Here is a 57,671-nt window from a genome sequence, read left to right as displayed (position 1 = left end):
TAAACCATTTTACAGTGCCAGTATTTGTGTTAGACATAATTTGTCCCTTATTCATAAATTTTCTAAGTTGTTGATTGCATTTAATGCAATGCGCTGATAATTGAATTATTTAATATTGCTAAGAAATAAGGAAAAACTACTTACAAAAACGGGTAACGATTTTACATGTCAATTTTTTACTATTCATCTAACTTAAATAACTCCGGCTAACAGAGCGAGAGCATGTTAACACAGTCTTTTGAGATGTACACGCATTGCTTAAGAAATTTGTGCTTTTTTTGTCATACCGTGCGAATGTACAAGATTTACACTGATTTAGTGATAGTTTTGTCGCTTCGTCCAACACAACAAAAGGAAGCATCTCAGCTTCCTTTTGATCATTAGTATAGACGATATTAACGCTTAAAGTTGATATCTTCAGTTTGATCTAAATTTATTTTTGTTTTCGCTGGTTGAGTCTCTGCAATCACCTTACCGTGTCGTATTGAGTACTGCACTGGTACTTGGCGGCGCACTGCATCAAAGCCATTGTCAGCAGGAAGAATCAGTAAGCTACCTGGCTTACCTTCTTCGATGCCGAAGTTGTCTTGTATGTTCAATGTGCGAGCAGAGTTCTTGCTGATCAAATCAAGTGAGTTGTTGATTTGATCGTAGCCCATAACCTGTGTCACATGCAGTCCCATGTGCAGAACTTGAAGCATGTTCGCTGTGCCCAGTGGGTACCATGGGTCAAACACATCATCGTGGCCAAAACAAACGTTGATGTTTGCTGCTAGCATCTCTTTAACGCGCGTTACACCGCGGCGTTTCGGGTAATCGTCGAAACGGCCCTGTAAGTGAATGTTCACTAACGGGTTTGCCACGAAGTTGATACCAGACATCTTCAATAGACGGAATAGGCGAGATGCGTAAGCACCGTTGTAAGAGCCCATTGCAGTCGTGTGGCTAGCGGTTACTTTCTCGCCCATTTCAAACTTATGAGCAAGAGCTGCTAATGTTTCCACAAAGCGAGACTGTTCGTCGTCGATTTCATCACAGTGAACGTCGATCAGACAGTCGTACTTACGTGCAAGCTCGAACACGTAATGCAGAGATTCAACACCGTATTCACGAGTGAATTCGAAGTGAGGGATAGCACCGATAACGTCAGCGCCGATCTTCACTGCTTCTTCAAGCAACTCTTTGCCGTTAGGGTATGAAAGGATGCCTTCTTGAGGGAATGCAACGATCTGGATGTCGACCCACTCTTTCATCTCTTCACGAACTTCAACCATCGCTCTTAACGCAACGAGTGTTGGGTCTGACACATCAACGTGCGTACGAACGTGTTGAACACCGTTAGCTATCTGCCATTTCAGTGTTTGCTTGGCACGAGACTTTACGTCTTCGATTGATAGCAGTTCTTTACGCTCAGCCCAACGCTCAATACCTTCAAACAAAGTGCCAGAGATGTTCCAGTTAGGCTCACCAGCAGTTTGAGTAGTATCTAGGTGGATGTGCGGTTCACAGAAAGGAGTAACTGCAATGCCACCTTCAGCATCAAGGATGTCGCCTTGATGATTGATTTGCGCGTCATTATCGAGAATGCGAGAAAATTGACCATTTTCAATCAGAATCTGTTTCAAGCCCTCTTGGTCTTGAAGTTTCGCGTTCTTGATTAATAAGGTTGTCATAGTGTGTCCTTAAGCGGCCTGAGATTTCAGAGCTTTTTTGTTCAATAGAGGATTAAGCACGAGGTAACTGATTGCACCACCTAACACTGCGTTCAAAGGAACAACGCCAGGTAGGAAGTGACCAGCGGCTACGCCTGTTGCTACCGCGATAATGCCAGCCCAGTTAACGGTTTGGAACTCTGCATTTGCAAAATCTTTGTAACGTTTACGGTTCGCGAAGAAGTCGGCGATGATTACACCACCAATTGGTGGAATCGCCAGCGAAAGGAAGGTTAACCAACCAACGAAGTTGTTGTATAACCAAAGCGCGAAAATCGTACCGATAATGCCGTTAATGATAGACATTGTAGTACTTGAGCGACCAGTGATGTTAGATAAACCCAGACCAGATGCATAAAGTGCATTTTCATTGGTTGTCCAGATATTCAATCCAAGCACGATGATGGCTGGAAGCAGTAGGCCTTGCGCGATCATCACATCTGAAATATCAGCCTGACCTGTTGCTGCTGCGCCTGCTGCGCCGAAGATAAACATCAGCGAGTTACCGATGAAGAATGCAACCATAGTAATCAATACTGCGCTTGCTGGCTTTTTACCAAAGCGAACGAAATCGGCAGTTAACGTCCCCGCACTTACAAACGAACCTACAACCATTGCTAGCGCCATTGAGAAGTCCATTGGCGTCTCCGGTTTAATTAGTTGCAGTTGCTCTAGTCCACCAACACTGTCTACGGCAGTCAGTACTGAGTAACCACCCAAAATCGCAATCGCAGGTACTGCAATCGCTGAAAGTACCATTAGTGCTTTAATGCCGAAGTACACTGTCCCCGTCATCAACAAGCCAGATACGATAATCAAGGTGTTGGTATCAATGCCCGTTGCTTTTTGTACTGGAATAGCAAACATCGCAACACCCACACCAAACCAACCGACTTGTGTACCACCAAGTAAAGCAGAAGGAAGCCATGAGCCTTTAGTACCGAAAGAGAAACGAGCAAGGAGGTGGGTAGAGAGGCCAGTAGATGAGCCGATGTAGCCAAGAAAAGAAGTGTAAATACCGAGGATTAGGTTACCGATGAGAACGGCGAGGAAGAAATCGTTGAATGAAAGACCTGTCCCGAGTGAACCACCTGTCCACATACTTGCAGAGAAGAAAGTGAGTCCAAGCATTACCATGGTGAGTGAAGCGACTCCTTTCCTAGCCGATGTAGGAACCGGCCCTAGACTGTAGTTATTATCAGCAGCCATTTTTTACCTCCGCAAATGATCAAAATTAAAATTAACGGTCGCCGTATTACAGGCAAACTTGCGCATTATGGTGATATAAATCACATAGTCAATGCTAATTTTGTCAATAATTGCCCATAAAAACCAGTTATTGTAGTAATTATCTTGTAAAACATAGGGTTATTTTCTGTCTTTATTTAAAAAAAACAAATAGAAAACGTTTTCTATAATGCGTTGGTTATCTGCTGTTCTTGGTTGGCTATGAATGCTTATTATTATACGTCTGAATGGGTGTCTGTATCGAAAAAGAGGGCGGTTGGCCAAACTGCAGGCAAAAAAATAGCCAATCGCAATAATCGCAATTGGCCTATATATTTTGTGAACAAGAATAGGTTCACTAACAACGTCAGTTGGCTAGGTGACCCTCGGCTTAAGAAGGGTCAATATATACATTGCAGTTAGTGTGCCAACTTTTAAAACCACGTAAAACGGCAGTTTTATAGCAATCTGGTGCGTATTTGAGCGTTTAATTTGCGTTTTTGAAATGTCCAATTGCAAAATGCAATTGCGATTTGCAACTTTAGAGTGTTTATTCGTTTTTCGGGTTTGTGTTCTTTCTGGCGACAAATGGTGAAATAAACAAAAAGCCCGTGCGATCTAAGAGCGCACGGGCTTGGGTATTGTTTCACCAATAGGAAGTATTAGATGGAGTAGAAGAAGTACAGTTGAGACTTCATTCTAATGATGATCCCGCGTATTACGTCTAGGAACGCCATAAAGCTGATAGGCTTCTCACCGCTTACCCACGCTAATCCGACAGAGCCAACAGGAATATCGTAACCCTCTGCCTCATCAATTTTTAAACGAACAAAGTGGTGCTTGTTCTGAAGGTTTTTGCCTGTGGTAACACGAACCTGCTCATCGATACCCAGCAAACTTGCTTGCGCTTCACCAGTGGCTTCTACAATGCCTTCTACGGTTGCAGAGAACACTTTTCCTGGGTATACCGCTGTCGCAAATTCCGCAGGTTGACCGACCTTAATATTACGAATCGCTTGGTGGTTAACTCGCATCAGCACGTACTTCTCTTCGGTATACATCTGGATACGAGGCATCATTGAAACACGCTGACCTTCACGAAGAATAAAGTTCGTTACAAAGCCGTCAGTCGGTGCCGTGACTTTGGTGCTGTTCAAGTCCCATTGTGCTTGTGCCAGTGTTGCCTTTGCTGAATCGACCTCAGTTTGCTTCTTGCTCACATTGGTTTCAGCTTTGTGGATGTTCAACTTCGCATTCTCGGCATCGACTTCTTTCTTGCTAAGCTGAGATTCCAATGTCGTAACGTTATACGTCGCTAAGTCTACCTTTGCTGTTTGTTGGTCGATGTCAGTTTCAGTGATCGTATGTTCTACCACTTTGTTTTGCTTCTGGTAACGATCAAGCGTCTTTGACTGCAGTACTAAGTCTGTTTTAGCCGAATCTATTTGTGCGACTGAAGCTTTGATGTCTTCAAGCGCCGATTGATAGCTGACTTTTGCAATGCTCACTTCTTGACGAGCTGTGTCTAAAGCGACCTCTGCAGACTCAAGTTGAACGCTGGCTTTGTCTCTTGCTATGACATATTTGGTGTCATCAATTTCGTAAATTAGTTGTCCTTCAGTCACATCCTGGTTCGGGTGGATGTGGACTTTAGAAGTTTTTCCCGACACATTAGTTGAATCGGGACGCAGCTGAATATGTGGAGACTGAACCACTGAGCCTCCCGATATTATCTTGAAGCTGGCTGATAGAGTGGATATTGAAAGGCTAGGTCCTCTCTCTAACTGGTTTTTCTCGGGGCACGATCTGGCGTCGTCTATACGCCGAGTTAACATCGGGTTGCACTGTTTGCAGTCCGGGGCTTTTCTATATGGCGCTCAAGTCGGTAATTTCATCAAATGGTGCTACGACAATCCTGCTTATACTGAGGTGGGTAAAGTTCATGACTCAATTCGAGTTGCCATCTTTATGATGAAGATATTAAGGCGTTACTTGGGAGACGACTTTACTCCCGCAGCCGTCTCTATCGCAGGTTATCGCGAGAACACTCAACTCTATCAAGAGTATTTTGGGTGCAATATTCAGTGGGGCCAGCCACGAACTGAAATCTGGATACCAAGCCAGTCGAGGTTATCGAGCAATCAAGCCCCTTCTAGCGGCAAGATGAGCTTGGCAATGAACTTTCATGACTTAGATAATTACCTCAACATGCCTGATGCCGCGGATGAGCATAAGGTGACCTATGAGATGATCAATTACAGTCGCCATTTCGGCCTGCCAACACTGCATAAAGTGTCGAGTTTGCTTGGGTTATCTGAACAGCAATTTCAACGTCGATTGCATAACTTAGGCATCAACTTTTCTACCATTATGGGCTATGCGTTAAGTAATGTGGCGGTGGAGTTGTTGATGTATTCAGTGCCAATAGATAAAGTCGCGACGAGGCTCGGCTATACCAATGTCGCGAGCTTTAATCGGATGTTTAAGAAACATCGAGGTTTGACACCCAAGCAATATGTTGAGCGCCTAAAAACTGGCCTGTAACTATTCAGAGCTAACTTATGGTTCGTTTATGGATCAGGCTGGACAAGTAAACCATCCCCCAAGTACTCAAAATGAAAGGGGCGGTGAGTGGTAACAGTGACAGTTCATGAAAACCAAGTGTGATGAGACAGCTTAACAGCATGCCTAATAGGATTAACGGCCAACGGATTCGCGGATAGGGCACAAGTGCTAAAGTGGCAAGAATGGCGTTGTACCCGTAAAGACCTTGGGCTACCAGTTCGTTAGAAGCGCCAATCAACCCGCTAAATACGGTGCTAATTATTACTGCGAGCATAACCCAAATGGCATGCTTGATATTGTTGAGTGCGATGGCGACTAAGATAACGAGCCCCGACAACGCATTTTCGATGAAGCTGACTTGGCTTATCCCTTTTAACAACGGGATCACCACTGTCGGCAGGTTGAACCACGAGTTAGCCTCAATACTGATGAGTGGCATCAGTGCGGAATCAGGTGCAGAAAACGCTGACAGCTCAAAGGTTGATTGGATAATATAAATCAGCCAAGTGGTGAGGATAAAGGCGCTAGTGTAACCGCGATATTTCTCAAAACTGAATACGATGTGGGCAATCGGCACCGTGAGTAATGCACCTAACGCAGTCACTAAAGCCAATAATGGTGTCACACCAAAAAAGTTACCGATAAATAAACCAATCAAAGCGCCATTTAGCGCGTACATTCCACTATCAATGTCGTCAACTGACTTGTTGGTGTTGGTGTTGGTGTTGGTGTACATATAGCCATAGAAAGCTAATGCATAGCTGCAACTGGCGCCAAGTAAGGTAAGAAAAGCCAGCGCCAGTGACTCAATAGAAATGGCAAGCAACAGCAAAGTCGACGTCATGATAGACGGTGTGAAATAGACTTGCCCAATGCCATTGAGCAAGCCTTGAAACGGCAGAATATCCTTGTTCGTTTTCATCGTCTGATTACATTATTGAGTCATGTTAAATTTTTGTAATTCAGATTGTATACAATTTTATCAAGTTCACCATCTTCGAGTGTTAATTCTGATACCAGCGTTCACCATAAGCTTGTTGGTAATCTGGTGTTTCAATGATGCCTTCTTGTTCTGGAACGGTTTCTAACGGCCCAACAACAGTTCTATAGGGTAATACGCCAGCCCAAACTGGAATGCCCATATCGGCTTTATCATCATTCACTCCATGTTTACCAATCTTCACGGAAGCTTCTGTTAAAGGTATCGCCAACAACTCGGTCGCAGTGAGTTCTTTTTCATTACTGAGCCTCACTTCATCGGTTCTGCCCGGTGCGATTTGCTCAATAAAGATATTCAACAAGCGATCCTTTTCTTGATTGTCATCGATGACTGAAAATGACCCCAATACCACAGCAGAACGATAATGCGCACTATGATGAAATGCCGAACGAGCCAGCACCCAACCATCGAACAAGGTGAACGTTAAACAGGTTGGTTCTCCCTTTTTTAGTCCTTTTAGTAGGCGACTGTTTTTAGCTCCATGAATGTAGACTATATCACCCACTCGCCACGCGAGCATCGGGATGACCATTGGTCCTTGTTCGCCCTGCAATGCAATGTGTGCGATTAAGCTCTCATCAATAATTTGGTGCAGTTTCTCTTGTTCAAATACGGCTTTGTGAGCCCCTTTTTTAATCGTGGTTCTTTTCGTGTTAGATAACATAATCGCTCCTTAATCATTGCCTTTTGATTAATGTAGCGATTAACTGGTCTATTAAATAGGGCCACTTTTAAACACTATTTGGATCCAGTTATGCAGCCTATCGATGTCGGTGATCTACAGTTAGACGAACAACACGGCACGCGTCAAACCGCCTTGTTCCACGCGATAAGAGAGAAGATCGTTCAAGATTTATGGAGCAAGGGAAGTAAGTTACCTTCAACACGTAAGTTGGCTGTCGAGTTATCGGTGAGTCGAAATACGGTGATTTATGCGTACGAACAACTGGTTACTGAAGGCTATATCGAGAGTAAGCAAGGCTCAGGGTTTTATGTCTCGGTTGAACAACCAGAACACTTTCTAAGTTTGTCTAAGCCAAACAGTGTTCAGGATCCGAAGGTCAAACAAACAGTCAGTAAACCGAGTACAAACATAGCGACACCTAACGACATTAACCGCAGCTTTGCCCCAGGAGTTCCTGACTTAGATGCGTTCCCTTTTGCGAAATGGCAGAGGTTGCTGCAACGTCACTCTACACGTCAGAACATTGCGGGCAATCAAGAGGTTCAGGGAAGCTCAGCCTTGAGGGAAGCGTTGAGTGGGTATCTTGCAAGCAGTCGTTCCGTTCATTGCAGTGCCGACAGAATCATCATCACCGCAGGTGCGCAGCAAGCCATCTCAATCGGATTAATGGCGACGTTAGCGATGGGCGAAAAAATCCTCGTGGAAGAGCCCGGTTATCGACAAGTGCATAAAATTATCGATCTGTTGAGATTAGAGCTGGATCGTGTAAGTGTGCGTGAAAAGGTGGGGCTAGATATTGAAAAAGTGTTGGCCAGTAATGCTAAGGCTCTGTATGTCACACCGAGTAACCAATACCCAATGGGCACGACTTTAAATACTGAGCAACGCCTTAAACTGATCGACTGGGCCAATCAACATCAGTCATGGATCATTGAAGATGACTATGACAGTGAGTTCCAGTTTGCTCATCGCCCTTACACCAGTATGCAAGGCTTAGCGGGTAAACTCGGGTTTGATGAACGAATCATTTATGTTGGTTCGCTGAGTAAAGTCATGTTCAACGGACTCCGCTTAGGTTACTTAGTGGTGCCAGAAAGTCTGGTGGCGAAGTGTCTTGAGATCAAAGACGCGCTCACTGGAGACACGGCGTCCCACACACAGGAAGCTTTGGCGGATTTTGTTCGAGAAGGCGACTTGCTGCGTCATATTAGAAAGATGCGTCGGTCATACAAACTCAAGTATGAAGCGATGATAGAAGCGATTGAAAGCGAGTTTAACGGTGATCTTGAAGTGATCAGTCAGGCAGCAGGGCTACATGTGACCGTGAAGTGGTATCAAGGTATATCTGAGACTGAATGGAGTCATAGAGCTGAGCTTGAAAATATCATCATTCGTCCGTTTGATTTTTATGAATATGGATCAAGTGATGCTCGTGATTGGAGTGGGGTGGTGTTGGGGTTTGGAAATATCCGATTGGCTGACATAAAGCCGAAGATCAAACAGATCGCTCGGCTTTTTTATCAGTAATATTGGTAGGGCTTGTTTACCATTTTCTGATTCATCACGAATCGAGTTACAACTTGTCGATAGAGACGGTGGGTTTACCTTTACCTAGCCACTTCCGCCAAGGGAGTGACAATGTCACAAAAACAATCACAGCATAGAGCATCGACCAACTTAAACAGATAAACACCAAGGTACAGATGACCAATGAAAGCATGGCAGTGTATCTAGATGCGCCTGTTAGTAATCGGCAAGCGGCTAACATTGCGAGCAGATAAACCAGAACAAAAATACCGTTGGCGAGCTTGAGAAAGAACTCAAGGTCTAAATTAGACAGCTCACCAATCACACACGAAATAAGCACGACAAAGCCAATTGCTAACGTTGGGTAGAGCGGTACGCCGCGGCTGTTCAGTTGAGCCATTCGACTTGCAGGGCTGTGTTGGCGGGCCTGAGCCCAGATCATCCGAGACAGGCTTTGTGTGTAAAGGTTTAGGCTGGCAAAGCAAGCAAAGAACCCCAGCACGCTGATGACGGTTTTGAAGCCATTACCAAACAGTTGTTCTGTTACCCAAGGGATGGATGCGGCATCGAATTCAGATGAACCGAAAGCACCCAGCTTAAGAATCACTACTGAACAAGCCCAGTACACTAGCCCCGCAACAAAACAGCCTGCAATGATGGCGATTGGGAAGTCACGTTGTGGATTTTTGAATTCCTCTCCCATGTGAGCAAAAGCTTCTATTCCGACAAAGCACCAAAACATGACAGCTAAAGCAGCGCCGATAGACCACATTGAATTGGATGAGATGGCAGGAAGAGCAACATCGGTTGCCGTGATGTCGGCTTTCCAAACAAAAGCGCTGACTAAGGCAAAAATCGACAATGCGATCACGGTTTGCAGTCGGCCAGAAGATTTACTGCCCATCAAATTGACGGCAATAAGCAGGGCGACGGTAAAGGATTGAGCACCAAGTGGTGTATCGAGAGGTGCGGGTAACAATTGTTGAGCAAAACCACCAGCCAGTGCAATGGCCGCTGGAATACCGACAGGAATAACACTCACAAACAACCACGCCACGCTTGTTTCTAATCGCTCGCTAAACGCCTGGCGCACAAAATAGGCAGTACCACCTGCATTCGGGTAGCGTTTTCCTAATGATGCGAAGGTCAGTGCAATCGGGCAAATAGCGATAAACAGGATTAACCAAGCGAGAAGAGACAACTGTCCTGCAATGCCTGCTGCGATCGCAGGGATCATAAATAATCCAGTGCCTAGCAAGGTCGTCGAGAGTTGTCCGATTCCTGAAATAAGCGTGATTTCTTGTTTGAGTTGTGTCATTCGCTCTCCTAGCTATTTGATTCTGGTCACGGTCTTCCAGTAACTTTCTTCTGGTGTGTGAGAAGTTATGATTGAAAGCATACATTGTTGACATCAATAATACAGCTAGCGAAACGTCGTAAGACACCGTCATTTTAACGGTATTAATCCGATTCAGTGTGAAAGTGTCGGCTGTCAGAATGGCTGTTATAAGTAGGAAAGTTGTGTCAAATTAGGCGTTATAAATAGAACAATAAATGAAAAGAATCAGAAGCATGGATAAATTTGATCGCCAGATTTTGGATATTCTCAAAACCAATGCACGATGCTCAGTGAGCGATATCGCCCGAGATGTCAGCCTCTCGCGCTCAGCGGTGAACGCCAGAATCAAGAAACTGGAAAGCGACAAAGTGATTACGGGCTACTGCGCTCAAGTGGCAGAACCCAACCAAACGAAGAATGTGTGCGCTTATATCTTGTTGAAGTTCGACATGTCGAGTAGTGACCATAGTTGTGAGTCTTACGCGAAACAAATCCAGAGTATTGATGAGGTGCAATGGTGCCACTCTATTAGCGGTGAGACAGATATGATGTTGTACGTGGAAGTGGAAAGCATGGAGAGCTTGAACCGAGTTCGCGATCAGCTGCAAAGTTACCCGGATCTTCGCCACTTAATGACTCATACGGTTTTGACCGAGTTTTTCAACAAACAGAATACGACGGTGCATTCATGTTAGGCAATATCAACTTAAACCTACTGCGTTCACTGCATGTACTTCTTGAAGAGTGTCATGTGAGCCGTGCCGCCCAACGTTTGCATATCACACAATCCGCGGTGAGCCGTCAGCTCAGCCAGTTACGTGATTTGTGTGGCGACCCTTTGCTGGTCCGTGACGGCAACAAACTGGTGCCGACCAACCGTGCATTGCTACTCAAAGGTAAACTCGACGACCTGCTTGGCGAGTTTGACCACCTGTTAGATGATAAACCCTTCGAGCCGCAAGACTGGCAGGGGGAATTGGTGTTGTCTTCGAGTGATTATGTCGCTCAGTATATTCTTCCTGTGATTGTGGCAGAGGTGTCTGCTGAAGCGCCGAACATTAATTTGGCTTATCGATTGTGGCAGCCAAACTACCTTGAAGCACTGAACGAGTCTGGGATTCATTTGGCTTCTAGTATGTTTCCCACAAAGCCAGAACATGTCTCAAGTATCAAACTTGGTGAAGATAAGTCGGTGTGTTTGATGCGAAAGTCGCACCCGCTGGCTCAACAAGCGGTTTTGAGTGCAGAAGATATTGTTCACTACTCTCACATCAAAGTGACGGGTGGTGGAGATAAAGACAGTTACGCGGACATAGCATTGAAGAAGCAAGGGCTGAAGCGAAGAGTGGCTTTACAGGTTCCGTTCTTTTCATCTGCTGGTACTGTGTTATTGCAAGACGACTATCTGATGATCGTGCCAGAACATATTGCCTATAACCTAGGTCGACACCTCGATACTACCTACTTTTCGTTGCCATTTGATACGGAAATGCATACCTATTGGTTAATGTGGCATCCTAAATATGACAACGACTCTGCCCACAAATGGGCGCGAGAAAAAGCATTCCAAGCCATGCAAAAGTCGAGTTACAATATCAGTATGACTTGAAATCATAGGTGTGATGATAATCTTTGATTTCAAATAATACCTCATGCGAATTATGGTAAGTGCCAAGTATTGAGTATTAAGCGTAGAGCGTTCAGCTGGAACGCTTTATTTTATTAGGAATGGAATGATGACAGTAACAATTTGGTTTTCTTTATTAGCGATTTGCTTGTTGGGTGCAATGTCTCCGGGCCCAAGCTTGGCGATGATCGCTAAACACAGTTTGGCTGGTGGCCGTATGAACGGGCTTATCGCAGCTTGGTCACACGCTGCTGGTATCGGTATTTATGCGTTCGCAACCATTGTTGGTTTAGCCGTTGTGCTTGAGCAATCCCCAATGTTATTTAAAGGTATTAGCTTAGCGGGGGCTGCTTATCTGCTTTATCTTGGCGTTAATGCGTTACGTTCGAAAGGTGGTGTTGCCGCGAAATTAGAAGCGGGTGAAAAGATGAGTTACATGCAGTCTGCTCGTGAGGCTTTCTTGATCTCTATCTTGAGCCCAAAGATCGCACTGTTCTTCATCGCTCTGTTTAGCCAATTTGTAGCGCTAGGTAATGAACTGACCAATCAAGTGATTATTGTCTCAACGCCGCTGATTGTCGACGGCCTTTGGTACACCTTTATCACCTTGGTACTGTCTAGCCCGTTGATTGTTGAACGTATTCGCTCGAAAGCTCAGTTGATTGATCGACTATCTGGCGTGGTGCTGATCCTGCTTGCTGTTCGCGTGGTGTGGACGATATAGCAGTAAACGATAAGAATAAGTAACTAGGGTCTGTTAACTTTTAGTGGTTAAATTTTGTTCGAGATAGAATCGTTTTAGGCGCGGCAAGGAGTATGTAGCCTAGTCATTCTAAGTTAATACTTCTTAACAAAGCATAAAACGATTCTAGCCGAACCCTTCGGGCAGCCTTTGTGGTTCATTTCTACTGCGTTATCGGCTTCTCATGTAGGCTAGCTACACTTCAAAGCCTCTGCCTTGTAGAAATTTCCCACAAAGTGCTGCAAAAATCAGCTCTAAAGGTCAACAGACCCTAGACGTTCACCAGAAACGACACTCATTAAAAAAGGCTCACTAGACGTTATCTAGTGAGCCTTTTTGATTTCTCTGGATTAGCTTTTGGAAGACTTGAGCTTATTAGCCTTCAGAGTTCAGTACGGCATCTAGCTTCGCCATCGAGTCTGAGAAGTAGGGGTTGTAGGTCAAACGCGCATGGTTCTTCCCTTCTTCACGATAGCCCCAAGCTGAGTACCAAACCTCACTGGTTGCATTGCATTGTTCTTCAAACCCTTCTGCCTGACCATTGGAGCAAATCTTCTCGCTACCATTGATTCCGTAATAAGGGTTGTTTGGTGAGAACAGTAAGCCCATGTGAGAGCCGTTCGAGATGCGTTGCTCTGGGATCTTCATGCTGTACTGAACAGCGCGAGGATCCTCGAGAGTCGTCTCTCCTTGCCAAACCAACACATTGTTTGGATTCGGCATAGATTCAATAAAGGCTTGCTGAACGTAGTTGGTGTCAATCACGCTGTCGCCTTCACTCATCATAATAAAAACTGGTTTATCGAAGTGTTTATCTTGTAAGTCACCACGTACGACTTCTGATGTCTCGTAGTAAACCGATGCACCATTCATTGGCAACGAGTTGTAACGCAACACATTGTCTTCAGGATCTTGATCCGCCCAAGTGACAAAGTAGCTTGCTAGTCCCGCGTATTGAACGGCAGACGAGCTCGGTTGAAACGCAGGTGAGAACAGCAGTAACCCAGAGATCTTTGGATCGTTCATCGCCTGTGAAGTCACGAGGTTCGCGCCGGTTGAATAGCCGCCTAGCCAAACAGAATCATACTCTTGCTCAAGTAACTTCGTATGATGAGCCACCACACCTTGCCAATCTTCTAGGCTCGGCTGCATTAAATCACCCACGCGACTGCCGTGACCCGGAAGTAATACGGTTCTCACTAAGTAACCTTGCTCTGCCAAATGGGTAGCGATGTCTTTAAATGAGTAAGGTGAGTCGCCTAATCCATGAACCAATAATACCGCCTTGCCGTTTGGCGAGGTTGGTTGATACTCGGTTGGTGAATTGAGTTGGATCTCGAGTTGCTTGTCTTCCGTCATGAACACGCGGTTTTTCAATAACCAATCTTGTGTGTCATTGACGTAGGCATCAAAGCTGTCTTGCTGATAGCTAGGCAAGTCTGGAGATGTTTCGTAAGCGGGTATCGGTGTCTCGTTGGAACAACCAACGAGACTTAAAGTCGTTAAGGCCAGCAGTGCTAGGAGGGGCTTTCTTTGCATTATGTAATTTTGTCTCTGTTGTGCTTTCACTATGTCTGAAACTAAAGTTTAGGTTACTTTTTGCTTGAAAGATCTTCGTATTCACCTTCAATAACACCGGCATCATTGGTTGATGACTGACGAGTGTTCATATGTGCTGCGAAACCTTGTTTCTTCATTTGATTCTGAATGCGCTTGCCAGTAATTAAAGCTGCAATAGCTAAAGGAATAGCAAGGATCAAGCTTGTGAATAACGCCAAAAGGCCAGTAAACAATGCAACAATCGTAACTAATATATTTTTCATATTCATTCCTCTTTTTCTATGTTGTTACTTTATCGCTTCTATTCTGAACGAAACATGAACGTCGTTAATAAATCTCAGAGAGTCACTATGACACGGATGTGTGCTGTTAGGGAGTTTATATGTAGTCATAATCACGCACTAAAAATATGGAATAAAACTAAGTTAAATAAAATCAATAACTTAAAGGTTGGCACGCTTAATGCTCTATAGGGTTTGGAATAAGTCACTGTAAGCAAAGTACTTACAGTTAATAAAAATTACTGGAGCCCTTATATGTTTTGTATTCAATGTGAACAAACAATTCAAACCCCAACCGTAAAAGGCTGTTCTTTCGCACAAGGCATGTGTGGAAAAACGTCTGAAGTATCCGACCTTCAAGACGTGTTGGTGCATTCTCTTCAAGGTGTTTCTTTTTGGGCCAATTTGGGCCGTGCGTGTGATGTTATTGATACTGAAATCGACGAGTGGGCGCCAAAAGCGTTTTTCGCAACATTAACCAACGTTAACTTCGACCCTGCTCGTATCATTGAATTTGCACAGCAATCTCATGAATTTAAGCAGCGCTTAGAACAACAGGTTCGCGCGGCAGCGACATTGATTGGTTTTGAGATCCCAGCGCTTTCTGCTGCTGCTCAATTCGACCTTCCAACGGACTCTTCAGAGCTATTGGCGCTTGCCCCTCAAGCGGCGGTAAACCGTGGTCACGACTCTCAACACGAAGATGTGATTGGTCTTCGCCTTCTTTGTCTTTACGGGCTAAAAGGTGCAGCAGCTTACATGGAGCACGCACGTGTTCTTGGTCAAACTGACAATGCTATCTTTGCTGAATACCATGAAATCATGGCTTTCCTAGGTACGGATCCATCAGACCTAAAACAACTGTTAGATACGTCTATGCAGATTGGCTTGATGAACTACAAAGTCATGGAAATGCTGGATAAAGGCGAGACAGATACATTTGGTCACCCTCAACCAACAACTGTGAATGTGAAGACGAAGCAAGGTCACTGTATCCTTGTTTCTGGTCACGACCTGCATGATCTAGAAAAGATCCTTCAACAAACTGAAGGCAAGGGCATCAACGTTTACACTAACGGTGAGATGCTACCTGCACACGGTTACCCTGAACTGAACAAGTACCCACATCTTGCGGGTAACTACGGCAGCGCTTGGCAGAACCAGCAAAAAGAATTCGCTAACTTCCCTGGTGCCATCGTAATGACATCTAACTGCTTACTTAACCCAGATGTAGGCTCATACGCTGATCGTCTATTTACACGTAGCATCGTAGGCTGGCCTGGTGTTGATCACCTTGAAGGCGATGATTTCAGTGCGGTAATCGACTGTGCTCTTGCGCAAGAAGGCTTCAAACATGACGAGATCGAGCAAATGATCACTGTCGGTTTTGGTCGTAACGCACTGATGGAAGCGGCACCTGCGGTTATTGAGCAAGTGAAAGAAGGCAACATCAAACACTTCTTCCTAGTCGGTGGTTGTGACGGTGACAAATCTGAACGTAGCTACTACACAGACTTCACAGCTCAAGCGCCAGAAGATTCAGTAATCCTGACATTGGCATGTGGTAAATTCCGTTTCAACAAAAACCAATTCGGTGACATTAACGGTATCCCACGTCTGTTAGATGTTGGCCAATGTAACGATGCTTACTCAGCGATTCAGCTTGCTATCGCACTGTCTCAAGAGTTTGATTGTGGTATCAACGAACTTCCGTTAACGCTAGTTCTATCTTGGTTCGAGCAAAAAGCGATCGTTATCCTGCTTACCCTGTTCGCTCTTGGTGTGAAAGGTATTTACACAGGCCCTACAGCACCTGCGTTCCTAACTGAAAACCTACTTAAGATTATGCAAGACGAGTTCGATATGCGTTCTATTTCAACGCCAGAGCAAGATCTTAAAACAATCTTAGCGGCTTAATTTAAGCCAACTCTAAGCCCCGTTGTTGTGACGTTTTTCTAAAACAGACAACGGCGGGGCTTTTTCGATTTAAATCTTTAGTCATTTAATCATCTAGTTATTAGCAAGGTACACGAACTATGTATGCATGGTCGGATAGCGATTCAATCAATTTAGTGTGTTTAAAGAAATGGCACGAGACGCCGGATACGGTCAGCTTTGAGCTTGGCAGCGTTCCACAAGACTTACATTTCAACTTTAAGCCAGGGCAATTTATTACTCTGGGTTTGGATATGCCGGCGAAAACGGATTACCGTGCCTATTCTGTAGCGTCTTGTCCTGAAGATAACCGCCTGAAGCTGACGGTAAAGCGTGTGGAAGGTGGTTTGGTTTCGAACTTTATTGTTGATGAACTTGATGAAGGTGATGAGGTTTCTGTATTGAAGCCTGCTGGTGCGTTTAACTGTATTGATTGCATGCCAACGACGACAAAAAAAGTAACGTTAGTGAGTGCGGGTTGCGGTATCACTCCTGTGATGGCGATGGCAAAGTATTGGTTGGCTCAAGGCAGTGATATTGAAATCGATTTTGTTCACATGGCACGTAATCGACGCGAGACCATCTACTTTGAAGAGCTTAACCAACTTGATGAGACACACGCTAACTTTAACCTTAAGTTGCTTCTGAAAGACAGTGAAGGAACAACTGCTCCCCAAGGTCGTCTAGACAAGAACTGGTTGGTAACACTCAGCCCAGACATCTTAGACAGAACCGTATACTTGTGTGGGCCGGTTAGCTTTATGCAAGACATAGAGAACTACCTGAAAGAACTTGAGTTCAACATGGATAACTTCTATCAAGAAAGTTTTACTCCCGCGACTCAAAGTAATAATTCACTAGCCAATAGCAATACTGCTTCAGAAGAATTACAAGCAGAAGCGTCTGCAGATTCAAATAGTGCCGTTAAGGTGTTTGTTCCTGCATTTGGCGCAGAAGTAGAAGCGGAGGCGGGTACACCACTCGCTGATTCATTAGAGAAAGCAGGCGTTCCAATTATCATCGCTTGTCGTAGTGGGATTTGTGGTTCGTGTAAGTGTAAAGTAACCAAAGGTTCGGTGGAATCAAGCAGCCAAGAGACATTGACACCGGAACAGATTGAGCAAGGTTATGTACTCGCGTGTTCGAGTGCGATTCAGTCAGATGTTGAGATTGAGTTGTAACAGACGTGAAGTGAAGCTTTCCAAGAGTGACGAGGATAAAGTTCTTGTCATAGCGATAATAGTTAGCTTTCTAGATGTAAAAAGGCCACTTAGATCAGATAGAGAGAGCAGATCTAAGTGGCAACCTTCCTGTTTATACGGGGGAGTAAAACAAGAAGGGTTGCAAAGCCCATTACAGACCTCGCAGATATAATTATTATGTTGTGGAGCTGGTTATCTAAAACTGTTTATAGAATCTAAGGAAGTAATAGAATCTAAGCAATTTACAGGCTCTAAGCAGTTTATACTTCAGGGTAAGTCTTGTAGCGCACACCCATCATTTGTTCCATACAGTGAACAACCTGACAGCTGTAGCCAAACTCGTTGTCGTACCAAATATACAGAACAGCACGGTTGTCTTGTGCGATAGTCGCAACACCGTCAACCACGCCTGGGTGGCGAGAGCCAACCAAGTCCGTCGATACAATCTCAGTCGAGTCTGTGTAATCAATTTGTGCAGATAGAGAAGAAGACAGCGCCATTTCACGCAGGTACTCGTTCAATTCTTCTTTGCTTGTGCCTTTCTCAAGGTTTAGGTTTGCTACTGCCATTGAAACATTTGGCGTAGGTACGCGAATCGCATTACCTGTTAGCTTACCTTCCATTTCTGGCATCGCTTTTGATACCGCTTTAGCAGCACCAGTCGATGTCAGAACCATGTTCAATGATGCAGCACGACCACGACGGTCGCCTGAGTGGAAGTTATCGATTAGGTTTTGGTCATTGGTAAATGAGTGAACCGTTTCAATGTGACCAGAAAGTACGCCGAATTTGTCGTGAACCGCTTTCAATACTGGCGTGATTGCGTTTGTCGTACAGCTTGCAGCAGAGATGATTGTGTCTTCTGGTTGAATGACATTCTCGTTCACACCAAATACGACGTTCTTGATGTCGCCTTTGCCTGGCGCAGTCAGTAGTACTTTCTTCGCACCGTTACACGCAACGTGTTGGCTTAGGCCTTCAGCGTCACGCCATACACCTGTGTTATCAACCACAAGTGCATTTTCAATACCGTAAGTCGTGTAATCCACTTCTTCTGGCTTGTTTGCGTAGATAACTTGAATGAAGTTGCCGTTTACGATGATTGCTTTACGTTCTTGGTCAACTACGATGCTACCGTTGAACTGGCCGTGAACAGAGTCACGACGAAGTAGGCTAGCACGTTTTTCTAGGTCGCCGTCTTTGCCACCACGTACAACGATTGCACGTAAACGAAGTGGGTAACCTGGGCCACTTTTCTCGATCAATAGACGAGTTAGCAGTCGGCCAATACGACCAAAACCGTACAATACAACGTCACGAGGTTCTGTCATTGCATCGCCTTGAAGCGATTCTACAAGTGCAGTTTGTAGAAAATCATCCAAACCGTGAGTGTCTTCGCGATCTTGCCAGAATGCGTGGGCAAGGCGACCAACATCGATACGACATGGAGATAAGTCCATAGAGAGAAGGTGTTGAATGATTGGTTGAGTCTGTTCTGCTGTAAGAGGAGAACCAGTGTAACGTTTTGCGATACGGTGAGCTTTGATGATGTCGATAGTTGTCGCGTTAACCAGGGTCTTGCCGAAGAGGATAACTTCTACGCCTTTTTGACGGTATAACTGACCTAAAGTTGGAGCGATGGATTCAGCAATAGTTTGACTAGTTTGCCAGTCTAGGAGGTGCTTTTCGGGACTCATCTTTACTCGGGACCTTTCACGTTAAGTTTCTGCATTCATGGCGGTTGTAGGGAAGCCAATCAGCATAGGGGATTTGAGGCATCAGGCTGTGGTCTTTATTGCCACTTAAATGTGCTTGATATGCCTTGTGTGCAACTTGTAATTTTTATGTGGCAGGATTGTAAGGTACGACGGGTTATTCTGCTAGGAAAAATAAATGCAGACAAATTATCTGTAAGTTGGCTTTATATTAGCCATAAATCAAGTTTTCAGAGTCGATAAAGGCTATTGACTTTAACAATCTGTAGCACTTATTTTTCGCCAAAAAATACTCAAATCAAAATATTATATGTAATAACAGTCATAGTGATCATTAAAGGTGTGATCGTTAGCTCAAGTTACACGTAAACAGTAAACGACAAATAAGGTGATTAATGCGCTTTCTTGTTCAACCTTTGAATACGCCGAATTCGAGTGCGAAAAGTGCATGACGCAAACGATTGGATCTCACAAATTTCACTTAACTTCGGTGTTTGTTGGTTTATAGAGTCATTACTCCCAACCTTGTGGAGCCGAGAAGCGTGGCCGTTTGCTTATTATGCGAGTGATAATAACTGGATAAAGTTTGCTTCGTTAAACTTCACTTGTTCATACCTCGTTTGTATACAGCTCTCTCATCTATACTCCTCCTGTTTAAACATCTTGTGTCTAGAGCTCGCGTGTTTAAAGCGCACTTGTTTAAAGCATATTTGTTTTAACTCTATCTGTTTAAGTAACAGCCCCCCTTTAAAGCCTAAACATGGAGGTAAGTTGATCATAATTTACCGTTCTGGGCTCAGAGTATCGTTTGTTCATATCCAATTTGATCAATAAGTCCTGTTAATGTCCTATTCTTAACTTGGGCTAGGTAAAATTACTTTCGGGAAGGGAGTCGTTATAAAAATGATAAACATGTCAATTAGATGGCGTCTTATATTTCTTTCCACGGTTTCTGTATTCATCATGTTTGGTTTTACAGTCAATGAAGTGCTCAAGAACGATAAGAAGATGAATCACCTTGAAACAACTCGTATTAAGGTTGAAGCGCTTCAATCTTTTAATACCGTTTCAAGCGATGCTTATCGATGGTTGGTTCTGTCTAATGACTCTCCAGAGAAAGAGCTGCTGCTTTTAAAGCTGCAATCAGAACTGGATAGACTGACTCAGTATGGAATGCGACTTCAACGGTTCGACAGCAATTGGAGTATTGACCCTCAGTTAGCTGAATTGAAAAAGTTGTTGATGATCCTAGCTAGTACACCTGAAACGACAGACAGCAGAAAATTGACAGAGCGCGCTTTCGACTTGTTAAAAGACGTGCTGATGGAGCTGTCGGAATATCGCATGGCTTTAGTCGATGGCAATATTGGTCAAGCGGAAGCGATGTTTATCAATCTTACGCATTATGTGTTTTGGACTCAGAGAGAAGCGTGGTTAAGCTTCAGTTTGTATCGCTCGCCCGAGCTAAGAAATCAATATTTATTGAGCTATGTAGGTGCGCTAGAGAGGCAGCAACAGTTGCTTGATACATTTTTCCGCTCTGATACTCGTTCACCTGAAATTAGGCAACTGCTAAACGCGGTCGCCAAAGATGATTTTCAAGACAAATTTATATCTCGAATCCTCAAAGGGGACTTTTCATCACCCGAAATATATCAACACTTGAAAAGCTTAGAGGTTAAAAAACGGGCTATTTCAAACGCGATTGGCGCTTACACCAATCAAATACAGTTTGAACTGACCAAGAATATCGCGTTGCAGAAAAGGCAAACCTTGGTCATGACGTTGCTTATACTCATCGCTTCTGGTGTTTTGATGTGGCTTGGGGTTGCGACATCTCTGCGCTTAAACAGAAACCTGTCGATTATCTTGAAAGGTGTGTCGGAATGCGCTGATAGCTACGGCCAGCCAAAGGTGATTCGTATCCAAGGGAACGATGAGCTTGCCGAGTTCACTGAAACCCTAAATCGAGTGATGGAACGCAACTATCTGCACAACAAAGAGTTGATAACAGCAAAAGAAGACGCGATTTCGGCTAACAAAGCCAAAAGCGCATTCTTAGCAAATATGTCACATGAAATACGCACGCCACTTAACGGGATCATTGGCATGGCTGAGATCTTATCTCAAAGCCAACTGAGCCCAAATCAACAAGAAGTACTGGGGGATATCGAATCGTCCTCTCACTCTTTACTGGTGCTGCTGAATGACATACTCGACCTGTCTAAAATCGAGTCGGGTAACTTGATGTTGTCACCACACAATGCTGATTTGCGAGAAGCGGTTTATGACTCTGTGAGTGTGATTCAGTCGAAAGCGATAAGTAAGGATATTGAGCTCGACATCAATATCGATTATCAAACGCCGTCACAACTGTTTTTCGATGAGTACCGCGTGAGACAGGTGCTGACCAATCTGCTTTCTAATGCCATCAAATTTACGTCTAAGGGCACAATTACAACTGACATTGCTTATACACCTATGTCTATGGGCAGGGGCAAGCTTGAATGCAGCGTGTCTGATACCGGGATTGGGATTGAGCCCGAGAAGTTAGAGTCCATATTTGAACCTTTCACTCAAGAAGATGGCAGCATTACCCGTCAATTTGGCGGTACGGGGTTAGGGCTTGCGATTTGTCGACAGCTTGTTGATTTGATGGGTGGTTACATTACCGCGCGTTCAGTGAAAGGAGAGGGCTCTACATTCACTTTTTGTTTGTATGTCGATGTTGTAGAAGCGCCTGTTCAAACTTTCGATAACCTGAGCCGAGCGACCATCATCTCGAACTCTTTCAATTACCTCGATCAGCTCGTTAAAGAGTGTGAGCGTTTGAATGTTCGAGCCAATGTGGTGTCATCCATTGCTGCCCTTAGTGAAAGTGTAAAAGAAAGTGACTTCATACTTTATTGTCATACCTTGCACCACTCTATGGAAAAAGATCTTGCGACGTTGAAGGTGATATATCCTCTTGCTCGCGTCATCGTTTGTCAGCATCACCTATTTAAAACCAACCTAATCAGAGAAACGGTCCACTCGACTCATACCTTGCCATTCTTGGGCCGACGTTTCTTAACCAGCTTACAATCTCTCGATGTGGGCGAAGAGCAAACGCCTCAAGTGGAAGCAAAAGATGAAGAAGTTCGCTCTCTGAATCGACGCATTTTGATCGTTGAAGACAATCTGATGAATCAAAAAATAGCGAGCTTCTTCCTTGAGCAAGCGGGTTATGAATATTTGATTGCCAGTAATGGCCAAGAAGCGGTGGATGTCATCACCCAGGGTGCTCAGTTTGATGCAGTCTTAATGGACTGCATGATGCCTGTTATGGATGGCATAACGGCGACTCGTGCGATACGTCAGTGGGAAGCCGATCAACAAGCCGCACCATTACCCATCATAGCTTTAACCGCCAGTGTTCTAGAAGAAGACATCAAAGATTGTTTTGAAGCCGGTATGAACGCCTACTTACCTAAACCCTATAAATCTCACCAGCTGTACGATCTTTTCAGTAGCCTTGATATTGTCTAGGGCTCCCGTATCAAGGCTAGCGCGGCGCTACTTAACGAACTTCCAATCCAAGGTTGTATTGTGCAAGGCAACGACCGACATAGCTGATGTTCAGCAAGGCTGCGACTAAGATGGTGCTGATGTGGGCGACGATTTGAATTGGCAGTGAGAAGTGATCGGCCATTGGATAAGCAACAATAATACTGAGAAGCATAAGCAAGGTTGTGATAGCTAGACTGAAGTTTGAAACAGAAAGCAGAGTTTGAAAGCGTTGAGTCATCGTCTTCATATTGAATTCCTAATTGCTATTAATAATTATGATACTTGTTATTAATATCAATTAGCGTTCCAGTTTTAATTTACATTTAAAATCATAATCTTATGTAATTTCGCTTGTTTTTAGAGTCTAAGTGACACGTGCGAATTGCAAGTCTTTATGACTTGATCGTGTTTCTTTACCATTGTCTAAACCCACAAGTATCGATGTGGAATCGAACACCTGAATATAAACCAAGCCCAACATTATTTTTTTGCCCGAATTCCGAATGAATATTTTTAAGTTTCACGTGTAGATCTTCGCGAGTAATGTCATTTGCAGGCACTAGGTCTAAGGCACAAAACTCTAAGTGCTTACTTCGCAGTGCACCACCAGCTTGTTGATTGTAGATATCGGTTCGCTCTCCAGATACTGGTATAACAACACCGATTTCAGGCTCAATATATTGTTGTATGTACTTCAGGGTATTGATCATGTTTGGCACATGTTTCTTATTTGGGAGGGTAAACAAGGTTGTATTACTCATTGCCCAATCCGTCCCTTGCAATAGAACGAGATGCAGAGGCATGCTCTGAGTAACGCCATTGTCCTTGAGTTGTTGTCCGATTGCTCTCACTTGGTCTTGAGCGTGATTGAGGAGCATCCAACCTCGAAATGCTGATCGGGTCGGAACCTTGTAGCCATGAACATCGACCACGAGATCGTCATAAGTGATTTCGGTTTCTTCGGTATAAAGTTTCTCAAATTTTTCAGGGTAAGGTTGTGTCGTTGATAACGCCAAGGTTATCAGAATACTTCCGTACATAAAGTCTCTCCATCGCTAGTGTACACTCGTTATTTAGTTTGATACTGCTGTTGAGTTTCATTCATTTTGCTTAGGTACGCTTAAGCCTAGACGGTTAGGTTTAGATGCTTAAGTATAGACGCTGGAGTTTAGGTAAAAAAAACCCACTACTAAGAGTGGGTTACTAACATTGTTACAAGTAAATTAGCGAGGTTAGATTACTTCTTACCTTGGATTTGCTTGTCTTCTTCTGTCAGTTCACGAATGCGACGGCTGATGTCACGGCGAGCTTTAGAAATCTCAGCGCTCTTGATGATGTGGTCATCAACACGGTCTTCGTAGTCAGCTTTCATATTTTTGATAATGCCTAGGATCTCGTCGTGGGTCATCTCTGGCTTGATGTAATCAAGTAGGTTATCAAGAAGGTCGACACGCTTACGGTTGTCACGAACTTTCTTTTCGTTGTCTAAAAGTTCACGCTTAAGTTTGTTCTTACGTCGTGCTTGGTTAACAATTTCAAATACGCTGCTCATAGATTCCTTTTCCTATTCGTCAAATACGTTGTCTGCTTCTGATTAAAGCACATCAATTGATGATGTAACAGTCTTTAGATCAAAGCAAAAGTAAGGTTGTTTAATTATTCGTCACTCTCGCTGATGTGTGATTGTTTTTATCTTACCGTTCAAGTTAGTATCCCATGTAGATACTGCATTGATACGAAATGTGAAATGAATCAACAACAATTGGAAAACGAAGAATTGGACGAGAATGTCACTGAATCTTCAGCAGAACAAAACAAGCTTCGTGATGCGTATGTACAAGAGCGTACTTATTTGGAAGTCGTGGAAATAGAGCTAAACCGTTCTAAGATCATAATGATTGATGAACAGGGCAGAAAGAAACGAGTACCAATTTTGTCTGAACACTAGTTACTGCATTGTTAGGTGTTGAGATGGAATTATCAAAATAATAAAAAGGAAAAACGATGAACACAGTACTTTCCCCAATTGAAGCGAGAATTATCGGTTGTTTGATCGAGAAAGAAGTCACTACTCCCGATCATTACCCACTGACACTGAACAGTTTAACCACGGCATGCAATCAAAAGAGTAACCGTGAACCTGTTCTCTCTCTTTCTGAGTCAGATGTTTTAGATGCAGTTGATGGTTTAATCGGACGTCGCATGGTGAGTGATGAGAGCAGCTTCAATAGCCGTGTTAATAAGTATCAGCATCGTTTCTGCAACACTGAGTTCGGCGATCTGCAATTTACAGAGCAAGAGCGTGCAATCATCTGCTGTATGTTACTGCGCGGTGCGCAAACACCCGGTGAACTTCGTACTCGAACGGGTCGCCTTGCAAACTTTAGTGATGTGAAAGAAGTAGAAGCAACATTAGACAAACTCGCTGCAAGAGAAGCAGGTGCCTTGGTTGTGAAGCTGCCACGCGAAGCGGGTAAACGTGAATCACGCTACCAGCATTTGTTGAGCGGTGAAGTGGACGTTGAAGCGTTTGCGATGGCATCAGTAAGCGCGGCTGCCCCCTCTGCAACGAGTGAAAAGTTTGAAGAGCTTGAGTCTGAAGTTGCAAGCCTACGAGCAGAAGTGGCAGAGCTTAAGGCTCTGGTTGAATCACTGCTTTAAATGTCAGATGCTGATAAAAATGCGGATTGGGTCGTGTACTTGATCCGCAATCGTCACAATGCCCTTTATTGTGGCGTGACGAACAATCTAGAACGTCGATTTGAACAACATCAAACCGGTAAAGGCGCCAAAGCTTTAAAAGGTAAAGGCCCACTTAAGCTGGTTTGGAGCTTTGGTGTTGGCTCAAAAAGTGAGGCGTTGAAAACCGAATACGCGATCAAGCAGTTGCCCAAATCCCGCAAAGAAAAACTGGTATCACTCAAACTGATTATTGAGTGGCAAAAAGACAAAATTCAATATATCGAAGTCTCATAATTCATAGCTAAAATGTTTGTTATTGATTAAATCTTAATAGTGTAAGGAGCTATATCGGCTCTAGCTAAGCTTATGAATTTAAATGGTAATTACTCTTACCGTGAATGGGCTGAAATCATAATTTAACTCGATGTTCTTAATCTCCATTCCAAATTAACATATTGCTCATTTAGAATGTCGTTCTAATTAGTGTTAGACGCTATCATTTATCATCGTTGTCCTACATAATATCCATTAGCCATACAAAGAGATGGTGTCATGCTAGGTTAAAAAATGAGCCAAAGTAGCTCATATAAAACGAGAAAAATATGAAACGTTTACTGATGTTGTTTGGACTTGCCGTATTTTCTGCGTCCGCTCTCTCCCATGGTACTCATGTCCTCAATGGGTACTGGGAATACCAAGATTATCTTTCCAAGTTTCCAGAACAAAAAATATTGACCGATAAAATGGTCGAAGCAGTGCAAAACCATCCTGTGCCATTGAGGCGACCTCAAGATCGACCTATCACGATCTCGGTTGTGTATCCGGGCCAACAGATCTCCGACTACTGGGTTCGTAATATTCAAGCTTTTGAGAAGCGTCTCGATAGGCTGAAGATCCGCTACCAAATAAATCAAGTATTTACCCGTATTAATGCCGATCTCGCGCAGCAGAGTATTTCGTTGCAAGAAGCGATTGAAAACAAGACGGATTATTTGATTTTCACGCTAGATACCACGCGCCACCGCAAGTTTATCGAGCACGTGTTGACCTCTACAGACACCAAACTGATTCTTCAAAATATCACGACGCCAGTGCGAGCTTGGGCAGATAGACAGCCATTTATGTATGTGGGTTTTGACCATGCGACAGGCAGTTTAAAACTGGCGGACTATTTTAAACAAGTAAGTCCGCCAGACAGTAAGTATTCTGTTTTGTATTACTCACAAGGCTATATCAGTGATGCGCGTGGAGATACTTTTATCCATGAAGTGAATACGGATACCAACTTTACCCTTAAGTCTTCGTTTTACACAAAATCAAACAAAGACAGTGGCTACCAAGCGGCTAAAATCAGCATAGAGAACGATAAGGATCTAGACTTTATCTATGCATGTTCAACGGATGTCGCTCTCGGTGCAATGGAAGCGATTCGTGAATCGGGCCAAGACATCTTAGTGAATGGTTGGGGAGGCGGCTCGGCTGAACTTGAAGCCATTGCAAGGGGCGACCTAGATGTTACTGTCATGCGTATGAACGACGATACAGGCATTGCAATGGCAGAGGCGATCAAGTGGGATCTAGCCGGTTTGGAAGTGCCTACCGTTTACTCTGGTGAATTTGAAATTGTCACCAAGGAAGATTCCCCAGAACGTATTTCAGAACTTAAACAGCGAGCATTTAGGTACTCAGGTCACTAATGAAGAAAAGTTACGCCAGTACACCTAGAAACACTTTAGCTAGACTCATTACGCGTATCGTTATTTTGGTGATAGGCGTGATGGCACTTGGCGTGCTTATTCATAATTATGAAACCAGCAGTAATATCGTACAGCAAGAGACGAATCGAACGGTACAGCAAACCTCAAGCCTGATCCAAAACATGTTTGATTATCGTTTGTCGGTGCTGCAAATCCATCAAGACAGTAGCTCACACAGTGAAACTCTCAGAGAGTATTTTGATACGGGTAATGACGAGACTCTGAGCTACTTTTTCTTTGGTGTTGACCAACGTGAACCGGATCATGCACCAGATTTACGCTTTGTCTCAACCCACGATGGTTTGGCTTGGGAAGACGGCAACAGTCAATTTTATGGTTTGGATGAGTCCAACTTAAAGCATATTTCTGATGAGGTTTCGTTCAGCAGTAATTGGCATTTTATTAAACTGAGGACAGATATAGGTAAGCGTCACTTGTTGGCTCGCCGTACCCCTATTGTTGATAACGCTACTGGGGAAGTCCTTGGTCAACTCTATATCGCCATTGTGCTTGACAACAACTTCTCTTTGGCTGAGTCAATCCAACAGGGCAGTAATAGCGAAAATATCGTGATTGAAGCGCACGGTACACCGGTGACATCGACATTCAGTGGTGATGAAAGCTACACCATTACTGACATCCTCAATTACCAAATGTACGAACAGTTGCCGCGTCATTTCGTTACCATCGCAACCATTAAGATTAGTGCTGTTGAAACTCCTTTAATCATTCGAGCTGTTCAAAAAAATAATAATTTCATTGCGTTAGAAGAGAATTATCAGCGTGCGATCATCGTGGTGATTGTGGTGATCATATTGATGTCTTTTTTTGCTCGAACTTGGATTCAAAAGAGAGTCTCAGCCGAGCTTGATAAGCTAATGGACTTTACTCGTTCGGCAAGTGCTAGCGAAGAGTACAACAAGTTCGATGGCTCTAACATTTTCGAATTTCATCATATTGGTTGTACTCTTGAAGACACCTTTGAGCGCTTATCTGAACAGAATCAAAAATTCCAAGATCTCTTTAACTTTGCTCATTCGCCTATCTTAGTTTGGTCTGAAAAAGGCGATTTGATTCAGATGAACCCCGCCGCTCGCATGGCGTTGTTCGATGCTGATGACAATTATGGTCCAATTGCCCAAGAGTTTGAGCAGCGAATGCTGCCTAATATTCAAATGGTGGTTCAGGGTTCTAAACTGACGGGTATTAACGTACCCATTGGTGAAAAGGTGTTTCGTTGGAACATGTCTGCTATTCGCGTGGAACACGGCATCACAGGAGTGGTGGTACAAGGGCAAGATATTACTAAGCTAATCGAGGCGGAAAGACAGGCTGATCGAGCAAGAGAAGAAGCTGAGCATCTTGCGAATGTGCGAGCAGACTTCTTAGCTAAGATGAGTCATGAGATTCGCACGCCGCTCAACGGTATTCTCGGTGTGTCTCAGCTGCTCAAGCGCTCTATGCACAATGAAGATAATCGCGAGCAGGTGGATGTACTGTGTAATAGTGCGGAACATTTACTGGCGGTACTTAACGATATCTTGGACTTCTCAAAGATTGAGCAAGGGCAGTTTAATATTCAAAAGAAAGACTTCCGTTTAGGGGAGTTAGTTAATACCTTAGACAGTATCTATCGACCGCTGTGTGAAGATAAATCCGTCGAATTTACCATTGTGAATCACTTGGTTGATGACATTGAAATCAATACCGACCAAGTACGCCTCAATCAGATCATGTTTAATCTGTTGAGTAATGCTTTTAAATTCACTCATCAAGGCGGTATCTCCGTCAGCTTTGAGCTCGAGAGTATCTTTAACTCCGATCACGCCAGCTTGATCGTTCGAGTGAAAGATTCTGGCATTGGTATTGATGAAAGCAAAATTGATGCTGTTTTTGAACCCTTTGTTCAAGCCGAAGAGACCACCACTCGTGAATATGGTGGCACTGGTTTAGGACTTACAATTGTAAAAAATCTGGTCGATATGCTGGAAGGGGACATTCAAGTCCGCAGCGTGATAGGTCAAGGCTCAGAGTTCACGATAGAAATTCCTGTAGTCGTACACGCCAAGCCGCTATTAGTCGATGCTAAGCAACAAGCTGAGGTTGAGCCAGAGGCGTTGTTTAGTCGACCTTTGAATGTGTTGCTGGTGGAAGACAATCACACCAACGCCTTTATTGCTCAGGCTTTCTGTAAGAAATATGGCATGGTCGTCACCTGGGTAAAAGATGGCTTAGAAGCGATTGAGATGGCTAAGACGATTACCTATGACTTGATCTTGATGGATAACCAACTCCCTAATCTCGGTGGTGTTGAAACCACTCAGCAGTTAAGAGGTGAGATTGGTGTGTCAGCCCCTATTTATGCGTGTACCGCTGATGCTCAAGAGTCAACTAGAGACAGCTTTATGGCCGCAGGGGCGAATTATGTGATTGTAAAGCCGATTAAAGAAGAGTCGCTCCACCAAGCGTTTGTTCATTTCAAAAACTCATACTGGAATGACACAGAGCACTAGGCTTTAACTTAGTGCTCTTTAATGGAGTCTGTTGAAGAGAAGTAACTAATTTTCTGCCTTTATATCGAGCCAGCGACAAAGGCTTGTTCCAATAGCAGCGTTTTCAACTCATCACTCATATCTAGGTGTTCAGGGAATTGGATACCTAGCAGCCAGCCTTGTCTTTGCCTTTTCTTACTTACCACCTTGTAGACAAGATCGTCATCTAAGTACTCATTTAAGTCAGAATTGACTTTTATCTTCCAGCCGACATCAATATCTGATTGCTGGGTAAGATAGATACCGCACCCTGACGCTGAAAAGTCGACTAGTGTGGCATCCAGCGACAAGGTATCAAAAGTGACTTCACAGCTGAGACGTACTTTATACCTTTCGTGTTCACGAATAGGCTTGCTTGCAAAGTTTGAGGGTGGGCGAAGGAAGATTAGATGTGCTGGAGAGGTGATATGAGCCAGTACATTGGTTTTGAACGCGACAATGTGCCCAAGTTCGGTGTCGGTAATCGCACGAACAATAATATCAACGTTTGTGAGCTTTCTCAGCGTCAGTGCTTCTGTCGCTTTTTGCGTAAGCTCTAGGATGAGGTACTGATCTTCTTTGTGTCCGATATAAAGTGTACTGATCTGGATTGAGTCGTCTGGGCCAAATTCCAATACACCTGCTGTTTTTGTACCTGGCTTTAGGTATCTGAACAGTTCTAAGTTTTTATCTTTATGCATATTCGTTACTGAACAATGTTAATCGTTTGATAAAATAATATAACGCCCTGATAAAACTATGTCATTAGTTTCATTGAAGTAATTAGCAGCGTACAACAAAAAAGTGAATCGCTATCTCAAGTAAACAACGGCTTACTCTTGTCGTAAAACAAGATACACTGCTGACAGATATATACTTGATGGAGAAATAGTAAATGGAACTGGAAACCTTATTGAATACTCTGGCTGAAACCCCAGAGGCCGTGCAATTTGAAGATACAATGCAAGTGATCGAAGCTCACTATGATTTTTCTGAGCGCGAATTTCGCAATGGTGAGGTAGTGAACGCTGCAGGGCAGAATAATGGTTCGTGTAAGATTTTTGCTTTTGGTTTAGAGCAAGGCCTATCAGCAGAGCAAACACTTGCTTGTTTTGGTCAATTTTATCGTAACGACGTGCTAGGTTTTCCTGAGAACAGCGACCATCAAAATATTCGTAACTTTATGGTTCATGGCTGGAATGGTATCCAGTTTTCTCAGCCTGCGCTGGTTGCAAAAGTGAAGTAGACACTAACCAGGTAACGATTAGGTCGAAATTTAATCTCAGTATTTTGAAGCGAGAAAACAACCTCTCGCTTTTTTTGTCTATGTTGAACTGGCTAGTAACTTGCTATCCAGTAACTTACTAAATGGGCTCTAAACTACTGAACGGGCAGGGCAGACAAGCATTTACGGCACAGACATACTCCAGCCTTTGGAATATCGCTAGTATCTCGTTTTTCTAACTCAAAACACCAACACGTCTCTTTGCCCGCACTGATATCGCATTGAGCTGGCTCATTACACTGTGGACATTGGTGAGTCGAACTCGCGCCACTAAGATTATCCATAACCGACGTTTGCTCTTCTTCAGATAAGCCTTTCCAACCTATAATTTCATCCATTGTTCGAAAGCAGCCACTACACATTCCGCCATTATTTTTACAAGCCGCTCGGCAAGGTGTTTTCATTTCTCTAACCTGTGATTCATTTGGGCTGAAATGTAGCATATTTGTTTCTTCTTGAAGAGCCGTTAAGCTAAGAAATTACTCAGTTAAATTTAGAAATGACCTCGTAATTTTTAGGCTTTTCATGTAGCATCTCGCCCCTTTTGTTGAGTGGGGGATATTATGTTTATTGGATTTGATTATGGAACAGCGAACTGTTCTGTCGCGGCGATGGTTAATGGAGAGCCAAGCCTGTTACCGCTAGAAGGTAACAACCACTATATTCCCTCAACCGTGTTTGCGCCTACTCGTGAGAGTGTTTCTGAACATCTATTCCGCCACTTGAATATCAAGCCGAGTGATGCGATCGGTGAGCAAGTACTACGACGTGCGATTGCGCTGAACAGAGAAGAGAGTATCGACTTAGTGCCAGAAGACATGGCATTTGGTCAGGCTGCGTTGGACTTATATTTAGAAGACCCTCGCGATGTTTATTATGTTAAGTCCCCTAAATCTTTCCTTGGCGCGAGTGGACTGCATGATGTGCAGGTGAGCTTTTTCGAAGATTTAGTGTGCGCCATGATGGCAAATATCAAGAATCAAGCCGAACTCACGACTCAAGAGCAGATCAAGCAAGCTGTTATCGGCCGACCAATTAACTTCCACGGTCGAGGTGGTGAAGAGGCGAACAGACAAGCTGAAGACATACTGTCTCGCGCAGCTAAGCGTGCCGGTTTCCTTGATATCGCTTTTCAATTTGAGCCCGTAGCCGCAGGCCTTGATTACGAAAGCACATTAACTGAAAACCAAACAGTATTGGTTGTTGATATTGGCGGTGGTACCACCGATTGCTCATTATTAGAAATGGGACCAACGTGGTCTGGTAAAGCGGATCGTACCCAGAGCTTGTTGGCACACAGTGGGCAAAGGGTAGGGGGGAATGACCTCGATATCTATCTTGCATTCAAACAACTGATGTCACCTTTTGGTATGGGCAGCAAAGGCATTTCGGGTATTGATATGCCACTGACTCAATTCTGGAACCCAATTGCGATTAATAATGTTGAAGCTCAAAAGAACTTCTATTCAAGAGAAAACCTAGCGGCATTAAAATTACTTCGTAAAGAAGCGTCAGAGCCTCAAAAGCTAGAACGTTTGATGAAGGTTTATCACGACACTTTGGGTTACGGTATTGTGCGTAGAGCGGAAGAGGCCAAGATTGCGCTGGCAGAATCCCCTCAATATCGTGCTGCGATTAATGTTGCCTCTGAACTGGTCGAGGTAGATATCTCAGTCGAACAGATGGTTGAAGCGATTGAAACACCAAAGTCTAAGATGATTGAGTTGGTTAAAGAAGCGATTCAACAAGGCCAGAAAAAGCCAGACGTAATCTACATGACGGGTGGTTCCGCTCGTTCACCGATACTGCGTGAAGCCGTACAACAAGCTGTGCCGAATGTACCGATTGTGAGTGGTAATTACTTCGGTTCAGTAACTGCAGGTTTAGCTCGTTGGGCTGAGGTTTGCTTCAAATAAGAGTTCAATGATGAGTTATGAAGGGCAACCAGTCGCTGATTGGTTGCCCTTTTTTTGTTTTTCTCTAATGAACTTTCTATTGAACGATTTTTCCTAGCTCATATTGGGATTTGTTTCACAAAGCTAAATATTTCAGCTGAGCTCTACGTGTTACAAAATGTTTCAAAGGCAAAGGCGAGCCTCTCGATGGTCTGATGAGTTACCTTGGGTTTAGATTTTTAATGCTTTTTTAGTGATTATAAAATCAAAAATAATCAAAGTATTTATCTCAAAGAATGAAAGGAGACCCCAGAAATTGTCGTGTTAATCAACTGTTTTAAAAGGTATTTTTGTTTTTTATAGTGCGATTTTTTTTATTTTATATATTTTAATGCAACTTTTTTGTCATTCGTATATTAGTGTTTGCCTACTTGTTAAATGCAGGTAACAACTTCTCCGTAAGCACGAGGTTGTTAGTGAATAACTCACCCAGTTACATAATGGATATGACAATGAATAAGAAACTTTTAGCGCTAGCAATTTCTGGTGCAGTATTTGGTACACAGGCAGTTGCAGTAGAACTTTACAACGAAGACGGCACAACATTCTCTGTTGGTGGTCACGTATCAGTTGCAGTTGGTGACGTAAACAGCGATGACCGTATCAGCGAAGACGATATCGGTGTTGAGTCAGTTTCTCCACGTATCAACTTCGGCGCAACTCACGATCTTGGTAATGGCTTTACAGCTGATGCTAAAGGCGAATGGGCGCTAAACATGCTTGACGGCGGCGACGAGTCATTCACAACTCGTCTTGGCTACATTGGTCTAACTCATGAAGACTTCGGTCGTGGTGTTGTTGGTACTCAATGGGCGCCATACTACAACGTTGCTGGTGTTGCAGATATGCCAATCGCATTCGCGAATGACTTCATCTACGACGATCACGGTAACCTAGGTACTGGTCGTGGCGAAGAGATGGTGAGTTACGGCAATGCTATCGATTTTGGTAACGCTGGTTCTCTAAACGTAGGTGTTGCATGGCAAGGCCGCAAGACTGATAAAGTTTCAGATACAAACACAAACAAATACGGTAACCGTGCTCAAATTGCATTGAACTACGCAATTGCTGATTTCACAGCAAACTACGCATACAACACTGGTGACGTTACATTTGGTAACATTGGCGGTGGTTCTAAAACTGCTGATTCTAACGTAGTGAGTGCTACTTACGGTTCTTACGGTTCTGAAGGTCTATTCTTAGCTGGTGTTTATGCTATGAATAACTACATGAACTCAAGCGCTGGTGTTGCTTTAGAAGAGACAGTTGCAGTTGAATTACTTGCTTCTTACGCACTTTCTAACAGTCTGAACTTAAGCGTTAACTACGAAGCGGTAGAAGACGACAAGAACAGCGAAACTGTATACAGCACTTCAGCTCTACAAGCTGAATACAACTTCACATCTCAGTTCGTAGGCTTTGCTGGTTACCAGTTCGACCTACAAGGTTCTGGCGTGTACAAAGAAAAAGCTGATGACCAGTGGCTACTTGGTGCTCGTTACTACCTATAAGTCGCAGACTTATTTATCATAGTGTTTACTCCTTAAGTTTACCTTTTAGGATACTGTCCTAGACACCATGCTAAGCCCTCTCAAGCCTTTGGTTTGAGAGGGCTTCTTTCGTTTTAATGCTCTTCAAATTTAACTGCCTACTTTAGTTTCATTTTCTCTAATTTATGTAAGCCGATGACTCTATTCCTGCTGGGTCGGTCGAGGTATACACCGATATTTACCTAAAAGCATTCAAATCAATGAATTGAGCTCAAGATCAGAATTTAGAGATCGGTAATCATCTTGTCGAAGACTCTCATTTTATGATGCGCTAAACTCTGTTCTCTAAAAATAGTTCAGGGATAAACTATGAGCAGCGTTGTAGATCAGAAACAATTGATGAAGTCGAAACGAACAGCAACCCCAACAAAAGTACTGTGTGTTGGGCGTAACTATGTCGATCACATTGAAGAACTTAACAATGCGATTCCTGACTCTATGGTGGTGTTTAATAAACCAAGCACCAGCGTGACTTCCTCTCTTTCTTCGTTTCATCAAGAAGCGCTGCACTACGAAGCAGAGATCTGTTTTATTGTTGAAAACGGTGAATACTCTGCTGTGGGATTCGGCTTAGACCTTACCAAGCGTGAGTTGCAAAGCAGTTTAAAAGCCAAAGGTTTACCTTGGGAGCGTGCCAAAGCCTTTGATGGTTCCGCTGTCTTTAGTCGCTTTGTTCCCGTTGATAATTTTGATCTCTCTGACTTAAACCTAGAATTATTTATTAACTGTGTTCGTGTTCAGAAAGGACATGTTGAGCAGATGCTTTACTCTCCAAAAACTATCCTAGAAGAGCTGTCTTCTTATACCACCTTACTAGACGGCGATGTTGTGATGACAGGTACGCCAAAAGGTGTTGGGGCCGTACATCGAGGCGATATCTTCCTTGGTCGCCTAAAGTGTGGCGATACGACATTGATTGAGATCGAATGGGTAGCAAGTTAATTAGTCTTTTCTATTTAGTTAATAAATTGGCTTTGTCGCTTAATGTTGGTTTTTAATTCGATTAAATAAACGTCGAACAACTGATTGCATCTGGAAGGGTGTTAGTAATTGATATAAAATCCGCCTCCGTTTTTATCAATGCTGACCCTCATGATCGACTTAACCATTTTACCTGTCTACCTGACTGCCGTTGTTGCACTTCTTCTTTTACCTGGCCCTGATATGTTACTGATTGCGAGTTCAAGCATGAGCTATGGCCGTAAGGTCGGCGTGTTTGCAAGCCTAGGTAATGCGACTTCTGGAATCATTCTGACAGTATTAGCGGCCATGGGTGTATCAGCGTTGATCGCAATGAGCCCAATAGCGCTTAAAGCTCTCCATTTGTTAGGCGGCGCGTACTTGTTGAAGATGGGTTGGGATTGCCTGCGAACAGAGCAGGGTAATGCGCCGGAGTTAAACGATAATTTTGCTGCAAAAGCCTACTATCAAAGAGCGCTAATCAGTAACCTGCTTAATCCTAAAGCCTTGGTTTTCTTTGTGATGTTTCTGCCTCAGTTTGTGTCGACGAATATTGAAGCGACTTCCGGTCAGCAGATGCTTGTTCTGGGTTTATTACTGAATGTTCTCGGCTTAACGTTTAACTTTTTGCTGGTGGCGTTAGTGGGTACGATTGGTAAATCTCTCGTAGAAAACGCGAAGTTTCGTACCTATCAACAGAAAGTCATGGGCGGAGTTTTCATCGTGTTAGCTATCTGGATGTTGTCTTCTTTCTTTACTTCGTAGACGAATCAAATCAGACATCTTCTCGTGGTTAGCCGCTGAGACAAAAATGGACGCTACGAGCGTCCATTTTTTATATTTAACCGTTACATGTTGAACGCGCTAAATCGCTATGAATTCAACTCTTGTTGGTGTTGTTCAATCAGTTTCTCCATGTACTTCTCACCGCGCAGGCGAGTGTCTTCGTAGGTTTCTGTCCCTTCAAATTTTGTCACCGTCTCATAGTAGATCTTAACTTTTGGCTCAGTACCGGAAGGTCTTACGATAATGCGTGAACCATCTTCGAGATGATAGATGAGTACGTCACTTGCAGGCAGGTTAATGGCTTCAGTATTGCCTCCAATGACGAAGCGTAAAGAAGACTGCAAATCTTCAATTACAGAGATAGCGACACCGTTGATTGCTTTAGGCTGTGCCGAGCGGAGCTTAGAACCAATCGATGGTGAATCTGGGTCTAGTGCAATACTTCGCTGAGCGTTGGTATGAACCCCATGTTCAAATGAAATTTGAGCGAGAAGATCCCAAACTGTTCGACCTTGAGATTTTAACTCCTCAACCAATTGAGCAAACACGACAATAGCAGACAGCCCATCTTTGTCTCGTACTTGAGTACCAATTGTGTAGCCTAATGCTTCTTCATAGGCGAACAAGAAGTCGTTCTGATCATTTTCCAATTGCATGCCAATATTCGCTAACCATTTAAAACCTGTCAGCGTTTGGAAATAAGTCGCCCCGTGGGATTGAGCTACTTTTTCAAGCAATGTTGAAGATACGATACTGTTACCAACTAATTGGTTTTTGGTATGTGGCTTTGAGAGTAGATAATGAGCGAATAGCACGCCGACTTGGTCACCTGTTAGCATTTTGTATGAGCCATCATCTGTTCTCACTGCAACCGCAAATCGGTCTGCATCTGGATCGTTGGCACAAGCAATGTCGGCATCGACACTTTTTGCTAAGTTAACCACCAGATCCATCGCGCCTTTTTCTTCCGGATTCGGGAAGTTGACGGTCGGGAAGTTACCATCGGGCTCTCTTTGCTCGGCGACGCTGAACACCTTATGGAAACCAGAATCGTGAAGTAGATCCTCGGCCATTTGTGCGCCGACACCATGCATTGCGGTATAGGTGATGGTGGTGTTCGCCGATTCGATCTCGTCACTCACGTATGGGCTCTGATTGATCGCAGCGCGGTACGTTTGATAATAGCCTTCAGTTAACCACACCAACTTACCTTGCGTCTCAGCGTCACTTAGGCTCATTAAAGGGAGCGGCTTGGTCGATGCGATATCGATTTCAGCGGCAATACCCGCATCGTGAGGAGGAATGATTTGAGCGCCATTCTCCCAGTACACTTTGAAACCATTGTATTCCGGTGGGTTGTGGCTGGCCGTCACCACAACGGCAGCTGCGGCGTTGAAGTGCTCAATACCAAAGGCAACGATAGGGGTCGCCGCGACGTTCGAGGTTAGATAAACCTTAATGCCTAAAGCCGTGAGTACGGAAGCGGTATCAATCGCGAACTGCTTTGAATCTAAACGGCCGTCATAACCGACGACCACACCGCGAATGGTCGCATTAGCGACATGTTCGATTAAGTAGTGGCCGAGCCCGGTTGCTGTTTCCTGTATGACTAAACGGTTCATTCGATTTGGGCCGCATCCAACTTTGCCTCTAAGTCCTGCCGTTCCGAACTCTAATCGTTGAGTAAAGCGGTCTTCAAGTTCGTCGTGCATTCCCTCATCGATGAGGTGTTGAAGTTCTTTACGAGTTCTTGGATCTGGGTCTCTCGCTAACCAATTCATTGCATCTTGCATAATCACTAAACCTATTAATGTCTGTATGACTTACCGTTGATTTAATTTAAGTGATATTAATTCTCATTTCCATGAAAGCAATCGTAAAACTCGATATAAAATAAATTCCAACGGCAAGAGGGCACGTAGATTAAGCCACTTCAAATAATTGACTGTTTAGTAAGTAAACTTACCTTGAATAATTGGATATCACTAACTAGCCTTTTACATAAATATAACAAAATTTAACAAATTCGCCGTTTTTGAATCTTTCATGGAAACCTCCAACGCTTTTGAACCGTATTAGTTCTTGGGTTTATATGAGGTCAGTAGCCTGCTCACAGGCTAGTTCCATGTGAGTTGTAGATTGATATTCAGCCTTTTCATGTGTAGCCGGAATAACAATGAATGTTGTCCAGTTCGCAACGACATTTAGGTCGCAAGTATCCAATTAGGAAGGACAAGGAGAGATCTTTTGAAAAGATTACTGGTTAGGCTAGCGTGGCTTTTGAAGAGTTTTGTTGTGCTTTTAGTATCGCCTTTAGTGCACGCTAGCAGTGATTACAACATGACTCAAGGCGTCACTGAGATCAGTGGTAAGGTGTATGAACTTCATATGCTGATCTTCTACATCTGTTGTGCGATTGCCTTTGTTGTTTTTGGTGTGATGTTTTATTCGATTTTGAGGCACAGGAAATCGAAGGGCGCAGTTGCTGCCCATTTTCACGAAAGCACGAAAGTCGAAATTCTTTGGACCATCATCCCTATCATCATTCTCATCGCTATGGCGATACCCGCCACCAAAACCTTAATAGCGATGGAAGATACCTCCCAATCAGATCTGACCGTTAAAATCACCGGGTCACAATGGAAATGGCATTACAGCTATTTTGGTGAAGACGTCGAGTTTTACAGCCTTCTAGCGACCAGTGACAAAGAGATTGAAGGCCTCGAAGTGAAAGGCGCGCATTACCTGCTAGAAGTTGATAAGCCGCTGGTACTGCCTGTTGACCGTAAAGTCCGTTTCTTGATGACTTCCGATGATGTGATTCACTCATGGTGGGTGCCAGCATTCGCTGTTAAGAAAGATACCATTCCGGGCTTTATTAATGAGGCTTGGACTAAGATAGATGAGCCTGGTGTTTACCGAGGGCAGTGTGCAGAGTTGTGTGGTCGTGCCCATGGTTTCATGCCGATCGTGGTGCATGCCATGGAAGAAGATGAGTTTGACGCATGGCTAGCGGAGCAGAAAGAGTTAGCGATAGCCGAACAACAAGCCGCAAAAGATGCATTAGGTGCGTCACTTTCCTTGGCGGAGTTGAATACCATCGGTGAAGAGGTTTACAAAACTCGATGTGCGGTTTGTCACCAAGCAAACGGTGAGGGCATTCCTGGAGCATTCCCTGCCATCAAAGGAAGTCCTATTGCCCTTGGTGATGTGGATGTTCATATCGACACAATTGTTTATGGTCGTGGCGGTACGGCGATGCAAGCATTCGATAATCAGTTAACCGAGAAAGAGATCGCAGCGGTAGTAACTTATCAACGAAACGCTTGGGGTAATGATACCGGCGATATTGTTCAGGCCTCAGATATCAACGCTTATAAGGCGAAGCAAGAAGGCAGTTCTGAAAGCTCAACGGATGATGCACAAAATGATGCTAAGGATCAGTTATGAGTTCACCAATCAATAAGCCGGTGAAATCGGCTCCAGCAGAAGATCAAGTACTGAGCCATTCTGCGGAAGGCACCTTGGGCAATAATGATTTGCCTGTTGATGATCACGATTCACATGCGGCACCTAAAGGCTGGGCTCGTTGGCTGTATTCAACCAATCATAAAGACATTGGTACACTTTATTTGTGGTTCAGCTTTGCAATGTTCTTAACGGGCGGCGCAATGGCGATGGTGATCCGTGCGGAGCTGTTCCAACCGGGTTTGCAACTCGTTGAGCCAGAATTCTTCAATCAGATGACTACAGTCCATGGTTTAATCATGGTATTCGGTGCCGTAATGCCTGCATTTACGGGTTTGGCTAACTGGATGATTCCGATGATGATCGGTGCACCAGATATGGCGCTGCCGAGAATGAACAACCTCAGTTTCTGGATCTTGCCTTTTGCGTTTCTAATCTTAATCGGATCTTTGTTTACAGAGGGTGGCGGCCCGAGCTTTGGTTGGACCTTCTACGCGCCACTCTCGACAACTTATGGCCCAGACAGTACCGCGCTATTCGTATTCTCAGTTCATATTATGGGGATCAGTTCGATCATGGGGGCGATTAACGTCATCGTAACCATAGTGAACATGCGCGCTCCGGGTATGACTTGGTTCAAGCTACCGATGTTCGTATGGACATGGTTAATTACCGCTTTCTTGCTGATAGCCGTGATGCCCGTTCTCGCGGGGGCTGTGACTATGGTACTGACTGACAAGTATTTTGGGACTAGCTTCTTTGATGCCGCTGGTGGTGGGGACCCGGTGATGTTCCAGCACATATTCTGGTTCTTTGGGCACCCCGAAGTGTACATCATGATCTTGCCATCTTTTGGTATTGTCTCAGCCATCATCCCTGCATTCAGTGGTAAGCGCCTGTTTGGTTATCACTCGATGGTTTATGCGACCTGTAGTATCGCACTGTTGTCATTCTTGGTTTGGGCACACCACATGTTCACCACGGGTATGCCAGTATTTGCCGAACTGTTCTTCATGTATTGCACCATGTTGATAGCGGTGCCGACCGGTGTGAAAGTCTTCAACTGGGTAGCGACCATGTGGCGGGGTGCTTTGACCTTTGAAACACCAATGCTGTTTGCGATTGCCTTCATTGTTTTGTTTACGATTGGCGGGTTATCTGGATTGATGCTCGCTATCGTGCCAGCTGATTTCCAATACCACGATACTTATTTTGTTGTGGCTCACTTCCATTATGTTCTGGTAACCGGTGCCGTGTTCTCGATTATGGCTGCTGCCTATTATTGGCTGCCTAAGTGGACCGGACATATGTACGACCACAAGCTCAGCCTGTGGCATTTCTGGACGTCGGTGATTTCAGTTAATGTACTGTTTTTCCCGATGCACTTTTTAGGGTTAGCGGGTATGCCGCGTCGTATTCCTGATTATGCGATTCAGTTTGCTGACGTTAACCAAGTCGTGTCGATTGGTGGTTTTGCGTTTGGGTTGTCTCAGCTAATTTTCTTATGGCTAGCGATTAAGTGCGTAAGAGGGGGAGAGCCTGCGCCAAGTAAGCCTTGGGATAGAGCTGAAGGTCTTGAATGGACAGTACCAAGCCCTGCGCCTCACCACACCTTTACCCATCCGCCGAAAGTGGATTAGAGGGCAGAACCATGAGTGATAAGCAAAGCGATCCCAATCAAGATAAAAAACAACCTAAGCGCCTGTCTAATAAGCGATCGACCAAAAAGCTGACGGGCTACTTGGTGTTGAGCGTGGTTGCGATGTTTTGCTTCGGTTTCGCTTTGGTGCCGCTCTACGATGTCATGTGTGAGGCCTTAGGCATCAATGGCAAAACTAATACTGTTTCAGCGGTGCAACCTCAGGGAATGCAGCCAGACTACTCTCGTACGGTTCGAGTCGAATTCATGTCCCACATCAAGCCAGATATGCCATGGCAGTTTTCGCCTGAAGTTCGAGTGTTAGAGGTTCATCCTGGTGAGGTGGTTCAAACTAACTACATTGCCAAAAACCTTTCTGGAGCCTCATTGGTTGGCCAAGCCGTACCGTCGGTTTCTCCAGGTATGGGGGCAACCTACTTCAATAAGATGGAATGCTTTTGCTTTAATCAGCAGCCATTGGACGGGCACAAGAGCGCAGAAATGGGTTTGATATTTTACATTGAGCCAGATATTCCAGAATCGATACATACGCTGACGCTCTCTTACACATTATTCAATATCACGAATGAGGTGGGTGCTGCGGCCAATAAATCTGAGCCTAACGTACTCGCAAGTAACTAGGAATTTACAGAACCAGTATCAACATAAGGAGTTGAGCGATGAGTTCTAAAAAGGAAGTTTATTTCGTTCCACATCAAAGCCACTGGCCATTGGTGGGTGCTGTAGCACTGTTTTTGGTCGCGGTTGGCGCTGGCTTGACGGTGCAAAACATGGGTACCGACGCCGCAGGTGGTGTGTTTGGCAAAGCGGTGTTGTTAGTCGGGTTTGCTGTGCTGCTTTACATGCTCGCAGGTTGGTTTAGCAATGTGATCACAGAATCATTGAGTGGTCTCTATTCTGAGCAGATTTCTCGTTCTTTTAGACAAGGAATGAGTTGGTTCATCTTTTCCGAAATCATGTTCTTTGGCGCTTTCTTTGGCGCGCTTTTCTATGCTCGAATGATTTCTGTGCCTTGGATTGGTGGTGCGGGCAATAATGAAATGACCCATGAAGTATTGTGGCCGATGTTCCAATCAATTTGGCCACTAACGACGACCCCTGATGGCGTAACGACACAAGCCATGCCTTGGCAAGGTATCCCGCTTAAGAACACCATTATTCTGCTGCTTTCCTCTGTGACGCTGCACATGGCACATATCAGTCTTGAACAAAATAAGCGTATGGCTTTGATCGTGTGGTTGGAGATAACCATTGTTCTGGCTAGCTTCTTCCTGTTCTTCCAAGTTGAAGAGTATCTTCACGCTTATCAAGAGATGGGGCTGACACTTCAGTCTGGCATCTACGGTAATACTTTCTTTTTACTGACTGGGTTTCATGGCTTACATGTCTGTTTAGGGACGATCTTTTTGATTGTGTTGCTGGCAAGGGTTGCGAAAGACCACTTCACTCCGAAAGACCACTTTGCGTTCCAAGCGGGCAGTTGGTATTGGCACTTTGTTGATGTGGTTTGGTTGGGCCTGTTTGTGTTTGTTTATGTACTTTAACGATTGAGCCTATAGGGGATTAATAGGGGCGAGGGTTGGGAGTTATCACTCCTGATCCCAGAGCAAGTAATAAAAGTAGCACGACAACGGCTGACCACATGACACGACGCCCCAAGAAGTGACTGAGCCTTTTTCCATTGTGTTTGCCCGAGGCGATTTGGATTAGGCCTTTCATCAAATTGAAAGCGATAAAAAACAGCAAAGCGACCAAGACGACTTTAAATAACAGAACAAAGGTAGATGACGCCATAGTGATAACTCCAAACCGATTGATTGATGATGAACACAAGTTCCGCAGTAAAGGTTTTTGGATAGCGGTTGTTTTAACTGTGGTTTCAGTCGGCGCTTTAATCAAGTTAGGTTTGTGGCAACTCGATCGTGGTAACGAGAAATTACGTGATGAACAGCAATTAGCTGAGAGAGCACATCTCTCGTCACAACCTTTAGGTGTCGTTATTTCTGAGTTGCGAGAGCTGGATTTATCTGGTCAAGAGTCATTAAATCCTCAAACCCTAAACGGGTTAAAGGCTGATGTTGAATTAGTCAATACGAGCGGCTTGATGCTCTTGTTAGACAACCAGATAAGCCAAGGAACGGTAGGGTATGTGATTTACATGTTGGGTGAGGTTCGCTTTGAAGATGGAAACCAGTCCTTAGTGGCTGAAAAACAGTTGTTGATCGATCTTGGGTTTGTTCCGGCAAGTAATGACAGAAGAGAACTACCGCAATTAGGAAGTATCACTGTACCAACCAAAATGTCAGGGCGCTTGTATACACGCTCAATTAATCCTTTAAGTCATGAGTTGGGTTTAGAAAATACGACACCGAATAGAATCCAAAACCTAAACATAGCAGCGTTATCACAGTATACAGGACAAGAAGTGCTGCCCTTTGTCTTCCAACCTCAGAGTTTAGATTCATGGCCCTATGAAATGTTATGGCGTCCAACGGCGATGAGGTCTGAGAAGCATTTTGGTTACTCATTTCAATGGTTTGTTATGGCTGCGGTACTTTTGTTTTTGATGTTGTTGATTGGCTATCGGTACCTAAAAGCAACACCTATCACGAGGAATAAGGATGGATAAATCTCAAGCACAAGTGAACAGGGAAATTACCGAGGCAAACATGGCTGAGCTCAGAAGCCGTCGTACTAAAGGGCGCTTGGTAATAATTGGACTTGTTTTAATTTTCGCTTTGCCAGCCATTATCGCCAAAGCTGTGCTGGACCAGAATTGGTACACATCAGGTGTCACTAACTCGGGCGAATTGGTCGAACCAAGAACTACACTAGCGGATTTCGGCGTAACGGTACCCATGGCTGGAGAGGGTTGGGTTGTGGGGTATATCGCGCCGATGGAGTGCGAAAGCTTGTGTGAACAACAACTCCATTATTTGAATCAAAGCTACTTAGCGTTAGGGAAAAACAAAGAGCGAGTGACGGCCGTTGTTTTTGTATCGGAAGGCAACTCGTTATCGGGTTCGCTTGATAAGCCGGATCTGTCTTTGTTAGCTGGTGGCGATCAGTTAAGCACCGAGTTTGCGCCGGCTTCTATTGTCATTATTGACCCGCTAGGACAGTTGGTTATGGAGTACAAAAGCGTGTCGGAACCGTCGCAGTTAGTCGGGCAATCCAAAGGTATGATTCATGATTTAAGAAAGCTACTTAAGCTGTCACGAGTTGGGTAGTTGATGGCGCAAATGCTTGAGCTTAAGCAGCGAAAGGGAATAAGTATAGGGAGATAAGTGATGCAGAATAAAGCCCCTGATTTACTGATGCTTGTGATGAGATTAACTATCTTGTTAACCCTTACCGTGATTGTTCTCGGAGCTTATACACGCCTGTCTGATGCTGGCCTTGGCTGCCCTGACTGGCCGGGTTGTTACGGTAAGATCACCGTTCCGTCTGATGCCCAAGCGGTGAGTCAAGCCAATCTGCAATTTCCAGAGCGATCTCTTGAAGCAGACAAAGCGTGGGTAGAGATGATCCATCGCTACTTTGCAGGAACATTAGGGTTGCTTATCTTTGTCGTTGTAGCTTGGTGTATTAAAAAGAATATAACACCAGTTGGTCTTCCATTACTTATCTCTGCCACTGTGATTTTTCAGGCTTTGCTTGGAATGTGGACGGTGACTCTTAAGTTGATGCCCGTTGTGGTTATGGCGCATTTGATGGGGGGCTTCACGTTGCTGTCACTGTTGTGTCTGCTCTACTGCCGTTTGTCTCAATTCCAAAGCCGTTTTGGCGAGGCTTCTTATTCTCCAACACTTAAATTTTGGGCGTTGTTTGGGTTACTCATTGTGGTTGGGCAGATACTGCTTGGTGGTTGGACATCGTCAAACTATGCCGCTTTGGTGTGTACCCAATTGCCTATTTGTGAAGGTAACTGGATGAGCGACCTCGATTTCAAAAATGCGTTCGATTTTGCTCAACACGGACACGATAACTATGAGTTTGGTGTGTTGGAGTATCCCGCGAGGCTTACCATACATGTCATGCACAGGTTCGGGGCTATTGTGGCGACATTAACGGTGCTGATGGTCGTGTACCAGTTATGGAAGTTTGGTCAAGTGCCTCACCAAAAGCTGAGCATGATTGTCGCAATAGTGTTGTTTACTCAAATCAGCCTTGGGATCAGTAATGTATGGTTTCACCTGCCAATCTCAGTTGCGGTTTTGCATAACCTAGTCGCAGCAATGTTGCTCATCAGCATGGTTGTAACCAATTTTGTGGTGTGGCAACGCAAACCGAGTGAGAGCGTGGTGAAGAACAGTGTATTGCAAGGAGGTAATCATGGTCAGTAGAACGTCAACACAGTATGAAGTGGTGGCTCAAGACGCAGCCTTAACTCATAAGATAACAGCCAATAATGACATAACTTTAAGTAACGAAAAGGCTGAAAAAAACAAAGCCACTTGGAAAGTTTATTTAACGCTGACTAAGCCTAAAGTGGTGGCTTTGATGTTGCTGACAGCATTGGTTGGGATGTGTTTGGCCGTGCCGAATGGATTGCCTTTGCAACAAACTTTGTTCGGAATGATTGGGATAGGGTTAATGGCAGGTTCAGCGGCTGCGTTTAACCATTTGATCGATAAAAAGATCGACGGCCAGATGACTCGAACAAATCGACGCCCTTTACCATCCGGTGAGCTGAGTAGTGTGCGTGTGTTTAGCTTTGCAGCAGGTATCGGCTTATTTGGGTTCGCTACGTTAGTGGTGTGGGTCAATCAACTCACGGCTTGGCTAACCTTTGCAAGTTTATTGGGCTATGCGGTCATCTATACCATGTACTTGAAGCGAGCAACGCCGCAAAACATTGTGATAGCAGGGATCGCTGGTGCAATGCCTCCGTTACTGGGCTGGACGGCGGTTACCAACGAACTGCATTCAAATGCTTGGTTGTTGGTGATGATCATCTTTATTTGGACACCTCCTCATTTCTGGGCGTTGGCAATTCATCGTCGTGATGAGTATGCCAAAGTGAATATCCCCATGCTGCCTGTGACCCACGGAATCGAATACACCAAGACTTCTATTTTGCTCTATACCTTGCTGCTAAGCATCGTATGTATATTGCCGGTATTGGTCGGCATGAGTAGCTGGATATATTTGAGCGCTTCATTGGTGCTCAACGGCGGGTTTGTTTATCACGCTTGGGTACTTAAATATCGTGACGAACCTAATATGGCGATGAAGACCTTTAAGTTCTCCATCTATCATCTCATGATCTTGTTTGTCGCTCTGTTGGCGGACCACTATCTACTTTGATAACTGATGCTTCAGCTGTTACAGAATAAGAAAACGGATGCTTTGGGCATCCGTTTTTGTTTGGTTGATGACTAAAACTCACCCAATACAAAGTAAGTATCTAGCGAGTACTTAGTCCACTTTGTTCCAAGCACTTTGCCAGTGTGAACCGACACCTGGTTCGTACTGAGTTGCTGTTGGAGCCCATTGAACACAGTAGCCAGAGTATGGGAACTCTTTACACTGATAAACGCCACCATCGCTGCTTAGAACCTTTGTTCCTGCTGTGTAAGACTCAATGCTTTCTGGGAACACGAAGTCGTAGTCGCCTGCTGGTGGCGGTGTTTGCTCGTCCATTAGGTGGAAATCAAGCGTGTTCTGATCCACTAAGTTACCTTGGTCATCTTTCGTCACAACCACAAGCATGTGGTGACCAGCTTCAGACTTAGAAAGAGTCAGTTGAATATCTTCAACTTGTCCGTCTGTTAGGTCCGATTTCTGAGAGGCAAGTGCTTCACGGTGATGGTTGTACACGGTAAGCTCAGCTTGAATATCGCCTGTTGCCGCTAGCGTAAGGTCAAGCTGAGTAGGTTGGCTCTCATCGATAATGTACTCTGATTCTAAGCCTGTTACTTCTAGCTCAAGCTCGGGTTCTGGAGTGTCAATCTTGTAGCCGATTTCCACACTGTTAAAGCCAGAACCTGCTTTTAGATAAACAGGGTTCGTGCCGTATACTGGCGCAAAATCGCCTTGGTCGTTCAATTGACCTGCTTTGATTTGCGTCTGCTCTTGATTGATTTTAGAAGAAAGAGCGTAAGACCAGTTATTGGCTTTGCCTTGTTCAGAAGTTTCAATCACAAGCTCAGTGCTGTATGAAGCGTTCTCACCGGATTGGTCGAATACGCGAGTATAAACAGCATCACCAACATTCAGGTCTTGTGTCGGGTTGATTTGACCGCCTTGATCCCAATCCGGGATGATAGGGCCGTCGCCATCAAACTTCACATCGATAACGTTGTAGAAAGCCATTGCAGTATCACCCACATCCCATACCGCAAGGATCACTTGATAACCTTCACGCTCTGGCACATTACACAAGTGACTGACTTGCATCGGTGGCTGTTCCATATTGCCTTCAACAACACAGAATGGCGTTAAGTCAAAAGAGCTGCGAGCCAACGGCTGGTTTGGATTCCAGTCGGGTTGAGTAATGTAATATTTCCAATCGCGAGTCTTGTGGTTAGCTGTGAATGTCCACTCGAAGTATTGAGAACCAGACTTGATAGGGCGTTTAACCCAGCGGTCTGCCTTTTGTTCGTCTAGTGCTGCTGCTAAAGAAGATTGCGCACTGGCGATTTTCCCATCAGCAGGGCCAACTTCTGGGAAGCCTTCAGGGCCTTCTACACTTTGTGGTTCGTATTGGATACCACCACAGTTGGTGTTTTTCTCTTGCGTATCACTCGCAGGGAACTTACATAGGGCAACACGGCTCTCAGCTACGCCATTGTTGTATGCCGAGACATAACCGTGACCGAAGCTTGCACCGCTTACGCTAAGAAGCGATAGCGCGATGAGTGATTTTTTTTGGAGTTGTTTCATTATTTGTCCTTACTGTATTTGGCCGACAAAAAAGAGAACACCCCGGCATGCATTTACACTTAAATTCTATTAAGTGGCGGCCCCGCTATCATAGACAGAATATTTGTCGACAGACCGGTGGCTTTGCGTCCTATTCTTTCAAATAGTTTGCCAGAAGTGCGTTTGAGCAATCGAAATGTAGCCAACCAGTTTTATAAATGCGAATCAATCGATTGAAATGTGGAATGCCAATCTCGAACTTTTAATTCTTGATACAAATTAACTTGCTATATGTTTAGTTCGTTAACGTATAAATTATTGATATAAATAAAGAAAGCATTTGATCTAATCGTTTTAGTGAATGACTTTGGGTTGTTTCGCTTCGCTCTGTACAACAATTGTGCACATATCAAAACCAAACCTTTGGTTTCCACTAACCGAACCCTGACACGCCATGTATGAAAAACCGGACAATTGATTGGTATGAATTATATAAAGGAGCCGGTATGGAATTCACAGAACTAGACAGAGACGCGTTGTATCAAACGTGGATGTCACAAAAATCGAGAATGCGAATTACGCAGATGGAGTTTTCAAAAAAGCTAGGCATGAACCAGCTTGATTTCTCAAGAGTGCTAAGAGGGGAGACGCCATTAACCATGTCTTTCATTAGTCATTTTTGTCGTTTACTTCATTTGGAACCAAGGAATGTATTCCCCTCGCTAAAAGAGGGCAATGAATCGGGGCCTAAAGTGGTCTACCTGAAAAGTAGAATGAGTGTTGATGGTGAGATCCAAAATGCTTATATTGAAGGAAATCAGGTAATTGTAGAGTACGCACACACTGTTCAACATGATTAATTTTAGAGTTAGCTCTGATTTTTAACCCCCTTTTTCTACAACCTTTTCACATAGGGTATGTCATACTTAATTAGATTCCTTAATTTTGACTAAGTGCGTTATGAACCCTTTAAAAGTCCTTTTGCTTGTTGCAACCAGCATTTTCTTGCTTGGTTGTGCAGGCGGCCCAATTAGAACCGCTACTAAATTTACCAGCTACGAAGATTTTCAGGCTGGGCCTGACGGAGGCGTCGACTTGGTTTGGGCAAGGGTTGGGCTACGTGACGCGCAGCGTTTGAAATCCAAGTTAGATGACTACGATTCTGTAGTGATCGACCAAATTTTTGTTTTAGCAGAAGAAGGTTCGTTGGATCAGGAAGAGATTCAGGAACTCACTGAGCACATGGTTGCGCGCTTGGAAGATAAAATATCGCCTCATAAAACGATTGTCGATGAACCGACAGGAAAAACGCTCCGCTTGAGTATCGCTCTGAGTAACGTTGAAACGCCCAATCCGCTCTTAGCTGTAACGAGCAGCGTTCTGCCGTTTGACCTTGCGATGTCAACCATATCTAAGGTCACGACTGGTGAGCACACCAATGTTGGGAGTGCGAGTGTAGAGTTATTGGTCAGTGATGCTCAAGAGGGCACACCACTGTTTGCAGCCATCGACCGTGAAGCGGGTAACAAAGATTTTTCAACCATGATTGATTCGCTGGATGATGCCAAAGACGCGATCAACTATTGGGTTGAACGTTTAGGTGATACTCTACACAACATAGATGACGCATAGTAAAGACCGAATAATGCTAGAGAAAGAGAACCTGATTAAGTTGGCTCGAATGCAGATGCCATTTGGAAAGTACGCGGGTCGTACACTGATTGACTTACCTGAAGAATATTTGCTGTGGTTTGATAAAAAGGGATTCCCGTCTGGTGAACTCGGCGATTTATTGAAACTGTGCCTTGCTCTGAAAATTGAAGGGCTTGATAGTGTCATCAAGCCATTGAAAAGAATGTAATTAAATAAAAGCTCACGCTGATCACGTGAGCTTTTTTGTTTTTGAGTTCGACACAATTTTACATGCATGATGTAGCTTGAAGAATGGCTCTTCTTACCTTGCTATAAAATACGCAATCGATAGCGTGTAAATAATGGTATACAGGGTGTTTTAAATATAAAACACAAAAAAAATTGCGTTTATTTTTAATTAGTGATTGAAACTAGAGTTTTTACTAGTTAAGTTACAGGGAACAAGAAGATTAGTGCTGATAGAAAGTGACGTGAGACAACGTACATTCAGCTCAAGGATAGAAAAAAGGAAGAAGTAAGCAATGTTCCAGACTGATGATGTAAGAATTAACAAAGTAAAAGAGTTATTACCCCCTGTTGCTGTTTTAGAAAAGTTTCCAGCGACAGAAGTTGCTTCTTCTACAACCTTTGAAAGCCGCAAAGCGATCCACAATATTTTAGAAGAGAGCGATGATCGCTTGCTTGTTATTGTCGGCCCATGTTCTATTCATGACACAGAAGCTGCTCTTGAGTACGGTAAACGTTTGAAAGTGTTGCGCGACGAACTTGGTGATAACCTTGAAATCGTAATGCGTGTTTACTTTGAAAAACCACGTACAACTGTTGGTTGGAAAGGTCTAATAAATGACCCGTACATGAACGATACGTTCAAGCTAAATGATGGCCTTCGTCTAGGACGTAAGCTACTGCTGGACCTAACTGACATGGGCATGCCAACGGCAAGCGAATTCCTAGACATGATCACGCCTCAATACGTTGCTGACCTAATCAGCTGGGGTGCAATCGGCGCACGTACTACAGAATCTCAAGTTCACCGCGAACTGGCTTCTGGCCTATCTTGCCCAGTTGGATTTAAGAATGGTACTGATGGCAACATCAAGATTGCAACAGATGCTATTCGCTCTGCTAGCGCTTCTCACCACTTCTTATCAGTAACTAAGTACGGTCACTCAGCTATCGTTGAAACAGCAGGTAACCCTGATTGTCATATCATCCTACGTGGTGGCAAAGAGCCAAATTACAGCGCAGAACACGTTGGTAAGATTAAAGAAGAGCTAGCAGCTTCTGGTCTTCCACAAAAAGTGATGATCGATTTCAGCCACGCAAACAGCTCTAAGCAGTTTAAGCGTCAAATGAACGTATCTGATGACGTAAGCGCACAAATTTCTGGTGGCGACAAAGCTATCTTTGGTGTGATGATTGAATCTCATCTTGTTGAAGGTCGCCAAGACCTGGTTGAGGGCAAAGCTGCAACGTACGGCCAATCTGTTACTGATGCGTGTATTGGTTGGGAAGACACTGAAACAGTACTTCGCCAGCTGGCAGACGCTGTTGAAGCTCGTCGTAACAAATAGACTAATTACAGTCAGCGATTAAGCTACTGAAAATTCAAAGCCCTTAGTTAGCAACAGCTAATAAGGGCTTTTTTGTGGATCTTAGTTGAAAACTGGAAGTGTCTGTATTCTTAAATGAGAAAAGACAGTAACTCGTCGACTTTAAGTGACAGTAAAGCTTTATCTTGTTTGGTTTCAACGTTAAGGCGTATTAATGGCTCGGTATTGGACTTTCTTAAGTTGAAGCGCCATGAGCCCATATTCATGCTGATTCCGTCTGTGTGATCGATCTCAACGGCATGATCTTGGTAGTGCGATAACACGCAAGCCATGACCTGCTCTGGGTCTGAGACTCTTCGATTGATCTCCCCGGAAGAGGGGAATCTATCTATACTAGTACTCGTTAATTGGTGAAGAGATTGTTGAGTTTTCGACATCAGCTCGATAACCAATAGCCAAGGAATCATGCCTGAATCGCAATATCCAAAATCACGAAAATAATGGTGTGCGCTCATTTCGCCCCCATAGACGGCATTCGTTTCACGCATCTTCTCTTTGATCAGTGCGTGTCCTGCTTTAATTCCAATCGCTTTTCCACCATGCGTTTTTGCGATTTCAATTGTGTTCCAGGTCATGCGCATATCGTGCAATACAGTCGTGTTAGGCTGTTTGACCAAGAATGCTTCAGCAAGCAACCCTACAATGTAATAACCCTCGATGTAATTGCCTTGCTCATCAAAGAAAAAGCATCGGTCGAAGTCTCCATCCCAAGCAATTCCAAGGTTGGCAGAATGCTCTAAAACGGCATCTCGAGTGGCTGCTTGGTTCTCTCTAATCAAAGGGTTTGGAATACCATTTGGGAAGTTTCCATCAGGGTTATGATGAACTTTGATGAAGGTGATAGGGACACCGAGTTCGTTAAATTTATTATCTAAAGCATCAATGATATGTCCTGCAACACCGTTCCCAGCATTAACCACAATCTTCATCGGTGACAGCTTTGATGGGGTTATGTACGAGAGTAGGTGCTCAACGTACGGAGCAAGAATACTGTTCGATCTACTAGAGTTACTTGGTTGTGCATGAACGAACGGTAAATTGCAGTTCAGCTCTTGATGAAGTTCTTCAATGCGTCGTTTGATTTCATCTAAACCACTGTTTTTACTGATAGGGCTAGCGTCTACACCGACCATTTTCATGCCGTTGTAATTGATTGGGTTGTGGCTGGCTGTGATTTGTATTCCGCCAATCGCTTTTAGGTAACGAGTCGCAAAGTAGACCTCTTCAGTGCCAGTCATACCTAGATCAATGACGGTAATCCCTGACTCGATTAAGCCTTTGGTCATGGCTTCTTGTAATGACAGGGAGGTTTTGCGGTTATCACGACCAATCACTACCTGCGCCAAACCATCGAGTGAGGTTTCAGGCTTAGCGGATAGGACGTATTCGCCAAATGCCTTACCGAGCAGGTAGGCGAGTGGCTCATTGATTTGTTTACCAATGACGCCGCGGATATCGTTGTTCTTAAAGCAGTTTAGGTCTAATGTTGGTTTCATCGATTTGTCGCTGCTTTATTTCGTTTGGTTGTGCTTTGATGAGTGGACTTGTTGCTTGCGCACGTCTCGCCCATAACTGTCTTGATATCGAATGATGTCGCCTTCACTTAAATGACTGCCTGTTTGTACTTCAATCATCTCGAGTGGGAGATCCCCTGGGTTCTCTAGGCTGTGAATATGACCTAAAGGGATGTAAGTGGATTGATCTTCTTCAACCAGATAGGTTTTCTCATTGTTGGTCACTTTCGCAGTACCCGCCACGACTACCCAATGTTCCGCTCTATGGTGGTGCATTTGTAACGACAACTTGTGACCGGGTTTAACGGTGATACGTTTAACTTTGTCGCGCTTGCCTAGGTCGATAACATCGTATTTACCCCAAGGTCTAAACACCTCACGATGATGCACATGTTCTGTGCGACCCGCTTGATTTAGTTGACTGACAATCGATTTAACACCCTGAACCTTGTCTTTATTTGCAACCAATATAGCGTCTTTGGTTTCGACAATAATCAGGTTGTCGACACCTACCGTCGCAACCAGCTTATTTTCAGCATGGATGTAGTTGTGTTGAGAGTCGACGGTTAACACATCACCTTCAATGACGTTATTGTGCTGATCTTTTTCGCTTACATCCCAGATCGCGGACCATGAGCCAATATCGTTCCAGCCGACATCCATCGGGATCACCGCGGCGTGCGAGGTCTTTTCCATCACGGCGTAATCGATTGAATCACTTGGACTGCTTTTGAATGCTTCAGCGTCTATACGGATAAAGTCGAGGTCGGTATTTTGCGTTGCAAGAGCGAGTTTACAAGCCGCTACTATCTCAGGGTGGTGTTCGGCGAGTTCTTCAACATAGCGTGATGCCTTAAACATGAACATGCCACTGTTCCATAAGTATTGTCCTGAGCGGATGTACTCTTCTGCTGTTGCTGTGTCTGGCTTTTCTACAAAGCATTCTATGGCGAAGGCGTGATTGATTGGCTGCTCTGTTCCATTAGTATCAGTTTGAGCACTGGAGTAAAGAGGCTCTCCCTGCTTGATATAGCCATAGCCAGTCTCTGGGGAGCTAGGTGTTATACCGAATGTCACCAGCTTGCCTTGTTTTGCATAATCAACACCACGACTAATCGCTTGTTGGAATTCAGAGGTTTTCGCGATGTGATGATCAGCAGCCAGCACTAACAAGATAGGGTCGGATGCGCTTTGTTCATTAAGCGGTGGTTTACTTAAAGCCTTTAGGGCGGCAAGCGCAATGGCTGGGGCTGTATTTCTACCGACTGGCTCTAGCAGAATACCACTATGTTGAATGTTAGCTGATCGAGCTTGTTCAGCGGCAATAAAGCGATGCTCTTCATTACAGATAATGAATGGGGCATCGCATTTACTATCCATCAAGTGCTCTTCAAGGCCTTGCAGGCGTTGAAGTGTGTGCTGAAGCATTGACTGGTCGCCGGCAATATTGAGAAATTGCTTAGGGTAAAGCTCGCGAGACAGTGGCCAGAGACGACTTCCGGAGCCGCCGGCTAGAATGACAGGTAAAATCATAGCGTGGTAATTAGGTGCATTAGAATACTGCCATCATATTACCACGCTTCACGCTTATTACTTATCGATAACCAAGAAGGATATGACTATCGATGACCTTCCGTAGGGGAGTTCAACATGTCTTTGGGATCGCTAATATTCTGATTATCACCTAGGCTTTGAACGCTGTTATGATCTTGAACATTAGAAAAGTCTTGAGGGTCAATCTTGAGTGTCTGTGTTGGGAACGCGATGTCTGCATTGTGTTTATGAATAATCGCCAGAACCTGTAACAGAACGTCTTGCTTCACTTTGTGGTACCTGATCCAGTTGACTGTTTTTGTGAAGGTATAGATAAAGAAGTTGAGCGTTGATGGCCCAAATTTGTCAAAGTTAACGATCAACGTCTGTTTGGCATCAATATCTGGGTGGGTCTCGAGCATGGTTCTTACATCATCAACAATGAGCGCCAATTTGTCTGCATCTTGATAACGAAGACCAAAGGTTTCATTGATTCTACGATTCAACATTCTCGATGGATTCTCTACCACAATACTACTGAACACCGAATTTGGCACGTACAAAGGACGCTTATCAAAAGTGCGGATGATCGTCATGCGCCAACCAATGCGTTCGACAGTGCCTTCGATTTGACGATCGGGAGAACGTATCCAATCACCGACTTTAAAAGGGCGGTCGAAGTAAATCATCATGCCACCGAAGAAATTCGACAGTAGATCTTTTGCAGCTAAACCGACAATTAAACCACCAACACCACCAAAGGTGAGTAAGCCGGAAAGACTGAGCCCAAATGCCTGCATAATGGTTAGGCCGCCCATCACCATAAAGAACAGGCGAGCGACTTTCGCAATTGCCTGTACTGTGGTTTCGTCTCTGTTTTTTTGCTCTAAGACATAGGCTTCTGTGTTAGTGATCATTCGTAAGGTAAACCAAACGAAGGTACAGATAATTAATATGTGCTTAAGTGTTTTTAACCAGTTGATTTCATTGCCAAACTGGTCTTGAAGGATGAGCCCGACAGATACTGTAGCAGGCCAACACCAAAGTAACGTGCTGACAGGGGTTTTTAGTGCTTCTAGCAGTAGATCGTCCCAGTGGAATGGGGTTTTCTGAACCAGAATTTCTAAGCGATTATGGATAATTCGCCAAGCTACCCAAGCGAGAAAACTCGCCATAGTGATGAATAGGACGCTGTTTGCCCAATCACTATGGCTCTGGTTGATGTAGGTTTGTACTTGGGTTATGAATTCATTCATTGTGTGTGCTGCCGCAGAAATTATGAATTGGAAATTAGCAGAAACTCGAGTTGTTCTCTACCTTTATAAATCAAGCGATTATGACAATAGTATAACCTTATTCTTGCAGAACTAACTTTTTTTGAGATAGAAACTAATGTAGGTTTGGCTATCCCGTGTAATTAAAATTTCTAAACAGGATTTCAAATGAGCGACAAACAATATGCAGTTATCGGTTTAGGGCGATTTGGTCTGTCTGTTTGCAAAGAGCTACAAAGTTCAGGGGCACAGGTACTGGCCGTCGATATTGATGAAGAGCGAGTGAAAGAAGCAGCGGCTTTTGTTTCACAAGCGATTGTTGCGAACTGTACAAGCGAGGAGACAGTTAAAGAGTTAAGACTCGATGATTACGATATGGTGATGGTGTCGATAGGCTCTGACGTTAACTCAAGCATTCTAACGACTTTGGTGGTGAAAGAATCTGGAGCAAAAGCAGTCTGGGTTAAGGCGAATGATAAGTTCCACGGCAAGATCCTCTCTAAGATTGGTGCTGACCATATCATCATGCCCGAGCGCGATATGGGTATTCGTGTTGCTCGTAAGATACTGGACAGACGCGTTCTCGAATTTATCGACCTTGGCAGTGGCTTAGCGATGACGGAGATTGTTATTGGTTCTAAACTGTTGGGTAAGAAACTTGGCGATCTTAAGCTGTGTAAAGAAAATGGTGTTGAGGTACTTGGCTTCAAGCGAGGGCCGAACCTCACTAAAGCACCAGAATTGGATGTGAGTTTAGAAATTGGGGATGTGGTGATCATCGCTGGGCCGAAAGAGACCTTATCTAGAAAGCTACGCAATTGGTAATTGGCAATAAGGTAACAGTATGAATTCGTTAAAACGAAAAGGTACTTTCTACACGCTTAAGAGTGATAAAAAGCCACGTAAAGGCTCTGAACCTAAGATTATCCTTACGAGCTTCTTAGGCGTACTTATCCCCTCTGCAATATTGTTGACGATGCCTGTATTCTCTGTGACAGGCCTAAGTTTTACGGATGCACTGTTTACAGCAACCTCGGCGATCAGTGTGACAGGATTAGGTGTTGTCGATACCGGTGAGCATTTCACCTTGGCGGGCAAAATCTTACTGATGTTCTTGATGCAAGTCGGCGGGTTAGGGCAGATGACTCTATCTGCGGTACTGCTTTACATGTTCGGTGTTAGGTTAAGCCTTAAACAACAAGCACTCGCGAAAGAAGCGCTTGGTCAAGATCGTAAGATTAACCTTCGTAAATTAGTTAAGAAGATCATCATCTTTGCATTAGTGGCTGAATTTATCGGTTTTGTATTGCTCTGCTTCCGCTGGGTACCTGAGATGGGATGGTCAACGGGCAGTTTTTATGCACTATTTCATGCGATATCTGCATTCAATAACGCAGGTTTTGCACTGTTTTCAGACAGTATGATGAGCTTTGTTGATGACCCATTAGTGATTTTTACGCTCGCGGCTTTGTTCATTTTTGGTGGTTTAGGCTTCACGGTAGTGGGTGACCTATCCAGTAATTGGCGTAAAGGTTTTCGACATCTTCATTTACACACTAAGATTATGCTAACCGCAACCCCGACTTTATTGTTGGTGGGTACGGTATTGTTCTGGCTGCTGGAAAGAAATAACTCAGCAACCATGGAAGGGCTATCGACTCAAGGACAGTGGCTAGCCGCATTTTTCCAGTCGGCAAGTGCTCGTACTGCTGGCTTTAATAGTGTGGATTTGTCTCAATACACTCAGCCGGCATTGCTGGTAATGATTGTACTGATGTTGATTGGTGCCGGTTCTACCTCAACGGGTGGTGGTATTAAGGTTTCGACCTTTGCCGTCGCGTTTGTTGCGACGTGGACGTTTTTACGCCAGAAGAAACATGTAGTGATGTTTAAGCGAACCGTAACTTGGCAAGCGGT

At 44.2% G+C, this 57,671-nt stretch carries 52 protein-coding genes, 1 pseudogene and 1 riboswitch (2 of these 54 running past the window's edge); of the genes and pseudogenes, 32 read left to right on the top strand and 21 right to left on the bottom strand.

The genetic code is table 11. The features are described 5' to 3' along the window. The 4 genes from cspE to A136_RS05885 form a co-directional block, all read right to left on the bottom strand. A protein-coding gene (gene cspE / locus A136_RS05900; protein WP_004740083.1) for a transcription antiterminator/RNA stability regulator CspE crosses the window boundary here: on the bottom strand, positions 1–37 show its beginning. The gene continues 176 nt to the left of window position 1, outside the view; the window shows 37 of its 213 coding nt (coding positions 1–37); it begins with the start codon at positions 35–37; the stop codon falls past the left edge of the window. Between the two features lie 358 nt (positions 38–395). Beyond that, complete coding sequence (locus A136_RS05895; protein ID WP_017064864.1) at positions 396–1,673, bottom strand: cytosine deaminase; 1,278 nt, start codon at positions 1,671–1,673, stop codon at positions 396–398. A 9-nt stretch (positions 1,674–1,682) separates the two neighbouring features. Next, the gene (gene codB, locus A136_RS05890; RefSeq protein WP_032546874.1) at positions 1,683–2,921 is read right to left on the bottom strand and encodes a cytosine permease; all 1,239 of its coding nucleotides are present in this window, start codon (positions 2,919–2,921) and stop codon (positions 1,683–1,685) included. A 680-nt stretch (positions 2,922–3,601) separates the two neighbouring features. After that, positions 3,602–4,654, bottom strand: a complete 1,053-nt coding sequence (locus A136_RS05885; protein ID WP_017064862.1) for an HlyD family secretion protein — start codon at positions 4,652–4,654, stop codon at positions 3,602–3,604. On the opposite strand from A136_RS05885, the pseudogene A136_RS05880 reads away from it, so the two are divergent. After that, positions 4,653–5,483: pseudogene (locus A136_RS05880) on the top strand (helix-turn-helix domain-containing protein); the annotation flags it as partial. The gene A136_RS05885 and the pseudogene A136_RS05880 overlap by 2 nt on opposite strands. A gap of 10 nt (positions 5,484–5,493) precedes the next feature. Here the strand turns inward: A136_RS05880 and A136_RS05875 are convergent. Beyond that, a complete protein-coding gene (locus tag A136_RS05875; protein ID WP_017064860.1) occupies positions 5,494–6,426 on the bottom strand; it encodes an urea transporter in 933 nt (310 codons plus the stop codon). 82 nt (positions 6,427–6,508) lie between these two features. Then, the gene (locus A136_RS05870) at positions 6,509–7,168 is read right to left on the bottom strand and encodes a pyridoxamine 5'-phosphate oxidase family protein (RefSeq protein ID WP_017064859.1); all 660 of its coding nucleotides are present in this window, start codon (positions 7,166–7,168) and stop codon (positions 6,509–6,511) included. 90 nt (positions 7,169–7,258) lie between these two features. Between A136_RS05870 and A136_RS05865 the strand changes: the two genes are divergently transcribed. Then, positions 7,259–8,716 (top strand): PLP-dependent aminotransferase family protein, encoded by a 1,458-nt coding sequence (locus A136_RS05865; protein WP_017064858.1) that lies wholly within the window; start codon positions 7,259–7,261, stop codon positions 8,714–8,716. A 46-nt stretch (positions 8,717–8,762) separates the two neighbouring features. Here the strand turns inward: A136_RS05865 and yjeH are convergent, their stop codons facing one another. Continuing rightward, positions 8,763–10,034 carry an L-methionine/branched-chain amino acid transporter gene (gene yjeH, locus A136_RS05860; RefSeq protein WP_017064857.1) on the bottom strand — a complete coding sequence of 424 codons (1,272 nt, stop codon included), beginning with the start codon at positions 10,032–10,034 and terminating at the stop codon, positions 8,763–8,765. 254 nt (positions 10,035–10,288) lie between these two features. Between yjeH and A136_RS05855 the strand changes: the two genes are divergently transcribed. The 3 genes from A136_RS05855 to A136_RS05845 all read left to right on the top strand — a co-directional run bounded on the left by A136_RS05855 (position 10,289) and on the right by A136_RS05845 (position 12,406). Then, positions 10,289–10,750 carry an Lrp/AsnC family transcriptional regulator gene (locus A136_RS05855; protein WP_017064856.1) on the top strand — a complete coding sequence of 154 codons (462 nt, stop codon included), beginning with the start codon at positions 10,289–10,291 and terminating at the stop codon, positions 10,748–10,750. Next, a complete protein-coding gene (locus tag A136_RS05850; RefSeq protein ID WP_017061780.1) occupies positions 10,744–11,664 on the top strand; it encodes a LysR family transcriptional regulator in 921 nt (306 codons plus the stop codon). The genes A136_RS05855 and A136_RS05850 overlap by 7 nt, the downstream gene beginning before the upstream one ends. A gap of 127 nt (positions 11,665–11,791) precedes the next feature. Next, a complete protein-coding gene (locus A136_RS05845; protein ID WP_017061779.1) occupies positions 11,792–12,406 on the top strand; it encodes a LysE family translocator in 615 nt (204 codons plus the stop codon). 393 nt (positions 12,407–12,799) lie between these two features. On the opposite strand, the gene A136_RS05840 is transcribed toward A136_RS05845, so the two are convergent. Continuing rightward, entirely contained in the window at positions 12,800–13,963 is a 1,164-nt protein-coding gene (locus A136_RS05840; protein WP_017064855.1) for an alpha/beta hydrolase, read from the bottom strand. A gap of 53 nt (positions 13,964–14,016) precedes the next feature. Then, positions 14,017–14,247 (bottom strand): hypothetical protein, encoded by a 231-nt coding sequence (locus A136_RS05835; RefSeq protein ID WP_017061777.1) that lies wholly within the window; start codon positions 14,245–14,247, stop codon positions 14,017–14,019. Between the two features lie 273 nt (positions 14,248–14,520). On the opposite strand from A136_RS05835, the gene hcp reads away from it, so the two are divergent. Next, positions 14,521–16,182 (top strand): hydroxylamine reductase, encoded by a 1,662-nt coding sequence (gene hcp, locus A136_RS05830; protein ID WP_017064854.1) that lies wholly within the window; start codon positions 14,521–14,523, stop codon positions 16,180–16,182. Positions 16,183–16,301: 119 nt separating this feature from the next. Further along, positions 16,302–17,381 carry a hybrid-cluster NAD(P)-dependent oxidoreductase gene (locus A136_RS05825; protein WP_017064853.1) on the top strand — a complete coding sequence of 360 codons (1,080 nt, stop codon included), beginning with the start codon at positions 16,302–16,304 and terminating at the stop codon, positions 17,379–17,381. Between the two features lie 281 nt (positions 17,382–17,662). Here the strand turns inward: A136_RS05825 and A136_RS05820 are convergent, their stop codons facing one another. Continuing rightward, on the bottom strand, positions 17,663–19,099 hold the full coding sequence (locus A136_RS05820; RefSeq protein WP_017064852.1) for a glyceraldehyde-3-phosphate dehydrogenase: 1,437 nt from the start codon (positions 19,097–19,099) through the stop codon (positions 17,663–17,665). Between the two features lie 981 nt (positions 19,100–20,080). Here A136_RS05820 and A136_RS05815 point away from each other — a divergent pair. Then, the gene (locus tag A136_RS05815; protein ID WP_017064851.1) at positions 20,081–22,645 is read left to right on the top strand and encodes an ATP-binding protein; all 2,565 of its coding nucleotides are present in this window, start codon (positions 20,081–20,083) and stop codon (positions 22,643–22,645) included. 31 nt (positions 22,646–22,676) lie between these two features. On the opposite strand, the gene A136_RS05810 is transcribed toward A136_RS05815, so the two are convergent. The 3 genes from A136_RS05810 to A136_RS05800 form a co-directional block, all read right to left on the bottom strand. After that, a complete protein-coding gene (locus A136_RS05810; RefSeq protein ID WP_017061772.1) occupies positions 22,677–22,913 on the bottom strand; it encodes a hypothetical protein in 237 nt (78 codons plus the stop codon). A gap of 166 nt (positions 22,914–23,079) precedes the next feature. After that, on the bottom strand, positions 23,080–23,706 hold the full coding sequence (locus A136_RS05805) for a D-Ala-D-Ala carboxypeptidase family metallohydrolase (protein WP_017064850.1): 627 nt from the start codon (positions 23,704–23,706) through the stop codon (positions 23,080–23,082). Positions 23,707–23,903: 197 nt separating this feature from the next. Continuing rightward, positions 23,904–24,218 carry a DUF496 family protein gene (locus A136_RS05800; protein ID WP_004742367.1) on the bottom strand — a complete coding sequence of 105 codons (315 nt, stop codon included), beginning with the start codon at positions 24,216–24,218 and terminating at the stop codon, positions 23,904–23,906. A gap of 195 nt (positions 24,219–24,413) precedes the next feature. Here A136_RS05800 and A136_RS05795 point away from each other — a divergent pair, with 195 nt between their 5' ends. The 5 genes from A136_RS05795 to luxQ all read left to right on the top strand — a co-directional run bounded on the left by A136_RS05795 (position 24,414) and on the right by luxQ (position 29,618). Further along, positions 24,414–24,614 carry a hypothetical protein gene (locus tag A136_RS05795; protein WP_017061770.1) on the top strand — a complete coding sequence of 67 codons (201 nt, stop codon included), beginning with the start codon at positions 24,414–24,416 and terminating at the stop codon, positions 24,612–24,614. Positions 24,615–24,670: 56 nt separating this feature from the next. After that, the gene (locus tag A136_RS05790) at positions 24,671–25,327 is read left to right on the top strand and encodes a YceH family protein (RefSeq protein ID WP_017061769.1); all 657 of its coding nucleotides are present in this window, start codon (positions 24,671–24,673) and stop codon (positions 25,325–25,327) included. Further along, positions 25,328–25,642, top strand: a complete 315-nt coding sequence (locus A136_RS05785; RefSeq protein ID WP_017061768.1) for a GIY-YIG nuclease family protein — start codon at positions 25,328–25,330, stop codon at positions 25,640–25,642. 308 nt (positions 25,643–25,950) lie between these two features. Then, positions 25,951–27,045, top strand: coding sequence for an autoinducer 2-binding periplasmic protein LuxP (locus A136_RS05780; protein WP_017064849.1), 1,095 nt, complete (start codon positions 25,951–25,953; stop codon positions 27,043–27,045). Next, a complete protein-coding gene (gene luxQ, locus A136_RS05775) occupies positions 27,045–29,618 on the top strand; it encodes a quorum-sensing autoinducer 2 sensor kinase/phosphatase LuxQ (protein WP_029235262.1) in 2,574 nt (857 codons plus the stop codon). The genes A136_RS05780 and luxQ overlap by 1 nt, the downstream gene beginning before the upstream one ends. Before the next feature lie 59 nt (positions 29,619–29,677). Here luxQ and A136_RS05770 read toward each other — a convergent pair whose 3' ends face one another. Further along, complete coding sequence (locus A136_RS05770; RefSeq protein WP_017064847.1) at positions 29,678–30,337, bottom strand: PilZ domain-containing protein; 660 nt, start codon at positions 30,335–30,337, stop codon at positions 29,678–29,680. 194 nt (positions 30,338–30,531) lie between these two features. On the opposite strand from A136_RS05770, the gene A136_RS05765 reads away from it, so the two are divergent. Continuing rightward, complete coding sequence (locus A136_RS05765; RefSeq protein WP_017061764.1) at positions 30,532–30,882, top strand: HopJ type III effector protein; 351 nt, start codon at positions 30,532–30,534, stop codon at positions 30,880–30,882. Between the two features lie 134 nt (positions 30,883–31,016). Here A136_RS05765 and A136_RS22150 read toward each other — a convergent pair whose 3' ends face one another. Beyond that, on the bottom strand, positions 31,017–31,325 hold the full coding sequence (locus tag A136_RS22150) for a DUF1289 domain-containing protein (RefSeq protein ID WP_081326290.1): 309 nt from the start codon (positions 31,323–31,325) through the stop codon (positions 31,017–31,019). 159 nt (positions 31,326–31,484) lie between these two features. Between A136_RS22150 and yegD the strand changes: the two genes are divergently transcribed. From yegD to A136_RS05745, 4 genes are all read left to right on the top strand, one after another. Then, positions 31,485–32,837: a molecular chaperone gene (yegD, locus tag A136_RS05760; protein WP_017064846.1), complete on the top strand. Its 1,353-nt coding sequence runs from the start codon at positions 31,485–31,487 to the stop codon at positions 32,835–32,837. A 491-nt stretch (positions 32,838–33,328) separates the two neighbouring features. Beyond that, entirely contained in the window at positions 33,329–34,387 is a 1,059-nt protein-coding gene (locus A136_RS05755) for a porin (RefSeq protein WP_017064845.1), read from the top strand. A 348-nt stretch (positions 34,388–34,735) separates the two neighbouring features. Then, positions 34,736–35,368: a fumarylacetoacetate hydrolase family protein gene (locus A136_RS05750; protein ID WP_017064844.1), complete on the top strand. Its 633-nt coding sequence runs from the start codon at positions 34,736–34,738 to the stop codon at positions 35,366–35,368. 150 nt (positions 35,369–35,518) lie between these two features. Then, positions 35,519–36,151, top strand: a complete 633-nt coding sequence (locus A136_RS05745; RefSeq protein ID WP_017064843.1) for a LysE family translocator — start codon at positions 35,519–35,521, stop codon at positions 36,149–36,151. 107 nt (positions 36,152–36,258) lie between these two features. Here the strand turns inward: A136_RS05745 and A136_RS05740 are convergent, their stop codons facing one another. Next, positions 36,259–37,965, bottom strand: coding sequence for a phospho-sugar mutase (locus A136_RS05740; RefSeq protein ID WP_017064842.1), 1,707 nt, complete (start codon positions 37,963–37,965; stop codon positions 36,259–36,261). 454 nt (positions 37,966–38,419) lie between these two features. Between A136_RS05740 and coxB the strand changes: the two genes are divergently transcribed. Genes coxB through A136_RS05720 form a run of 4 tightly spaced genes read left to right on the top strand, consistent with a single transcriptional unit; the run spans position 38,420 to position 42,844 of the window. After that, a complete protein-coding gene (gene coxB, locus A136_RS05735; protein ID WP_017064841.1) occupies positions 38,420–39,622 on the top strand; it encodes a cytochrome c oxidase subunit II in 1,203 nt (400 codons plus the stop codon). After that, positions 39,619–41,280: a cytochrome c oxidase subunit I gene (gene ctaD / locus A136_RS05730; protein WP_017064840.1), complete on the top strand. Its 1,662-nt coding sequence runs from the start codon at positions 39,619–39,621 to the stop codon at positions 41,278–41,280. The genes coxB and ctaD overlap by 4 nt, the downstream gene beginning before the upstream one ends. Positions 41,281–41,291: 11 nt before the next feature. Then, positions 41,292–41,921 carry a cytochrome c oxidase assembly protein gene (locus A136_RS05725; protein WP_017064839.1) on the top strand — a complete coding sequence of 210 codons (630 nt, stop codon included), beginning with the start codon at positions 41,292–41,294 and terminating at the stop codon, positions 41,919–41,921. Between the two features lie 38 nt (positions 41,922–41,959). Next, positions 41,960–42,844: a cytochrome c oxidase subunit 3 gene (locus tag A136_RS05720; protein WP_017064838.1), complete on the top strand. Its 885-nt coding sequence runs from the start codon at positions 41,960–41,962 to the stop codon at positions 42,842–42,844. Positions 42,845–42,863: 19 nt separating this feature from the next. On the opposite strand, the gene A136_RS05715 is transcribed toward A136_RS05720, so the two are convergent. After that, a complete protein-coding gene (locus tag A136_RS05715) occupies positions 42,864–43,094 on the bottom strand; it encodes a DUF2909 family protein (protein ID WP_017064837.1) in 231 nt (76 codons plus the stop codon). Between A136_RS05715 and A136_RS05710 the strand changes: the two genes are divergently transcribed. Genes A136_RS05710 through cyoE form a run of 4 tightly spaced genes read left to right on the top strand, consistent with a single transcriptional unit; the run spans position 42,982 to position 46,610 of the window. Then, positions 42,982–43,929 carry an SURF1 family protein gene (locus tag A136_RS05710; RefSeq protein WP_081326281.1) on the top strand — a complete coding sequence of 316 codons (948 nt, stop codon included), beginning with the start codon at positions 42,982–42,984 and terminating at the stop codon, positions 43,927–43,929. The two genes, A136_RS05715 and A136_RS05710, sit on opposite strands and share 113 nt — an antisense overlap. Continuing rightward, positions 43,922–44,530, top strand: a complete 609-nt coding sequence (locus A136_RS05705; RefSeq protein WP_017064835.1) for a hypothetical protein — start codon at positions 43,922–43,924, stop codon at positions 44,528–44,530. Before A136_RS05710 ends, A136_RS05705 begins: the two co-directional genes overlap by 8 nt. Before the next feature lie 60 nt (positions 44,531–44,590). After that, positions 44,591–45,646 (top strand): COX15/CtaA family protein, encoded by a 1,056-nt coding sequence (locus A136_RS05700; protein WP_017064834.1) that lies wholly within the window; start codon positions 44,591–44,593, stop codon positions 45,644–45,646. After that, complete coding sequence (gene cyoE / locus A136_RS05695) at positions 45,636–46,610, top strand: heme o synthase (RefSeq protein WP_017064833.1); 975 nt, start codon at positions 45,636–45,638, stop codon at positions 46,608–46,610. Before A136_RS05700 ends, cyoE begins: the two co-directional genes overlap by 11 nt. Positions 46,611–46,721: 111 nt before the next feature. Here cyoE and gbpA read toward each other — a convergent pair whose 3' ends face one another. Then, on the bottom strand, positions 46,722–48,188 hold the full coding sequence (gbpA, locus tag A136_RS05690; RefSeq protein ID WP_017064832.1) for an N-acetylglucosamine-binding protein GbpA: 1,467 nt from the start codon (positions 48,186–48,188) through the stop codon (positions 46,722–46,724). A gap of 72 nt (positions 48,189–48,260) precedes the next feature. Next, a riboswitch (cyclic di-GMP riboswitch) is annotated at positions 48,261–48,350 on the bottom strand. Between the two features lie 323 nt (positions 48,351–48,673). Here gbpA and A136_RS05685 point away from each other — a divergent pair. The 4 genes from A136_RS05685 to aroG all read left to right on the top strand — a co-directional run bounded on the left by A136_RS05685 (position 48,674) and on the right by aroG (position 51,394). Beyond that, positions 48,674–49,027, top strand: a complete 354-nt coding sequence (locus tag A136_RS05685; RefSeq protein WP_017061749.1) for a hypothetical protein — start codon at positions 48,674–48,676, stop codon at positions 49,025–49,027. A 100-nt stretch (positions 49,028–49,127) separates the two neighbouring features. Beyond that, complete coding sequence (locus A136_RS05680) at positions 49,128–49,799, top strand: DUF3313 domain-containing protein (RefSeq protein WP_017064831.1); 672 nt, start codon at positions 49,128–49,130, stop codon at positions 49,797–49,799. A 13-nt stretch (positions 49,800–49,812) separates the two neighbouring features. Next, complete coding sequence (locus tag A136_RS05675; RefSeq protein WP_017064830.1) at positions 49,813–50,028, top strand: DUF3820 family protein; 216 nt, start codon at positions 49,813–49,815, stop codon at positions 50,026–50,028. Between the two features lie 313 nt (positions 50,029–50,341). Continuing rightward, a complete protein-coding gene (gene aroG, locus A136_RS05670; protein WP_017061746.1) occupies positions 50,342–51,394 on the top strand; it encodes a 3-deoxy-7-phosphoheptulonate synthase AroG in 1,053 nt (350 codons plus the stop codon). Between the two features lie 110 nt (positions 51,395–51,504). On the opposite strand, the gene A136_RS05665 is transcribed toward aroG, so the two are convergent. The 3 genes from A136_RS05665 to A136_RS05655 all read right to left on the bottom strand — a co-directional run bounded on the left by A136_RS05665 (position 51,505) and on the right by A136_RS05655 (position 55,736). Next, entirely contained in the window at positions 51,505–52,929 is a 1,425-nt protein-coding gene (locus A136_RS05665) for a phosphomannomutase/phosphoglucomutase (protein WP_017064829.1), read from the bottom strand. Between the two features lie 15 nt (positions 52,930–52,944). Next, positions 52,945–54,480 (bottom strand): mannose-1-phosphate guanylyltransferase/mannose-6-phosphate isomerase, encoded by a 1,536-nt coding sequence (locus A136_RS05660; RefSeq protein WP_017064828.1) that lies wholly within the window; start codon positions 54,478–54,480, stop codon positions 52,945–52,947. A gap of 86 nt (positions 54,481–54,566) precedes the next feature. Then, a complete protein-coding gene (locus tag A136_RS05655; protein WP_017064827.1) occupies positions 54,567–55,736 on the bottom strand; it encodes a mechanosensitive ion channel family protein in 1,170 nt (389 codons plus the stop codon). A gap of 186 nt (positions 55,737–55,922) precedes the next feature. On the opposite strand from A136_RS05655, the gene A136_RS05650 reads away from it, so the two are divergent. Both A136_RS05650 and A136_RS05645 read left to right on the top strand, forming a co-directional pair. Beyond that, positions 55,923–56,579, top strand: coding sequence for a potassium channel family protein (locus A136_RS05650; RefSeq protein WP_017064826.1), 657 nt, complete (start codon positions 55,923–55,925; stop codon positions 56,577–56,579). Between the two features lie 19 nt (positions 56,580–56,598). Continuing rightward, positions 56,599–57,671 carry the 5' portion of a TrkH family potassium uptake protein gene (locus A136_RS05645; protein ID WP_017061741.1) on the top strand. It continues 295 nt past the right edge of the window, so 1,073 of the gene's 1,368 nt are visible here — the first part of the coding sequence; the start codon lies at positions 56,599–56,601; its stop codon lies off the right edge, out of view.

The organism is Vibrio crassostreae 9ZC13, assembly GCF_000272045.2.
Taxonomy (GTDB): domain Bacteria; phylum Pseudomonadota; class Gammaproteobacteria; order Enterobacterales; family Vibrionaceae; genus Vibrio; species Vibrio crassostreae_C.
This window is presented reverse-complemented; position numbering and strand designations above follow the sequence as displayed.

Bases quoted from the DNA above. Each gene is read 5' to 3' on its own strand.
- A136_RS05895 (WP_017064864.1), bottom strand. From the start codon at position 1,673: ATGACAACCTTATTAATCAAGAACGCGAAACTTCAAGACCAAGAGGGC.
- codB (WP_032546874.1), bottom strand. From the start codon at position 2,921: ATGGCTGCTGATAATAACTACAGTCTAGGGCCGGTTCCTACATCGGCT.
- A136_RS05875 (WP_017064860.1), bottom strand. From the start codon at position 6,426: ATGAAAACGAACAAGGATATTCTGCCGTTTCAAGGCTTGCTCAATGGC.
- A136_RS05870 (WP_017064859.1), bottom strand. From the start codon at position 7,168: ATGTTATCTAACACGAAAAGAACCACGATTAAAAAAGGGGCTCACAAA.
- A136_RS05865 (WP_017064858.1), top strand. From the start codon at position 7,259: ATGCAGCCTATCGATGTCGGTGATCTACAGTTAGACGAACAACACGGC.
- yjeH (WP_017064857.1), bottom strand. From the start codon at position 10,034: ATGACACAACTCAAACAAGAAATCACGCTTATTTCAGGAATCGGACAA.
- A136_RS05855 (WP_017064856.1), top strand. From the start codon at position 10,289: ATGGATAAATTTGATCGCCAGATTTTGGATATTCTCAAAACCAATGCA.
- A136_RS05850 (WP_017061780.1), top strand. From the start codon at position 10,744: ATGTTAGGCAATATCAACTTAAACCTACTGCGTTCACTGCATGTACTT.
- A136_RS05845 (WP_017061779.1), top strand. From the start codon at position 11,792: ATGACAGTAACAATTTGGTTTTCTTTATTAGCGATTTGCTTGTTGGGT.
- A136_RS05840 (WP_017064855.1), bottom strand. From the start codon at position 13,963: ATGCAAAGAAAGCCCCTCCTAGCACTGCTGGCCTTAACGACTTTAAGT.
- A136_RS05835 (WP_017061777.1), bottom strand. From the start codon at position 14,247: ATGAAAAATATATTAGTTACGATTGTTGCATTGTTTACTGGCCTTTTG.
- hcp (WP_017064854.1), top strand. From the start codon at position 14,521: ATGTTTTGTATTCAATGTGAACAAACAATTCAAACCCCAACCGTAAAA.
- A136_RS05825 (WP_017064853.1), top strand. From the start codon at position 16,302: ATGTATGCATGGTCGGATAGCGATTCAATCAATTTAGTGTGTTTAAAG.
- A136_RS05820 (WP_017064852.1), bottom strand. From the start codon at position 19,099: ATGAGTCCCGAAAAGCACCTCCTAGACTGGCAAACTAGTCAAACTATT.
- A136_RS05815 (WP_017064851.1), top strand. From the start codon at position 20,081: ATGTTTGGTTTTACAGTCAATGAAGTGCTCAAGAACGATAAGAAGATG.
- A136_RS05810 (WP_017061772.1), bottom strand. From the start codon at position 22,913: ATGAAGACGATGACTCAACGCTTTCAAACTCTGCTTTCTGTTTCAAAC.
- A136_RS05805 (WP_017064850.1), bottom strand. From the start codon at position 23,706: ATGTACGGAAGTATTCTGATAACCTTGGCGTTATCAACGACACAACCT.
- A136_RS05800 (WP_004742367.1), bottom strand. From the start codon at position 24,218: ATGAGCAGCGTATTTGAAATTGTTAACCAAGCACGACGTAAGAACAAA.
- A136_RS05795 (WP_017061770.1), top strand. From the start codon at position 24,414: ATGAATCAACAACAATTGGAAAACGAAGAATTGGACGAGAATGTCACT.
- A136_RS05790 (WP_017061769.1), top strand. From the start codon at position 24,671: ATGAACACAGTACTTTCCCCAATTGAAGCGAGAATTATCGGTTGTTTG.
- A136_RS05785 (WP_017061768.1), top strand. From the start codon at position 25,328: ATGTCAGATGCTGATAAAAATGCGGATTGGGTCGTGTACTTGATCCGC.
- A136_RS05780 (WP_017064849.1), top strand. From the start codon at position 25,951: ATGAAACGTTTACTGATGTTGTTTGGACTTGCCGTATTTTCTGCGTCC.
- luxQ (WP_029235262.1), top strand. From the start codon at position 27,045: ATGAAGAAAAGTTACGCCAGTACACCTAGAAACACTTTAGCTAGACTC.
- A136_RS05770 (WP_017064847.1), bottom strand. From the start codon at position 30,337: ATGCATAAAGATAAAAACTTAGAACTGTTCAGATACCTAAAGCCAGGT.
- A136_RS05765 (WP_017061764.1), top strand. From the start codon at position 30,532: ATGGAACTGGAAACCTTATTGAATACTCTGGCTGAAACCCCAGAGGCC.
- A136_RS22150 (WP_081326290.1), bottom strand. From the start codon at position 31,325: ATGAAAACACCTTGCCGAGCGGCTTGTAAAAATAATGGCGGAATGTGT.
- yegD (WP_017064846.1), top strand. From the start codon at position 31,485: ATGTTTATTGGATTTGATTATGGAACAGCGAACTGTTCTGTCGCGGCG.
- A136_RS05755 (WP_017064845.1), top strand. From the start codon at position 33,329: ATGAATAAGAAACTTTTAGCGCTAGCAATTTCTGGTGCAGTATTTGGT.
- A136_RS05750 (WP_017064844.1), top strand. From the start codon at position 34,736: ATGAGCAGCGTTGTAGATCAGAAACAATTGATGAAGTCGAAACGAACA.
- A136_RS05745 (WP_017064843.1), top strand. From the start codon at position 35,519: ATGATCGACTTAACCATTTTACCTGTCTACCTGACTGCCGTTGTTGCA.
- A136_RS05740 (WP_017064842.1), bottom strand. From the start codon at position 37,965: ATGCAAGATGCAATGAATTGGTTAGCGAGAGACCCAGATCCAAGAACT.
- ctaD (WP_017064840.1), top strand. From the start codon at position 39,619: ATGAGTTCACCAATCAATAAGCCGGTGAAATCGGCTCCAGCAGAAGAT.
- A136_RS05725 (WP_017064839.1), top strand. From the start codon at position 41,292: ATGAGTGATAAGCAAAGCGATCCCAATCAAGATAAAAAACAACCTAAG.
- A136_RS05720 (WP_017064838.1), top strand. From the start codon at position 41,960: ATGAGTTCTAAAAAGGAAGTTTATTTCGTTCCACATCAAAGCCACTGG.
- A136_RS05715 (WP_017064837.1), bottom strand. From the start codon at position 43,094: ATGGCGTCATCTACCTTTGTTCTGTTATTTAAAGTCGTCTTGGTCGCT.
- A136_RS05705 (WP_017064835.1), top strand. From the start codon at position 43,922: ATGGATAAATCTCAAGCACAAGTGAACAGGGAAATTACCGAGGCAAAC.
- A136_RS05700 (WP_017064834.1), top strand. From the start codon at position 44,591: ATGCAGAATAAAGCCCCTGATTTACTGATGCTTGTGATGAGATTAACT.
- cyoE (WP_017064833.1), top strand. From the start codon at position 45,636: ATGGTCAGTAGAACGTCAACACAGTATGAAGTGGTGGCTCAAGACGCA.
- gbpA (WP_017064832.1), bottom strand. From the start codon at position 48,188: ATGAAACAACTCCAAAAAAAATCACTCATCGCGCTATCGCTTCTTAGC.
- A136_RS05685 (WP_017061749.1), top strand. From the start codon at position 48,674: ATGGAATTCACAGAACTAGACAGAGACGCGTTGTATCAAACGTGGATG.
- A136_RS05680 (WP_017064831.1), top strand. From the start codon at position 49,128: ATGAACCCTTTAAAAGTCCTTTTGCTTGTTGCAACCAGCATTTTCTTG.
- A136_RS05675 (WP_017064830.1), top strand. From the start codon at position 49,813: ATGCTAGAGAAAGAGAACCTGATTAAGTTGGCTCGAATGCAGATGCCA.
- aroG (WP_017061746.1), top strand. From the start codon at position 50,342: ATGTTCCAGACTGATGATGTAAGAATTAACAAAGTAAAAGAGTTATTA.
- A136_RS05665 (WP_017064829.1), bottom strand. From the start codon at position 52,929: ATGAAACCAACATTAGACCTAAACTGCTTTAAGAACAACGATATCCGC.
- A136_RS05660 (WP_017064828.1), bottom strand. From the start codon at position 54,480: ATGATTTTACCTGTCATTCTAGCCGGCGGCTCCGGAAGTCGTCTCTGG.
- A136_RS05655 (WP_017064827.1), bottom strand. From the start codon at position 55,736: ATGAATGAATTCATAACCCAAGTACAAACCTACATCAACCAGAGCCAT.
- A136_RS05650 (WP_017064826.1), top strand. From the start codon at position 55,923: ATGAGCGACAAACAATATGCAGTTATCGGTTTAGGGCGATTTGGTCTG.